We start from the raw sequence: 51,390 nt of genomic DNA on the forward strand, positions 1-51,390 counted from the left end.
TACGTCCACCTGACGTGGGGCATCCACGACCGGCCTCCGTCCGAGGAGTGGCACTTCGAGACCACCACCGTGCGTGCGGTCGGCAAGGAGATGCGAAAGCTGACCGCAGAGTTCCAGATTTTTCTCATGAGCACGGTCGGATAGCTGGGCCACCACGTGAGACAACCTCTTCGGCCGTTCACCAGAGGCATTCGTCATGTCGAGAGGAGAAGAACTCGAGGGGCCAGAAGGTTCTCTCGTGCTCCCAGGCCACTACTGTCGCGGCTGCCCAGTCGAGATTCCAACCGTAGCGCAGGCCGCGGGCTCCCCAACCATCCGAGCGCCGGCGGGGTATGGGATTTCCTGCGTTTTGTGCGGCGATCGCCGCGTTGCACGTCTCGCGTGCGATGCGGAGAGCGTCCAAGCAGGTGTCCGCCGGTCCGGTGAAAATGTGGACACCGCACTGCTCAGGTTGGGCGGAGTTCGCCATGGGGACTTTGACCTGAAAAAAGACCTGGATCATGAGGCCTTCTCCTTGGCTCTGGGATTTCCGCCCGGTTGATGCGGAACGCGACGGGTCTGGTTCGACCCCCGATCGGGCTACACCAGCTTATTGACTGAACCGATGCAGGAATATCCGGAATCAGATGATTACCTATACGCATTCTGAAGGCGTGCGTGCCGTCCTGGTGATGCGACGCCGTGCTGCTCGTGTTCGTCGAGGAAGCTGTCAGTGCGGGGAAGAGCCGTCTTCTCTGGGAACTGGCTGACCTGCCCGGGGCAGCGGGCACGGTGTCAATATGAAGCTGGCGGCAGGACGCCGGAGGAAGGCGGGCACCGGCGGGTCCCGGCGCTGTGGCTGGTGAATGATGCCCACCGGGAGGACGAGGGCGGGATGGGGCGGGTGTGTGGAAGGGGGCGGAGCCGGATGAGGCATCAGGGGTCGTGCGAGTCGGGGTGACGGACGCAGGGCGACACGCACTCCTGGGCGCCCGGTTTTGCGTATCTCCGTGGCATCGGCCTTTTTTTGGCGTATCCGTATAATCCGGGCTCCCTATAGGCGCCGAGCGTCTGCGGCACTACGTTCGAGGTCGTCGGCCAACCGGCATGGCCGCCCCACACGGGCATGCCGGTCGACCGGAGCAGTGCACGGGCACCAAGGGACTGTGTGCGGCTCGGACCGCTGCACCCATACGGTCCGAGCTCTTCATGATCCTTCCTCGGCCAGAGCACGGTGCGGGAAATCCTCGTCGCCGGGCGCTGGCTGTGCCCGTGTACGCGCGCTCGACTTCCGTTCGTTCCTCGCGTCCGGCTCGCAGGCTCCCTTCTGCACAGCGAATCGACAGAAATTCGACTGGTAGGAAGCGGAGATTCTCTGTGCGAGGGACTGGTTCGGTTCCTGGCTCAGAGGCGTCGCCGCATTTTTCTCACTCAGGGGGCTTTCCGTGGCCATCTCGGTCTTCGACCTGTTCTCGATCGGCATCGGCCCGTCGAGCTCCCACACGGTGGGCCCCATGCGCGCGGCCCGGATGTTCGCCCGCCGGCTGAAGAACGAGGGCCTGCTGGCCCACACGGCGAAGGTGCGGGCGGAGCTGTACGGCTCGCTGGGCGCCACCGGCCACGGCCACGGCACCCCCAAGGCCGTCCTGCTCGGCCTGGAGGGGAACTCGCCCCGCACGGTCGACGTCGAGCACGCGGACGAGGAGTTCGAGCGGATCAGGGCGAGCGGCCGGATCAGCCTGCTCGGCGCCCACGAGATCCCCTTCGACTTCGACGCCGACCTGGTCCTGCACCGGCGCAAGGCGCTCCCCTACCACGCCAACGGCATGACGGTCTTCGCGTACGACGCGGAGGGCGCACTCGTCCTGGAGAAGACGTACTACTCGGTGGGCGGCGGCTTCGTCGTCGACGAGGACGCGGTGGCCGGCGAGAACCCGATCGTGCCGGACGACACGGTCCTGAAGTACCCCTTCCGCACCGGCGACGAGCTGCTGCGCCTGGCGAAGGAGAGCGGTCTGTCGATCTCCGCGATGATGCTGGAGAACGAGAAGGCCTGGCGCACCGAGGAGGAGATCCGCGCGGGCCTGCTGGAGATCTGGCGGGTCATGCAGTCCTGCGTCTCGCGCGGCATGTCCCGCGAGGGCATCCTGCCCGGCGGCCTGAAGGTGCGCCGGCGCGCGGCGAACTCCGCCCGCAAGCTGCGTTCCGAGGGCGACCCGGCGGCGCACGCCATGGAGTGGATCACCCTGTACGCGATGGCGGTGAACGAGGAGAACGCGGCGGGCGGGCGGGTGGTCACCGCCCCGACGAACGGCGCGGCCGGCATCATCCCCGCCGTGCTGCACTACTACATGAACTTCGTCCCGGGCGCGGACGAGGACGGCGTGGTCCGTTTCCTCCTCGCGGCCGGCGCGGTGGGCATGCTGTTCAAGGAGAACGCCTCGATCTCCGGCGCCGAGGTCGGCTGCCAGGGCGAGGTCGGCTCAGCCTGCTCGATGGCGGCGGGCGCCCTGGCCGAGGTCCTGGGCGGCTCCCCGGAGCAGGTGGAGAACGCGGCCGAGATCGGCATGGAGCACAACCTGGGCCTGACCTGCGACCCGGTCGGCGGCCTGGTCCAGATCCCGTGCATCGAGCGCAACGGCATGGCGGCGGTCAAGGCCGTCACGGCGGCGAAGATGTCGATGCGCGGCGACGGCAGCCACCTGGTCTCCCTGGACAAGGTCATCAAGACCATGAAGGAGACGGGTGCCGACATGAGCGTGAAGTACAAGGAGACGGCCCGCGGCGGCCTCGCGGTGAACATCATCGAGTGCTGAGACCCTGCGGAACTGCGTACGGAGGCCGCTGCCGAGCACGGCGAGGACACCGAGGTGGCGACGGCGGGCCGGTGTGGGCGCCCTGTGTGCTTGTCGCATCCGACACGGATGGCCGGCTGACGCTCGCCGGGTCACGGGGCCCGGACCGGACCGTCGTCGGTTCTGGGTACAAGCCGGGCCAGCGGAGTAACGGTCTCGCGGCCGTCAGGGAGCCGACCGAAGCGATGTGCTTCGAGCTGTGGCAGCAACAGGCCACGGCTCGCACGTCCCGCCGCGGCGTCCGCTGTCTCGCTCCGGCCTGGCCGGCACCGCTGAATCGAGTGGGGCGCCCCGTGGTGACGCTATCCGCCGGCGCCACCGCTGCCGGCGGTCGTACCAATGCTCCCCTTCGGCAGCGGGCGGTCGAGTCTGTAGACGCTCCCGCATCCCCAAGGGGTCGCCGCGCGGGAGTACCTCTACATGTCGGTCTTGTCACCCGGGATCGCTGACGGAAAGGAGCCGCTGCGAGATGTGGGGGCAAGCCGTGCTGTCGGCCGCTTTCGACGATCCGCTCTTTGCGCTCCGCGCCGTCTCACCGCTCCCGGTACACCATTGGCTTCGTGGCCCGGGGCCGGCTTCGTTCACGAAGCATTCCCATGGACAGAGCCGCTGGGACCGAAGACCGGCCGTATGGGACGCGTGTGAGCCGTGGCGAGTGTTCTCGCCACGGCTCATGACCCGTTCAGCAGTGGTTGTCGCGGGGTGAAGCGATCAGAACTGGAGCGACCAGGCGTTGATGTAGCCGGTGTCGTTGGTCCAGTTGTCGGTGACGCGCAGCTTCCAGGTGCCGTTGGCCACCTCGCTGGAGGCGTTGACGGTGTAGGTGGTCTGGACGTTGTCGGCGCTGTCGTTGCCGTCGTAGTCCTTCAGCAGGTAGGCGGAGCCGTCGGGGGCGACCAGTTCGACCTTCAGGTCACCGCGGAAGGTGTGGCGGATGTCGACCGTGACGGACAGGCTGGAGGGGGCGTTGCCGCTGACGCCGGTCACCGCGATCGGGGAGGTGACGGTGGCGTTGTCCGAGACGGTGTAGTCGTTGGTGTTCTCGAAGCGCGAGCCCGCGGGCGGGGTGGTGGTGCCGCCGCCGACGTACAGGAGCTTGTTGGGTGAGCCCTTCGGGTCGCTGATGGCGTTGGAGGTGGCGTTGTTGAGGATGCCCGTCTGCACCTGGGCCGGGGTGGCGGTGGGGTTGGCGGACAGGTAGAGGGCGGCGGCGCCGGCGACGTGGGGGGCGGCCATGGAGGTGCCGCTCATGGTGGTGGTGGCGGTGTCGCTACCGGGGGCGGAGGAGAGGATGTCGGTGCCGGGGGCGAACAGGTCGGTGCAGGTTCCGTAGTTGGAGTCGGAACGCCGCTGGTCGCTCTTGGTGGCGTTGTTCACCACGATGGCTTCCTTGATGTTGCCCGGCGAGTTCTGACAGGCGTCGCTGTTGGCGTTGCCGGAGGAGACGACCCAGGTGACGCCCTTGGCGATGGAGTTCTTGATGGCCTGGTCCTCGGCGGGCACCGTGGTGCCGGCTCCGCTGTTGATGCTCATGTTGACCACGGCTCGCCGGCTGGGGTCCTTGGCGGCCTGCTCGGTGATCCAGTTGGCCGCCTTGACGATGTCGGAGTCGTAGGCCTGGTCGTTGCAGTTCAGGACGCGCACCGAGACGATCTTGGCCTTCTTGGCGATGCCGTAGTCCTTGCCCGCCACCGTGCCGGCCACGTGGGTGCCGTGGCTCATGCAGGTCTGGTTGTAGGAGTCGGTGGCGAAGTTGGCGCCGATCGAGGCGCGGCCTTCGAACTGCGTGTGCCCGGTGCGGATGCCGGTGTCCACGATGTACGCGGTGACGTCGGAGGCCGTGTTGGGGTAGGTGTAGCTCTGGTCGAGGGTGTTGGTGCGCTGGTCGACGCGGTCGAGGCCCCAGGGCGGGTTGGTCTGGGTGCCGGAGCTGTGGGAGATGCCGTCCTGCTGGACGTAGGCGACACTCGGATCGGCAGCCGTCTGCCGGGCGTCTTCGGCGCTCATCGCCGCCGCGTAGCCCTTCAGCACGGTTCCGTAGGTGAAGCGCACCTGACCGCCGTGCTTGCCGGTCAGCTCCTTGGAGCGCTCGGTGACGGCGGTCTTCGTCAGTCCGGTGTCCTTGAGGACCACGATGTAGCGGTCCGGCACGGGGTTGGCCGCGGCGATGACGCGGCCGACGGAGGGGGTGGGCTCGGGCGACGCGGTGGCGAGGGCGCTGGGGGCGGTCAGCATCGCGCTGACAGCAGTCACCGCGACACCGGCGGCTATGTGCAGCATCTTCTTGCGCACGGAGGCTCCATGTGAGGGGAGGTGGCCTTCTCCCGGACGGGGATGGCGGGCGCTTTACGCCAGGGCGTCTCACGCTTGGCCGGAACCTTAAGCACGCCGGAAAGCTCGTTCCATAAGGAGATCCGATTTACCTATACGCAGAACAACGGCACTGCCCGGTAAGGGGAATGGCGCTGGTTCTGTCGTGGCCAGCCACAGGCGGGCTGTACAGGAAGGACATGCCGCCTGCTGCGTGTCCTCGTCGAGAGTTACCGGCTCTTCCACGCGATGCCGAGGACGACGAGGGCGTGCGCCGTCCACCATTTCGAAGGCCCGGTCGTCGGCGCAGCCAAGCGTGCGGGCAGGTGTCATCCTTTGCAGCCGTTCATGCCGCTCGCTCGGGCAGGGAGTCATGATGCGAGTGCCGCGCCGACCCTTTCGCCGGCGCATACGAGCTGAGCACCAGCACCGTCGGCTGTAACCCCCGCACAGGTGGACTGCTGTCCACCATCGAGTTCGCGGTGCAGGCTCACCGTCGGCGGCGGACTGCAGCCAGGGCTGACGTACGGCGGACTGCGCGGCCCACGCCGAAGGCGGTGAGGACGGCCGCCGCCCGGCCGTCCCGGCCGACGAATTCGGTGCCGTGCGCGCGGCGTGCCCGGAGAACCGGCCCACCACCGCTATCACCCGTGACCACGGCGTCAGATGCGGCACCACCGGCACTGCCGTCGCCGACTCCCTCCCCGACCGTTGAGAAGGACTGCGGGTCTGGTCAGGGTCGAAGGCGCTGGAGGTCTTGCCTGGAGAGCGCGCCGGTTTTACGCATGGCGCGGGCGATGTGCTGCTCCACCGTCCGGGGTGAAATGTGGAGAGTGGCTGCGATCTCCCGGTTCGTCAGACCATTCGCTGCGAGTTGGCCCACTTCCGTCTCTCTGGAGGTGAGCCGGGCAGCCTGCGAAGCCCGGCCGGGAGGCCGTCCCTTCCTTGCCGGCTGCCACACGCGCAGCAGAGCCCGGGCACGAGCGGCGTCCCATGCCGCCCCCAGGTCGCTGAACTGATCGGTGCAGGCCTCCAGCTCATTGACCGCACGAGCCATCGCGGTGCGATCCACCCTGGTGTTCACGGTCTTTTCCCCGGGGGCAGGGGCCGCGTCGGCCGGCGTCCGGGCTGCTTCGAGCGCATGCGGTCCGTGCGCCTCCAGCAGGCAGCGCGCCGCGCCTTCGGCGAGGAGCGCCTGGGTGTAGGGCCGGGGAAGCGTGCCGTAGGCCGCTGAGGCTTCTCGGTACAGCCTTGCGGCGTGGAGCAGGTCGTCGCTTCGCTCTCCCTCACCCAGTGCCTCCGCTTCGGTCAGTGCGGCCCTGCTCCAGATGAGCGCGGCTTTTGCGGCAGGGGCGTCCTTTTCGGAGATGCCGCGGGCGAAGTCGTCGATCATGGCCTGAGCGGTGGCCGGATCGCCTGCGCGTGCGATCGCTTCCACTGCCCAGGGAGCAAGCTCGGCCACCCATGTCCATACGCCTTTGGCGGTCGCGTTCGTCCATGCCGTGCGGGCCTGTTCCGCGGCGGCAGGAAGATCCTGGCGTGCCAGGGCAAGACGAATCAGGGCGCCGGCGACTGTCGCGGACAAGGGGGTGGGCATGTCCTGCCAGGAGATTCGGCTGTTCTCCGACAGCCAGGACAGTGTGGCGCCCCAGTCGCCCTGGGCCAGGGCGAGCAGGCTTCGCACCACACGGGCGTCGAAGGCGATGACCGGCATGTCGGCGGTCGCGGCGATGAACCTTTCGCACCGCTCGGCCAGGTCGGTCCACTGCCCTGTCCACCACCTCAGCAGGAGCTGGGTTCCCAGCGCGGTGTGCTCGGTGTAGGGGGCGCCGCTCTGCGAGGACAGCTCGATGCCCCGGTCCAGAAAGCCTTCTGCCCGTTCGTAGGCGCCGAGCCAGACCGCGGCGTCCGCGGCGTTGCACAGGCCGCGTGCGGCGTGCTGGACACACGCGGGGTCTGTGCTGTCGGTGGGCAGCTCCTCTGCCAGCTCCCACGCTTCCGGGTCGCCGCAGCTTATGGCGAACCAGACATGGTTGGCCAAGACCGCGGCATGCAGGATCCCGCCCCCGTCGGCCTTTGCGGCCGCCACCGCTTTTTGCAGCCACTGCCGGTGGGCGCCGAGCGAAGGCCCCGGCCAGTACGGCATGGCCAGTGCCGACATCGCGCGTCCGGCGAGGTCGGGCCGGATCTCCTCGAGTTCGTCCACGGCGATTTCCAGCTCGCGCAATCCGGTGGCGAACCTGCCCAGCTGGTTGCACAGCATCAGCCCCAGGTCCAGACGCAGCTCACCGCGCACGTCCACGGGCAGGGTCGTGTCCTGCACGATCTGGGACAGGACCGCGACGGTCTGGTCCGAACGCAGTCCGGTCACCGCGCTGCGGGCCAGGAGGGGCGCCAACCGGGCCCGGGCCGGTGGCGGAACCAGTGGGGAGGCGAGAGTCCCCTCGAGGAGCGTGATGGCCTGCTGGTGCCGGCCGGACTCCACCGCCGCCCTCGCCGCCTTCTCCACGGACCTCAGCCAACCGCGACCTCCGCCGGCTGCCCTGCGGTGACCGGCCACAACGGCCCATGGAACAGGCTGCCTGCGAGCCAGCGCATCCGCCGCCCGCTCATGCAGCCGCCGGCGAACGGGTCCCGCAAGAGACTGACGCACAGCCAGCGCGGCGAGCGGGACGGCAAACCCGTACCGGTCCGAGCCCAGCTCCACCAGCACCCCGGACCCCAGCGCCGCCAGCAGGGCGTCACTGCCCCGGTCTGCTTCCACACCCGAGGTGGTGATCAGTTCGCTCTCACTGGCCGGCTCATCAAGGACTGCGGCCGCCCACGCGACCGGTCTGTGGGCAGGAGGCATGACAGACAACCTGTCCAGGATCAATTCAGTGAGCCTGACCGGTACTCCGGCCGCGTCCACGTCCTCAGCCGCATACGCGTGCTCGCCCTCCCGGCTCATCGACGACAGCACGTCGAGGACCACTTGAGGAACTCCGCCGGACCGCTCGTGGAGTCTGTCCGCCACCTCTGCCGTACAGCGGTCCTCCAGCGCCTCCGCCACCACCCGGCCAACGCGTTCCCTGTCCCAAACCGTCAGCCGATGCCTCAGCACTGTCAGGCGGGGCGGATACCTCACGGCCGGAGCGCCCAGAGGCAGGCCAGGAAGGCCCAGCTCCTCGGGCCGGTAGGTGATCACAACCGCCAGACCGGACCGCGCGGTCTCCAGCACACGACGCAGCTGTTGCCGTTCTTCCTCGGTAGCCCGGTGCACGTCGTCGACCAGCAGCAGCACAGGGCCTTCCCACCGCTCCTCTCGAGGCTGCGTTTCGGCCGCCCCGCACGGCCACAGCACACGCTTGGCATCCACTGCCTCACGCAGAGCACCAAGCTCTTCGAGAAGACGGCTCTTCCCCGTACCGGCGGCACCCTCCACCCAAACGGACACCGGTCTCGCGGCGTCGGAAACAAGCGCGCGCACCACGGAATGACCAATAGAACCGTGTGTCGTGATCACGCGGTCGCCCTTGCCTTCCACCTCTGTACCCCGGTCACAGCATGCCGGCCGGTTGAGTGAAGCCGATCCCCGGCGATACGTATCGTCCGAGTGTCTTGCGACGAAAGAATCGTCACCAGTCGCCCGTGTCAGCACAAACTAACCCATATCATGCAAGTTGATGTGAGCAGTCCCGTTACTGGGACAAGGTCGGCATGGCATGCGCGTTGCCGCCTGTCCGGCGACGCACAACCTTCGTCTGCCGACGGCTGATGCAAGGGACCCACACCGTGCGGTCGCATAACGGGGCACCGGCACCGGGCGGCCGGCACCGCTGGGCAGGCCTGCACCTGATACCGCATCGTGCGCGCCGACACCTCACGCCACCTTCTTCACCACCGCACCGACCGCCTTGCGGCACAACCAGCGGGTGTGGTGTGCACGAGCACGCGGAGGAGCTTCCGGTTAGCCACATATGCCGCGGAGCGTATGTGACCGGCTGCTGGGGCAAGCAGGGCGCGGTGCCAGTCGATCGGGACTCCGAAAGGCGGTGCGCACAGCTTCCATCCGCATGCTCGTGCACGATGTCAACGACCGAGGCGGACAGGAGCCCTGCCCCCTACAAGGCTTCTGTGGGTCCGGTCGAACTGACAACACGAAGCTATAGGCCTGAAATGTCCGCTGAATATCAGGGCACTGCGACCCCGGATACGTATTTACTCAAGCTCATCCCTCCTGACCGCCGAGCCGGCGAACCGACCCCCTGATGAACTCGCCACGATGCCCGTCCGTCATACACCGCAGTCCTGCCGCTCGATGGACGGGCATCACCCGAAGACAGAGGACTTTCCCTCAAAGGACACCCTGAGCTGCGGGAACGCCGTACGCGCGCTCGGCACGTTCGGCGCGCAGCAGAGAAACGGATCCGAGCGGGACCGGCTGCCTGCGCCAGGGTGCCGAAGCCCGCCCGACCGCCGTGAGTTCGGCGTCCAGCCCGAGCTCCTCGACGTAGCCGTCGACCGCCTGCCGTCTCGGAAGGCTCCCACCGGCCTCGGTCCGATGGACGGCGGAGGGCGAGACCTCCAGCAGGGCCGCGACCTCGACCTGAGCCGACCTGAGGCACGACGGGCATCCCCCGGCACTTGGGCGAGGGGCCCACCGCGCTCGCGGGAGCGGGTGTCTCGCGCAGGCGCCCGGCCTTTTCCTTCCTGGTCTCCGGGGCCTGCCCGGGCGGTCATGACGCTCAGGTTCCGGGAGCCGGACGGTGTCAGGCGGTGCTGATGCCGGCAAGGGCGTTCTGGAGGCGGCGGACCGCGTCTTCGGCTTCGGTGTACTGCGCGGGGGTGGGGGCGACGGCGCCGGAGGTGGGGCTGTTCTCGTCCGGCAGTGCGCGCCGGTGCAGGACGGGTGTGAGGGGGGTGGCGGCGGCGAGGAACCAGGCCAGGCGTCCATGGACGTGGGCGAGGGCGATGGCCACGGCCGCGATCGCCCGCAGGCGGCTGCATTCGGCAAGAAGGGGCCCGGACTCCTTCGGGTCGCTCTCCTTGGCGGCGCGGACCTGGAGGTCGGCGAGGTGTGATTCGAGTTCGGGGTCGCGGGTGATGGCGTAGGTGTCCTCGCCACGGGGCGAGGAGGCGAGCTTGCCCGGCACCACGGACGTGGACGAGCTGGTGGAGCGGGCTCGGGGCCTGGAGGAGGTGACCGCGTTCGCCACGTGCGCCTGCCTCGGACTGAAAACCTGGAGCGCGCGCACACCGCGGGCGAGCATGGCCGGAACGTCGGCGGCATCGTCGTCCATCGACCCGGACGCCCGCTCTTCGTCGGCCGCGTCGTCGGACAGCTCCAGCCAGGGGTCATCGAGCCGGAAACGGCGCTCGTCGCCTCGCCGGACCACAGGGTCGGAGTGGCCGAGGGCATGCTTGCGGGCACGGAGATCCTGTCGTACGTCAAGGGTTGAGCGATCGCCTCGGATCGGGCGAAGCGTCGGCGGGGATCGGTACCGGTGACCAGGACGGGAAAATCGGCGTGGCGATGGCGGCTCCAGTGCTGCACGGCCATCCGGCCCCTTCGGCCATCGGGTTCACAGCAGGCCACCGAGTCCCGGCGGATCGTTGATGATCCGCTGAGGCTCTTCCTCCCGGTCTGCGGTGTGGGACGAGGCGGGGAGCAGCGGATTGCGGGGAAGTGTGGTGAACGGGTGCCAGGGAGGCAGTGTGCTCAAGCCTCCCAGTGCAACCGCCAGGAGCGCTTGGGCCTCTTCGGAGGCGTTCGTCGCTGCGCGGGTGGCGTGTACTGCGGCCTTGCCTGCCTCGGTGACCGTCGCCGTCGGCATGTGGACGGCGGGGCTGGTGAACACGGGCAGGACAGCGAGGGCAGCGATGTAGAGCGCGAGCAGCAGCCAGAGCTCGGACAGCAGAGCCGTTACGGCTCCTATGAGCAGGGCCGCGGTCAGCAGACGGGCCCTCAAACGGTAGATCCTCGCACGTCTGCTCCTCCAAGCGGTCACCTGCGGTGAGTCGGCGATGATGCCCTCGGGCAGGCCCGGTTCACGCAGCAGGCCATCTGTGACCAGACGCTCATGCAGTGCCCGCCACGGCCGAACGGACAGGTCATAGGGACCGAAGGAGGCGGAAAGCCATCCGCGCCCCCTGGCCAGCAGGCCAAGCAGCACGGCTTCCACCTCGTCACGCGGATCGGGGTCCTCCACCCGGAAGTCGTACCCGCCATCCCCCCTGCCCAGCAGGATCAGCCGCTGCTCGGCATGCATCCGCACCAGAGCCACACCCAGAACGTTTCCGGGACCGAAACGATTCTCGACACAGGCGAGCTCGTATAGCGACAGCCGCTGTGCCGACGGCCGGCCCGGGCCCGCGCTCGTGGCCAGTGCACGCCAAGCGCTCTCCTGGGCCGACCAAGAACACACCATCACGACCGCTGAGAACACCGCCACATAGATCCCGGCCACCGTGCCGACCCACACATCGACGACAACCACCCAGCCCACCCCCGCCTAACTCCCCGGACGGAACCCTCGCCCGGGGACTACGGGTGAACTGCCCGTTTCAGACACCCCCTACGCACCATCTGTCCGGCCCATCGATCTCCACTGTGCCCACGGGGGTGATCCACCCGAGCCGCACACCTGGTCGAAGTCGGTGCGGCGCACGCCGAGGCAGCGGGCGGTCTGGTCAGGGCTGAGAGGGACATGCTGGTCCAGGAGCGCGGGCAGGTCCCGATGCCGGGCCGGACCTCCAACTCCTGCCCAGTCGAACACCCGCGGCCCATGGGCTCCGTTGCCGCAGGAGCGGCGTTTCCTCTTCTGCCTGGGCAGGCCGTGGGCGGGGTGGTCCAGGGCCCGGCGGGTGACGACGGTGTCGTGCCGCGCGGTGGACATGACATGGAAGGCATCGACCTGCTCCACCGGGCGACGGCGACCTTGGTCTCGAAGGCCGTCTCGTCGTCGCTGCCGGCCCGCCGGCAGCGTTCCCGGTCATCGGTCCAGGAGGCGGGCAGGCAGGGACGGCGGTCGATCAGGGTGCGACCGCGGCCGGTGGCGTAGGCGAGGAAGGCCCCGACTTCGATCACGTTTTCACTGGCCATCGGTGCGTCTTCGTTGATCAGGAGTTACACCGAACGATTTGCAGTCCTCTGCCGAGTGGGATCACTCGGCAGAGGCAGGGGGTCGGACGCTTACCGTCGCGAAGGTGGCTGCGGATCGTGCGGTGGTGTTCGGCTCAGTCGGCCCGGTGGACCGTGACTCGGTTGATGTGGCCCGCGAAGTACCACTGGGGGCCGCCGTCGTCGACGTTGCGGCCTGCCCACATGCCGTTGAGGCTCGAGGTTTGCCCGAAGAGCGACGGGGTCGTCGTCGAGGCGATCCGCACGCCGTCTGCGTACATTGCCGTGCCGGTGTCGGTCACCGCGATGGTGAGAGTGTGGTCGAGGCCGTCGGCGAGGGGCTCCACACCGTCAAGCCGGGCGCTGTAGGTGTTGTTGGTCCGGGCCTCGAAGTGCGGAACTCCGCTGTTCAGGGAGAGAGTGACGTTGGTGGAGGGCGCGGTGGTGTTGGAAGCGGACAGCAGCGCGGCAGCGACGGGCGTCTTCGTGGTGCGGAACCGCACGGTGAGTGCGCCGCGGGTAAGGGGCGCCACGTTCGGCAGGGATGCGGTCAGCTCGGCGTATGAGGCGGTGCCGTCGAAGTCCTTGGCAAGTGTCGTGTCGAGGGCCTTGCTTCCTCCGATGGCAAGCATCCGCGCAGTGGTCGAGGTCGTGGTCTCGCCGGTCCGGAGAAAGACCGTGAAGTCGTGTTCGCCGGTGGTTGCGTTCGTGGGGGGTGTCACCGGGAAGCGGACTGTCGCGGTGGCGCCCGGTGCGATCTCCGGAAGCCGGGTCGTGGTCGTCGCGGTCCAGCCGGCGGGCAGTGCGAGCGTTGCAGCGCCGGGAGGGCTTGCGAGGTGGCTGTGGTTGGTGACGCGTGTCTCCACTGCGGTCGGGGTGCCGGCGGTGAACGGCCCGTCGGGGACGGCGGTCCGCGCCGTGAGTTTCGGGTGCGTCTGGTCGGTGGGGCAGTCAGCTCCGAGCCAGGTCGCGTTGAAACGGGCGAAGGTGATCCGCTGGTACGGGCCGGACTCGTACAGGAGGCCGAAGCTGCCGTCCTTGAGCCGGGTCATCGTCGAGTAGGCCGTGCCGCCGGCCTCGATGACCTTGGAAATGGGCCAGGAGCGGCCGTCGTTGCAGGACATCCTGACCGTCAGGTTGTGACGGGTGGTGGTACTGGCGGTGTTACTGAACAGCAGCCAGTGGGATTCCGGCCGCGTAGAGACGGCTGACGCGTCGTAGCGCAGGATGGCGGCGTTGTTGGTCGGGTCGATGAGTTCGTCGTCCGGGGTGGGGGCGCCGTAGGTGATCCCGCCGTCGTTCGAGTAGGCGACGAGCCGGGTCTTGGCGCTGGAGGTGCGACTGTTGAGCATGATCCGGCCGTCCGCCAGCTCGACGGTCTTGTTCTCATCCATCAGTGGGCCGACGGGGCTGCCCGTCTTCCAAGTGGTGCCGTGGTCGTCGCTGTACGCGCTCACCGCCCAGGTGCTCCCGTCCGTCTTGCGGAAGGCGTACTGCTGGAGGAGGCGTCCGGTCGACAGCTGGATGCCGGTGCCGGAGGAGGCGAACATGCCTGCCCAGGAGGCGTTCTTGATGTCCTTGGTGATCCGGCGGGTTTTCCAGGTGACGCCGCTGTCGTCCGAGTAGGAGTAGTCGGCGTGCAGGGAGTCGACGGCGTCGTCGGTGTTGCCGGTGCCGGAGTTGAAGAATCCGATGCCTTTGGGCCCGTAGGCGTAGAAGACGAAGACCCGGCCGGTGACGCGGTCGACGATCATGCTGGGGTCGCCTGCGCCGACGCCGCCGTCGTAGTCGGCGATGGCCTGCGGGATGGTCCAGGTGCGGCCGTTGTCGGTGCTGCGGCGGACCATGATGTCCAGGTTGCCCGGCAGGTCGGCCGCGTTGTCGTTGCGCCGGTCGTATGCGGCGAGGAGGGTGCCGTCGGGCAGGGCGTCCAGAGCGGGGATGCGGTATGTGTGCGCGCCTTGGCCGGAGTTGGCAAGAACGGTGCTCTCGAACAGCGGTTCTTGGGCAGTGGCGGGGTTCCCGCGGATGGCGGTTCCTGTGGAGGACGAGGGTTCGGTCGCAGCGGGCGCCGCCGGAGCGGCAAGCAGGCCGGCTCCCAGTGCCAGGAGAAGAGCGAGTGGGATGGAACGGGCGGTTTTCAAGACACCTCCGTGACAGACAGGGGAAGGCATCAGACATCAGACGTCCCGAGTGAAACTAGATTCCCGTCGGAGGGACGTCAATCCCCCTACGGTCACGGCTTGTTCGTTGCGCGCGCGTATTGCCGGGCGGCTCGGCATCCCCTTACAGTCGTCGAGGCATCGGACATCAGACGTCACATGCCTTATGCGTCACCTGTTCTTCCGCTCCCCCAGGTGATCGACAGCCCCCGGCTCGTTCCACCTGTGCAGCCGTCGCGGCACGTCGAAACCCACCAGCACCACCACGGCCAGACTCAGTCCGAAGGTCAGCACGGCCAGCGCCGTCCCCAGCGTCATGCCCTGCGCCAGCCGTGCCCCGAGCACCGGTGCCACCGCGCCTCCCAACGCGCCCACGTTGTAGGTGAACCCCAGCCCCGCGGCCCGTCGAACCGTCGGGAAGTGCCCACCGATGTAGCGCGGCAACAGTCCCGAGACGCCGAAACCCAGCGCTTGGAGCACGAACAGCAGCACCCCGAGCAGCGGCAGGTCGTCCTGTACGGCGAACACCGGGAACACGAACGCGAGCGATGCCGACAACGTCCACGCATATGCCCGGGAGGGCCCGAACCGGTCCCCGGTGAAGCCGGACATCCAGCAACCCGCCATCGTGCCGAACCCCGCGTAGTACAGCACCTGCGCCACCTGCTCCGGTGTGTAGCCGAGTTCGGTCTTCAGATACGTGGGCAGCAGCGCCTGGATCGGCCAGCTGTACAGGAAGGCCGCGAAGACCGTCACGATCAGGCCCAGGTGGAGCGTCCAGCCGCTCCGGCCCCCGAGCTGGACCGCGAACACCACCATGATGGTGCCGGCCAGGACCGACAGCGCCACCGTCGCACCGCCCGAGCGGCCGGCGAAGACACCGAACAGCGACGCCAGGGCCAGTGCGGCCAACAGCATGTTCACCCCCGCACGGCGCCGACCGGTGAACAGCGGCCGGAAAGGACCGGGCCGTGTCGCCGTGTCGGCGACGGCCTCTTCCCAGTCCTCGGCTTCCGGCAGCGCGCGCCTCACCCACAACGCCACCACGACCGGCAGGACGCCGAGGTAGAACATCCAGCGCCAGCCGTGCTCCGGCACGATCACGCTGTACACCTCCGCGGCCAGCACCGTTCCCATGGAGTAGCCCGAGACGAGGAACCCGCTGGCCCGGCCTCGCAGCCGGGCCGGCCAGCTCTCCATGACGTAGGTCGCGCTCGCGCTGTACTCGCCGGCCATGCCCAGCCCGATCACCAGCCGCGCCGCGAACAGGCTCTCGTAGTTCCATGCGAAGCCGCACACCAGGGTTCCCAGGGAGAAGAGCCAGATGCTGACCACCATGGCCTTCCTACGACCGTATCGGTCGCCGATCGCCCCCAGCACCGCACCACCCAGCCACCGGGTGACGAAGGCAGCCGAGACAAGGCTGGCGGCCTCCACCGGATCCAGGCCGAACTCCTCGGCGACCTCGGTGAGCACCAGCGTGATCAGGACGAAGTCGAAGCCGTCGAGGAGGTAACCGATCCACGCGCCGCCGAACGCCTTCCAGCGGGCCTTGCCGATCTGCCGGTACCAGGGGCGCCTGTCTCGGTCGTCGTCCACCACGTCCCACAGCATGGAGGGCGTGGCCCCCTCCGCCCGGGAAGGCCACGCCCAGGACGTCGCCGGCGGCCTGGGACCAGGCCGCCGGCGACGGGTTCAGCCCCGGGTTTCGTCCATGGCTTCCCTGAACCAGCGGGTCAGAGTGCTGGGGTGGGTGATCGCCGTTCCGACGACCACCGCGTACGCCCCGTGCTCCAGGGCCAGGGCCGCCTGCGCAGGAGAATGGATGCGTCCTTCAGCGACCACCGGCACGTCCAGTGCCCGGGCAAGCCGCCCCACCAGTTCCAGGTCCGGCCCCGTCGCCTTGCGGTCGTAGGTGGCCGGGGTGTAGCCGGAGAGGGTGGTGCCCACCAGGTCGGCGCCGAGTTCCGCGGCGCGTACTCCTTCTTCGTACGTGGCCACATCAGCCATCACCAGGCCGCCTGCCGCCCGCACCGCATCGATCGAAGCGGCCAGGGACAGGCCGTCCGGTCGGGGCCGGTCGGTGGCATCCAGCGCAACGATGTCGGCTCCGGCCTCCAGCACGGCGAGAGCGTGGTGGGCCGTCGGGGTGATGTACACGCCCTCCGTTCCGTCCTTCCAAAGGCCGATCAGAGGAAGGTCGAGGGCATCGCGGATCGCCCGGACGTCATCCAGGCCCTGGGCGCGGATTCCGGCCGCACCGCCGTCGCGGGCGGCCAGGGCCACACGGCGCATGGTGTCGGGATCCCGCATCGACTCTCCCGGATACGCCTGGCAGGAGACGATCAGGGTGCTCCGCAGCCGGGAGAGCACCGCGTCCTTGCGCGTGCGCGCACTCACAGCAGTGCCTCCAGGGCGAGTCGGGCGGCGCCGAGCACCGCGGCATCGCCACCCAGCAGTCCCGGGCGCAGCTCCACGTCCTTCAGGGGCGTCAGGAGTTCGGCCTCGAAGGCCTCGCGCAGCGGCCCCCACCACTCCGGTCCACAGCCGCTGACGCCTCCGCCGATGAGGACCAGCTCGGGATCGGTCGTGTTGACGATCCCTCCCAGTGCCTCGCCGAGCGCACGTGCGCCCAGCGCGAGCACCGCACGCGCCTCGGCGTCACCCGCCGAGGCCAGGGCGGAGACCTCGGCCAGGGAGGCGGCCGAGCCGGTGCCGCGCCCGCGGTAGGCGGCGAGCAGCGCAGGACCGCTGCCGACAGCCTCCACGTGTCCGGTCCCACCGCAGGTGCAGGCTGCTCCGGCGGCCGAGGGCACGGGGACATGGCCGACGTGACCGGCCACCGCCCGGGCACCGTGGTGTACCTGCCCGTCGATCAGGAGAGAGCCGCCGATACCGGTGCCGATCGCGACGAGCAGGACGTGCCGATGGCCGGTGGCGGCCCCGAGCCACGCCTCGCCCAGGGCATGCGCGTGGACGTCGTTGTCGATCGCGACGGGGACGCCGAGCGCCTGTTCCAGTTCCCGGCGCAGTTCGGTTCCGGCCCAGCCGGGCAGTGCGTCGGTGGCGGCGACGATCCGGCCTGTTCCGGGGTCGACGACCCCGGCGCTGCCGACGCCGACCGCCGCCACCGGCGCGTCCAGTTCCCGTACCGCGCGAACCGCTGTCGCGATCACTGCGTCCGGGCCGTCTTGTGCCGGGGTCGGCAGCATACGGCGGGCCAGGAGCGTGCCGTCCGGGGCGACGAGACCGGCGGCGGTCTTCGTACCGCCGATGTCGACTCCCGCTACCGGGATCATCGCAGACCCGCCCGTTCCAGGATCTGCGCGATCCGTCCGGTCTCGGTCTCGTCGAGCGGGCGCATCGGAGGGCTGACGACGTTGGTGTCGATGACGCCGCGCACCTTCAGCGCCGTCTTGAAGGCGCCGAGGCCGCCGGCCGTCGCGGAGGCGGTGCCGGGCGCGGCGGCGGTGACGATCTCGAAGAGGCGGGCGATGCGGTCCTGCTCGGCCCTGGCCGCCGTCCAGTCGCCGGCGGCGGCGTGGCGGTCCAGGCGGACGTAGCCGTGCGGGTCGACGTTGCCGAGTCCGGGTACGGCACCGTCCGCGCCACCGAGCAGCATGGCGTCGACGACGACCTCGTGGCCGGTGAGGACCGAGAAGTCCGGCAGGTCCTGGGCACCGAGGCACAGGTAGCGCAGGCCCACGTCGTCGCCGCTGGAGTCCTTGACACCTGTGAGGACCCCGTCGCCGGCGAGCCGCAGTACCAGGTCGGCCGACAGCTTGCTGTGGACACAGACCGGCACGTCGTAGGCGAGGAGCGGGAGGTCTGTGGTGCCGGCGAGGAGACGGAAGTGGCGCTCGACCTCGGTCTCGTGGGTGCGGGTGTAGAAGGGGGCGGTGGCCACGACGGCGTCTGCCCCCCTCCTGCGGGCGGCCCCGATGCGTTCGGCTGCGCGGTTGGTGGTCTGTTCGATCGTGCCGACGATGACGGGCACCTGCCCGGCGGCGGCGCCGACGACGATGTCGACGACGAGGTCCTTCTGGGTGTCGGTCAGGTAGGCGGTCTCTCCGGAACTGCCGAGGGCGAAGAGGCCGGTCACGCCTCCCTCGAGGAGGAAGCCGACGAGCCGCTCCAGGGAGACGGTGTCGATCTCGCCGTCGGCGGTCAGCGGGGTGACCACCGGGGGGATGACTCCGGTGAAGCGGGGGGTGCGGGCGTTCACGACGTGCTCCTGGCGGTGTGTGCGGGAAATGCGGAAGGGACGGGGTGCGAAGGGAGGCCGTCCTGTGTCAGCGGGTGGACGCAGTGCCAGCGGTGTCCGTCCGGTGTGCTGTCCGGTGCGGGGAAGGCTGTCGCACAGGCGTCGTCCGCCTTCCAGCAGCGCGTGCGGAACGGGCAGCCGCTGGGCGGGTTGACGGCGGAGGGAACGGGACCGGTCAGGATGATCCGCTCCGTGTGCTCCAGAAGGCTCGGGGTGGCGGAGAACAGGGCCTCGGTGTAGGGGTGCACGGGGGCCGCCGACACCGCGCGGGCCGGGCCTTCCTCCACGATCCGGCCCAGGTACAGGACGGCGAGGCGGTCGGAGAGGTGGCGCACGGTCTGGATGTCGTGGGAGATGAAGACCATGCCGAGGCCGAGCCGGGCCCGCAGGTCCACGAGCAGGTTCAGGACCTGGGCGCGGACGGAGACGTCGAGGGCGGAGGTCGGCTCGTCGGCGACGATGACGTCCGGCTCGAGGGCGAGCGCCCGGGCGATGGCGACGCGCTGGCGCTGGCCGCCCGAGAGCTGTCCGGGCAGGGCGCGCAGGGTGTGGCCGGGGAGGCCGACGAGGTCGAGGAGTTCCCCCACGCGCTCTTCGCGTTCCCGTTCGGTGCCCCGGTCGTGGACGTCCAGGGGGTCGCGGAGGATGCGACCGACGGACATGCGCGGGTTGAGTGCGGTGGAGGGGTCCTGGAAGACCACGCCGACCGAGGCGCCGAACTCCTTGCGGCGGCGGGCAGGAGGCATCTTCCACAGGTCCTCGCCGCAGAAGCGGACCGTGCCCTCGGTGGGCTTTTGAAGGCCGGTGAGAACGCGGGCGAGTGTGGACTTGCCGCAGCCGGACTCTCCGACCAGGCCGACGATCTCGCCCTTGGCGACCTCCAGCGTGGCGTCGGTCAGCGCGTGGACCGAGTCGTGGCGGAAGAGTCCGCCTCCGCGGGCCTTGTGGCGGACGTGGATGTTCTCCAGGCGGATCATCGGAGCGCCTCCTTTTGAAGCTCGGCGGTGGCCGCCGGGTGGTGGCAGGCGAACTCGTGGGTCCGTCCTGCGGGCGCTGTCAGGCGCGGTGGTGTCGTCCGGCACGACGCGGTGGCCGCCTCGCAGCGCGAGGCGAAGCGGCAGCCGGCGCCGAACTGCTTCGGAGCGGGAACCACGCCATGGATCTGGTGGAGCCGTTCGGCACCTGCCTCCAGGGAGACGACCGAACCGAGCAGCCCCCGGCTGTAGTGGTGGGAGGGAGCGACCAGGACCGATCGGGTGTCACCGACCTCGGCGAGCTGGCCTGCGTACATGACGGCGACCCGGTGGGAGAGGTCGCCGACGAGTGCGAGGTCGTGGGAGACCAGGACCATGGCGAAGCCGAGTTCGTCGCGCAACCGAATGAGGAGTTCCACCACCTGGGCCTGGACGGTGACGTCCAGGGCCGTGGTCGGCTCGTCGGCTATGAGGAGCTTGGGGCTGCGCGAGAGGGCCATGGCGATCAGGACGCGCTGGCGCTGGCCGCCGGACAGTTCGTGCGGGTAGCTGCGCAGGGTGCGCCTGGGGTCGAGTCCGACCAGCTCCAGGAGTTCGGCCGGGGTGCTGGTGCCGCCGCGGGAGGTGAGCTGGCGCAGTTGCCGGCCCACCAGGACCGAGGGGTTGAGAGAGGACATGGCGTCCTGGTAGACCATGGCGATCTCGGGGCCGGCGAGCGCCTGGCGCTCCTTGCGGCCCATGGTGAGCAGGTCGCGGCCGCGGTAGGTGACGGTGCCGGAGACCTCGGCGTTGCGGGCGAGCAGGCCCATGATCGCGAGGCTGGTGATGGACTTGCCGCAGCCGGACTCTCCGACCAGGCCGAGGGTCTCGCCCTCGCGGACGGTGAAGGAGATGCCGTCGACGACGTTCACCGCCCCGTAGCGGTCGGGGAAGCGGATCGCGAGGTCCTTCACGACCAGCAGTTCGGCCGCGTCTGCCGCCACGGGCCGGACGGTCACGGGGGCGGAGCGCACCACTTCGGCGAGCCGGGCGAGGGCGGCGTCGGCCTCCTCCTTCCGCTGGGGCTCCCGAGCCTGGTGGGCGGATTCCCCGGAGGTTCCACCGCTCTCGGCGCGCCCCGCCCCCGGGGCGGCGGAGGCGTCGGTGAGCCCCTCGGAGAGGATGTTGAGTGCCAGGACGGTGATCAGCAGGACGAGGCCGGGGAAGAAGGTGGCCCACCAGCCGCCGGACAGCAGGATCTGCCGGCCGTACGACAGGACATTGCCCCAGCTGGGGTTCGGGTCCTGCACGCCGGCACCGATGAAGGACAGGCTTGCTTCGAAGATGATCGCTTCGGCCACGAGGACGGTCGCGAAGACCATCACGGGTGCCGCGCAGTTGACGGCGACGTGCTTGAGCACGATGTAGCCGCGCCGTGCACCGATGACCTTCTCGGCGGCCACGTAGTCCTCGCCGTACTGCGCGAGGACGTTGGCGCGCACGACCCGGGCCAGCGAGGGCACGTAGACGAAGGCGATGGTGCCGACGATCACCGGAACACTGGCGCCGAAGACGGCGACCAGGACCGCGGCCAGCGCGATCGGCGGGAAGGACATGACGACGTCGAGGGTGCGCATCACCGATTCGTCGCCGAGCTTGCGGGAAGTGGCGGCCAGCGCGCCGAGGAGCGCGCCGCCCACGACGGCGAGGGCGGTCGCGCCGAGTCCGATGAGCAGTGAGTAACGGGCCCCGTGGACGACCCGGGAGAAGACGTCGCGACCGACGCGGTCGGTGCCGAACCAGTGCTCGGCGCCGGGTGCCCGCATCGGGGACCCGGTGGTCAGCGGGTCGGCGGCGATCAGTGGCGCGAGGACGGCTGCGGCGGTGACGAGGAGCAGGATGCCGACGGCGACGCGGGAGGTGACCGGCAGGGAGCGGAAGCGGATGCCGGGACGGGAGAGCCTCTGGGCGAGGCGGCTTGTGAACATGCGTCACACCGTCCTGATACGGGGGTTGACCAGTAGGTACAGGAGGTCGACGACGACGTTGACGACCAGGAACGCGAGGGCGATGGTGAGTACGGTGCCTTGGACGAGGGCCGTGTCGCCTCCGGTGACGCCTTCGAGGATGAGCTTGCCCATGCCGGGCAGGTCGAAGATCGTCTCGATGACGACGGCGCCACTGAGCAGATAGCCGACCTTGATGCCGAGCACGGTCAGCGGGGTCACCAGGGCGTTGCGCAGGACGCCTCGGATGACCAGGGGCCGGGGCAGTCCGTTTCCGGTGGCGGTGCGGACGTAGTCGCGGTCGAGTTCGCCGACCATGGAGGTACGGACGAGCCGGGCGAGCGAGGCAGCGACGGGGACGGCGAGGGAGATCGCCGGCAGCGCCATGGCTCGCAGCCATCCGGAGAACGAGTCGGCCGGGTTGGTGTAGCCGCCCGTCGGAAAGAGGGGGCTGTTGAGGGCGAACTGCTGGATGAGGACGACGCCGAGCCAGAAGGAGGGGATCGCGATGCCTGCCATCGACAGGACCCGGGTGAGCTGGTCGGGCCAGCGGTCGCGCTTGACGGCGCCGGTCACGCCCATGACGAGGGCGAGAACGATCGCGAGGAGGAGTCCCAGGGCGGTCAGCTGCATGGTGACGGGGAGCGCGACCGCGATCCGGTCGGCGACGGGCTGGCCGGGGGGCATGGTGACGCCGAGGTCGCCGCGGAGCAGTTGGCCGAGGAAGTCCACGTACCGAACGGGCAGAGGGTCGTTGAGTCCGTGCTCCTCGGCGAAGGCGGCACGGGCCTCGGGACTGGCACCGTCGCCGAGGGCGTTGAAGGCCGGGTCGGCCGGGGAGAACTGCAGCACCACGAAGACCAGCAGGGTGATGCCGAGGATCATCACCGGCATGATCGCGATGCGGCGCAATGCGAGCCGGAGGAAGACAACCATCGTTTGGTTCCTAGCGGTTGGAGGAGCGTCCGGGCCGGCCCGGCGGCAGGGTGCGGACCGACCCGGAGCCGTTCAGGAACGGCCGACGTTCAGGAACGACATGCCGGTGGTGGGCAGCGGACCGAAGCCGGGCAGCGCCTTGTCGTTCCAGGCGGTGGGCAGCTTGCGGTGCAGGATCGGGTACAGCGGGGCCTCGTCGGCGATGACGTCGGCGGCCTCCCCCCACAGGCGCTTGCGCTCGGCCTCGTCGGAGCTGCGGGCGGCCTGGTCGAGCAGCCCGCGGACCTTCTTGTCCGCGGCGGTCCCGTCCCAACGGAACCGCTTGGTGGGCCAGGTGCCGTCGTAGAACCAGCGCATCAGCAGGTCGACGTCGTTGCCGAAGACGGAGGGGTCGCCGGGTGCGACGAGGACCTGGAACCGTCCCTGGTCGACCTTGGCGTACTGGGCGGCCGACTGGTTGATGTTCAGCGTGGTCTTCACGCCGACCGCGTCGAGGCTCTCCTTGATCAGCGGGGCGACGTCCTTGACCCAGCCGACGTCGGTGGTGAGCAGTTCGAGGGAGAGGTTATTGGCTCCTGCCTCGGCGAGCAGCTTCTTGGCCTTGGCCGGGTCGTAGGTGTAGACCGTGGAAGCCTTGTGGAAGTCAGGGTGGGTCGTCTGCAGGTAGCCCTGCGCGGCGCTGCCGTTGCCCATCATGGCGGTGTCGATGATCTTGGGGACGTTCAGTGCGTAGTGCAGGGCCTGGCGGACGCGCTTGTCGTCGAAGGGCTTCTGCTGGGTGTTGAACATCATGAAGAGCTGGCCGAAGGACTGCACCGAGTCGACGGCGGTCTTTTCGGACAGGCGCTCGGCGTCGATGTAGGGGACGTCCTCGATGGCCTGGACGCGACCGGACTCCAGGGCGCTGACGCGGGCGGCCGGGTCGGATATGAGGCGCCAGGTCATCTTTTTGACCTTGGCCTTGTTACGGCCGTTGTACTTGTCGTACGCCTCGAAGACGATCTTGTCTTCCTTGGTGGCGGAGACGAGGCGGTAAGGGCCCGAGCCCACGGGCTTGGCGTCGAAGCCCTTGGGGTCGGCCTCGACCAGCTTCCTGGGGACGATCTTGGCGACGGTGACCCGGGAGGGGAACAGGTCGAACGCGTACTTGAGCTTGAACTCCACCGTCGAGGCGTCCACGGCCTTCACCGTGTCGAGGAACGGCAGGAACTGGGCCATCAGCGAGGCGTTCTTCGGGTTCAGAATGCGCTCGAAGCTGAACACCACGTCCTCGGACGTCACCGGGGAGCCGTCGTGGAAGGTGGCGCCGGCACGGAGCGTCGCGCGGTAGGTGGTGTCGTCCACCCGGGTGGGCAGGGCGGTGGCGAGCGCGGGGCGGGCGACCAGGGTGGCCGGGTCGAGATCGGCCAAGCCCTCGAAGACGTGCGTGTTCGCGGCGACAGGAGTCGCGCCGGAGGCGGTCATCGGATCGAATCCGGTGGAGAGCGCGTAGGAGATCCCGGCCTCGATCGTGCTGCCGTCCGAGCCGTTCGCGGATCCGGTGGAGGCGGGACCGCCGCATGCGGCCAGGCCGCCGGTCAGGATGATCGCCGTACCCACGGCACCGGTGTAGCGCAGGAGACTGCGGCGGCGGAGTCCTGCGGGTGTCCGCTGCGACATGGGGGTCCTCCTAGGGGCGACGTTCACTCGGGAGAGCCAAAGTTCAGACGTCTGATGTCCGATGGCTGATAGCGTGTGAACCTAGCTGGACGAGGGAGAGGGGTCAATGGGTGGCCAGTCCTGAAATTTCCGAAGCGCGTCGAGGGCGTTCGTCACTTCGCAAAGAGGTGACGGAGGAGATCAAGCAGTACATAATCGACAACCGCATGCGCCCCGGAGACCTCCTGCCCACCGAGGCGGAGCTGTGCATCGCACTGAACGCCAGCCGCTCCAGCGTCCGCGAAGCCGTGAAGACGCTGGCGGCCCTGGACATAGTCGAGGTCCGGCACGGCAGGGGGACGTACGTAGGCCGCCTCGGGCTCTCCGCACTGGTCGAGTCCATGACCTTCCGGGGCATGCTCAGCCCGAACGACGACTTCCAGGTCTACGCCGACCTCGTCGACGTCAGGGAACTGTTCGAGCGGGGCAACGCCGAACGCATCATCGCCGCACTGGGTCCCCAGCACCTCGACACCCTCGACGAGCTGGTCACCGAGATGGAGCAGCAGGGCTCCGGGGGCGGCGACGGGTTCGTGGCCTCGGACCGGGCCTTCCACGCGCTGCTCGTGGAACCCCTCGGAAACGAACTCATGAGTCAGCTCACGCTCGCGTTCTGGGACGTCTACTCGATCGTCTCGCCCCACCTCAACCTGATGACCATCGAGGACGAGAAGATCACGGTGGACGTGCATCGCCGGATCGTCGACGCCGCGCGCAGCGGCGACCCCGTCGCCTTCGTCGCCGCGGTCGCCGATCACTACGCTCCGGTGCGCCGCCGGCTCGCGGACGCACGCGCCAGGTCCACCAACGGCGCCTGACCTGCCCCGACAAGGCGATGTCCGCCCCTTCGGAGGCGGGCATCGCCTTGGGGCCCTTGACCGGGCGGAGAAGGGATTCCTACAGTCAGCAGACATCAGACATCTTATGCTTCATGAGGAGGCGTCCGTGCCGCTCACCGACCTGCCCCTGGACGACTGCCTGAACTACCGTCCCGAGCTACGCCCTCCGGCCGACTTCGACGCCTTCTGGTCCCGCACGCTCGCCACGACCGCCGTCGCCGCCGTGGGAACCGCCGCAGAACTCCGCCCCATTCCCACCGGACTCGCTCTCATCGACACCTACGACGTGACGGTCGCCGGGTTCGACGGCCAGCCCGTGCGCGGCTGGCTGCGGATTCCCGCCGGAGCGAAGGGACCGCTGGGCTGCGTCGTCGAGTTCCTCGGATACGGACGCGGCCGCGGGCTCCCTCATGAGAACCTGCTGTACCCGGCGGCCGGGTACGCCCACTTCCTCATGGACACCCGCGGCCAGGGCTGGTCCGCAGCACCCGGGGCCACCGATGATCCCGCACCCGGGCACAGCGGCGCCGTCCCCGGCTTCCTCACACGGGGCATCCACTCCCCCGAGGCCCATTACTACCGGCGGGTGTTCACCGACGCGGTGCGCTGGACCGAGGCAGCGCGCCGACTGCCGATGGTCGACCCGGACCGCATCGTCGTCACCGGCTTCAGCCAGGGCGGCGGCATCGCGCTCGCCGTCGCCGGACTGGTCCCCGGGCTGGCCGCGGTGATGCCGGACGTGCCCTTCCTGTGCCACATCCGCCGGGGCGCAGAGATCGCACAGCAACCCCCCTACACCGAGATAGCCGAACATCTCGCCCTTCACCGCGACCAGACCGACCAGGTCTTCGCCACCCTCGCCTACTTCGATGCCGTCCACTTCGCCGCCAGGACGGACGCTCCCGCGCTCTTCTCGATCGCGTTGATGGACCCGATCTGCCCGCCCTCCACCTGTTTCGCCGCCTATCACCAGTACGCCGCAAGCAAGACGGTGGAGGTGTACCCCTTCAACGGCCACGAGGGCGGAGGGCACATGCACGAGAAAGTCCAGCTCGCCTTCGTCCACGAACACATCGGCTGACGAGCCGACCCTCCGGGAAACCTGAACGACCACTCCCCCACCATGCCAGTACCCGGCTCCCCGCAACGGCACAGGCCGAGGGGCGGTGAAGTCCCCATGCCCTGGGAAACGTGACGTCCCATCGCCTGGTGTCCGTCGCTTTCAGCGATTGGCCGTGAAGAGGGCCTGGGCGTGTCGGACGAGCTTCTGGCGTACCTCGTCGGGGGACAGCACCGTGAGGGGTGTGGCCAGGCTGAGGAGGTAGGTGGCGAGGCAGTCGGTGCTGTTGCCGCCGATCCGGACCACGGTGGCTTCGGGGCCGTCGGGGCTGTGAGCGCCGATGGTGGGAGGGACTTTTCGCAGGGCGTGGTCCAGGGGCAGCGGAAGACGGATCGTCGTGTACACCGGGTAGACGATGTTCGCGATTCCGTAGGAGACCAGTGCCGCGGCGTCGGGCGGATCGGTGAGGTCGGCCGGTTCGGTAGTGGAGCGCACGCTCACCACCCGGTCGGCGCGGAAGGTGCGCCATTGCCGTTTGGCGACGTCCCGGGCGACCAGGTACCAGCGCATGCCGGTGTGCACCAGACGGTACGGGTCGACGGCCCGTACAGAGGCCCGGCCCGCGTGATCCCGGTAGGAGAGAGTGGCGCGCACCGAGTTGCGGCAGGCTCGCGCGAGTTCCAGCAGCACGAGCGCGTCGACCTGTGGTTCGCCGGAGCGGGGAGTGTGTTCGAGGGCGCCGTCCAGTGAGTTCAGCTGGTCCGACAGGCGCGCGGGCAGGCTCTGGCGGAGCTTGAGCAGAGCGGCGAGGGCCGCCTGCCCGGTGCCGAGGACTCCGCTGAGCGCGGCTTCGCGCAGGGCGACAGCGACGGCCAGGGCCTCCTCGTCGTCCAGGACCAGCGGCGGCATCCGACTGCCAGGACTGAGCCGGTAGCCGCCCCAGGGGCCGGGCGCGGACTCGACTCCGTAGCCGAGGTCCCTCAGCCGGGCGATGTCCCGGCGGACCGTGCGGTCGGTGACCGCCATGCGCTCGGCCAGTTCACGACAGGTCCACTCGGGACGCGCGGACAGCAGCGACACCAAGCGCAGCAGACGGGAGGAAGTCCTGATCACAAACATCCAGTCTTCCCCACGACCAGGACATGTCCTGTCCGGATCATGGCCTACGGTCCCGTCCCATGAACACACCGGAGATCCGTCTGCTTTCTGTTGACTTCGACTGCCTCGACCCGGCCGAGCCGGCCCGCTTCTACGGCGAAGCCCTGGGTCTGCCCGTGCTGTACCGAAGCGACGACTACGTCCTGCTGGGACGGGCCGGTGCCCCCGGACTCGGCTTCATCCGACAGGAGGGCTTCCAGCCCCCGGCCTGGCCCGACCCCACCCACAGCAAGCAGGCCCACCTCGAACTGGGCGTCGAAGACCTGGAAGCCGCGCAGGAGAGGATGCTCGCCCTGGGCGCCGTCCTGCCCTCGTTCCAACCGCAGCCCGATGCGTGGCGAGTACTCCTTGACCCGGCAGGCCACCCCTTCTGCCTAGCGACGCACGGAATCTGAATCCGCCCCGCACGGCCCGCCGTACCGCGCCTCTTCCATCCTGTGCTGAAGGGTGAAAGAGGCTGGTCAGTGGGTGTGGTGGCGAGGCGGGGCCCTCGGTCGTCGGCGTGGCGATCCCACTCATCACACCGGCGACCGAGGGCCCCGAGGGTTTCCGTATCCTGCCGTGCTCGACGTTCCGCACGAGCTGGTCGAGCATGTCGCCCGGCTGCCGCACGAGCATCGCCAGGCCCGTGACACCCGCTGGCGCAGGCTCGGCTGCTTCGAGCAGGCACTTCTCACGCTGGTGCGCTCACGGAAGAACCAGCCGTTCTCACAGCTCGGGGCAGGTTTCGTGATGTCACAGGCTACCGCCTGGCGCTGCGTCGACGAGACGCTGGACGTGCTGGCCGGCTGGGCGCCCGGTCTCCATGAAGCGCTCACCGGCCTCGGTGAAGGCGACCACGTCATCGTCGACGGCACCCTGGTCCCCACCGACCGGATCGCGGCCGACGAACCGTACTGCTCCATGAAGCACCGTCGGCACCGACGCTTTTCGCCCTGCCCCATGCGGGCGGCATCGCCAGACGGAGGCTCGCCCCAGCCGGCAAGAGCCGCGGCCTCGCCGCCGGCCGAGGTCCGCGATGCGGGATGCGAGGGGGCGGGGCGCGGGTCAAGCGGGCTGGGTCGGGTCGTGGTTGTCGGAGGAGCTTGTGCGGGAGAGCTCTTCGAGCTTTTCGATTCCCTGGTTGAGCTCGATGAGCAGGGTGAGGAACTGCTGTGTGGTCGCAGGTTGCCAGCCCGTGGTCTCGATGAGGCGGGCAGTGCCGTGCAGGCTGATGGCGCGGTCGGCGTGGAGTTGTTCGATGCCCTGGGGCGTGGGGCGGAATTTGCGGGCGATGCCGCCGTCGGGGTCCGGGATCCGTTCGACCAGGCCGAGTTTGAGCATGGCGTTGACCTGGCGGCTGATGGTGGAGAAGTCGACCTGGAAGGTGTGCGCGAGTTCTTTCAGCGTGAGGGGGGCGGTGGTCTCCATGCGGGTGAGCAGGATGTAGGCCGAGCGCTCCAGGGTCTGTCCGATGCGGGGGCCGCGGGAGCTGAGGAAGTGCCGTGACAGCAGGGTCAGCTCTCGCTCGAGGCCGTTCAACCGGCTTTCCTGTTCGTCCATGCCTGCGCCCTTTCACTCGCGGGGCCGTCCTTCTTCGCGCCCTCGCACGGTCCAGTCGTCTCCTGGCCAGCATCCCCTCGGGTTGTGCATTATGCAAGTCACATGTATCATGCAATGCATATGCATAATGCAATTCCTTTGGGCGGATGCTTCACCTGCTCACTCGGGACCTGCCCGGCGAGCTGAATCAGCGGCCTTTGCCCCGGCGGCATCGTGCGGGCCGCCCGCCCGACGGCGCTGCCGTTCCCCACCGCCCCGCCGGCTGAAAGGGGCCGTCCTCCGCGTTCGGGATCGCCCGCACGGGGATGGACCGCCGCTTCGAAGGAACTTTCCATGGCCACTCCTCCTCCCCGCACCCGAGACCCGGGCACGATCACCGCCGTGGTCGCGCTGAGCGGCATCGTCGTGTCGCTCACGCAGACCCTCGTCGTGCCGATCATCCCGAAGCTGCCGCAGATGCCGGGCACCTCGGCGTCCAACGCGTCATGGGCGATCACCGCCCCCCTCCTCGCGGCCGCCGTCGTCACCCCCATCGCCGGCCGTCCCGGCGACATGTTCGGCAAGCGGTGCGTCCTCATCACCAGCCTCGCCGTCCTCGTCGCGGGATCCCTCGTCTGCGCGGTCTCGGACAGCCTCGCTCCCATGGTCGTCGGCCGCGCCGTGCAGGGCCTGGCCACCGGCGTCATCCCCGTCGGCATCAGCGTGCTGCGCGACGAGCTGTCCGCAGACCGCGTCGGCGGCGCGGTCTCCCCGGTCAGCGCCACCCTCGGTGTCGGCGGCGCGATCGGCCCGCCCTCCTCGGCGGCCATCGTGCAGCGTGCCGACTGGCACGTGCTGTTCTGGATCGCCGCCGGTCCCGGCGCTCTGTGCCTGCTGCTCGTGACCCTGCTGCTGTCCGAGTGCCCCAACCCGTCACCCGGCCGGTTCGACGCCCTGGGTGCGGCCGGACCGGCCGCCGGGCTCGTCCTGCTGCCACCGGTCGCCAAGGGCGGCGACTGGGGACGGACCAGCCCTGCCACACTGGGCCTGTTCACCGTCGGCCTGAGCCTCACGGCCCTGTGGTGCCGGCACGAGACCCGCGCCCCAGCCTTTGGTCGACCTCAAGGTCACCGTGCTCCGCCCGGCGCTCCTCACCAACCTGGCCTCCGTCATGGTCGGCTTCGCGATGTACGCCATGTCACTGACGCTGCCGCAGCCGTTGCAGTCACCCGGGGAGACCGGCTACGGCCCGGTCCAGTCGGACCCGCCCGGACCCCCACCGAGAGCGGGTTCCGCACGACCTACCTGGTCGCCATCGGCGCCACCGTCATCGGCCTGCTCCCGACCCTCGCCGTCCCCCGCGCGCGCCGCGCTCCCCACATCACCAGCAGCGACACATCCCTGCCCACGAACCTCCCGGTCACCACCGGGAAACACTGATCACCCCCACGGGCCCCGCCCACCAGCAAGGAGCACCACCATGCACCGACTCCAGGACAAAGTAGCCGTCATCACCGGCGCCGGAAGCGGCATCGGGCGCGCCGCGGCCCAGCTCATGAGCGCCCAGGGAGCCAGCGTCGTCGTCGCCGACTACGACACCCAGGCCGCCCAGGAAACCGCACGCCTCATCACCACAGCCGGCGGTAACGCCCTGCCCCTGACGGTCAACGTCCTTGAAGAGGACTCCGTCACCGCCATGATCGACGCCACCGTCGAGGAGTACGGTGCCCTGCACGTCCTGTGCAACCACGTGGGCGGCACCAATCCCCGCACCGACCTCGACCTGCTCCGCATGGACATGGACGAGTTCGACCGCGCCGTCACCCTCAACATGCGCAGCACCCTCCTCGGCTCCCGGCACGCCATCCCCCACATGATCCGCGCCGGCGGCGGCTCCATCATCAACACCGCCTCCGTCGCCGCCCTCGTCGGCGACGTCCTCCAGACCGCCTACGGCGCCGTGAAGGCCGCCGTCGTCAGCATCACCAAATCCACCGCCACCCAGTACGGACCGAAGAACATCCGCTGCAACGCCATCGCCCCCGGCGCCGTCATGACCCCCGCCCTGGAGAACAACCTCCCTCAGGAAGTGATCGAAAGCCTCAGGGCCGGCAACGCCCTGCCCTACCTCGGCTCCCCCGAGGACATCGCTCACACCATGGTCTTTCTCGCCTCCGACGAGTCCCGCTACCTCACCGGACAGCTCCTCGTCGTCGACGGCGGCATGACCATGCAGTCCTCCGCCGCCCCCGGCCGCCGCGCCATGCTCCCCGCATAACGGCGCCCGTACGCCTCGGAGGCATCCCGCCCCACCGCCTCCGAGGCCGTACGAAGCAGGCCCCGCGCGGCCTCCGTCCTCGGTGCGCGAGGCCCGGCGCACATGCTGCGTGCCGTCACGGCCCGTTCCGATCTCCCTGGCGCCTGCTGGACAGGACCGGTCCGTGCCCGGCAGTGACACATGGTCGGGGGCGAAGCCGTACAGCGCGTGGACCGGACCGGGGTCGAACCAGTCTTGTCTGACGTCCCGTGCCAGGCGAGAGCTCAGCAGGTCGCTGCAGCACGCTGAACCTCAGTCGAAGGTCCGCCCCATGGCCAACGGTCTGCTGGAAGCCGGCTCGATCAAGGGCGCTACCGCACCGCTCTGGGTCGGTGTGCCGGGGGCGACGAGCGCACCTACGCGTCAGGCGTCCTTCGTGCCGGGACCGCTCAAGCCGCCAAGGACCTGAACCTCAACCACGACGCACCTGTCACCTGGGCCGCTGCTCTACGCGCCGTCTCCCGGATCGGTCTCCGCTTGAACGCGCGCGGATTTCTCTGCGCTTCATTCTCGTGGGTGAACGGTGCTACAGAATTCGAATGAGTGATGTCGGGGAACAGGGAGCGTGGTGGTGCCTTGAGCTGGTGCGCCAGGACGTGCGCATGACCGAGAGCGAAGCGGGGCACCGACACGCGCCTCGACGAACAGGGGCGCATCGTGAAGAAGCCGGTCACGGCAACGAAGGACCTCCGGTTCTTCGAGCACCCCGATGCGCCCTTCCTGCCCGACGCGCACCCTCGTCGGGGCATGTCCGCCGTCGCCGCACTCGGCACGTGGCTCGTGGCTCGTCCACGTCGACCGCCGCCACAACGGGTCTTGGACCCGGCGGTACGAACACGGCACGCCCATCACGGAGTTGCGGCCGATCACCGACGACCGTACGACCGGAACCACCGTCCACTTCATGCCCGTCAGGTCATTGATGGCGAGCAGCGCCACGGCCAGGGGCAGCGGTCTCCGGTTCGCCCGGAATCGGAGACGCAGACGCGTTCGGTGAGCCGGCCGAGCAGGCGGGTGGTTGGGCTGGCACCCAGGGTCTCGTACTGCCGGCGCAGGAGGTAGCCGTGCAGGAACAGGGCGACCTGGACGGCGCGGAGCCGTACGAGGGCGTGGGCCTGGTCGGGGCGGCGCCGATGCGGTGGTCGCGCAGCTAGAAGGTGGGGGGCCCACGCCCCCACCGGTGGTGTGTGCTGCCCCCTCGACACCGAGACCGGCATCTTCGACGTCTGCCGGCTCAACGGCGAGACGTTCAGTGGTGAGACTGCTCCTGGCACCCGTTGGGGCGAAGGCGCGTTGGCCGATGGCTCCGAGCCGGGTGTGACCGGGCCGCCCACCGGGGCCGGGCCGGGGCCCATGGAGGCGGCGGGGCCGCGGGGACTACCGCGATCCCCCGCAGGTCGGCTCATAGGCGAGGCCGGGCGCGTAGGTGTCCCACTCCTGCTTCGTCAGCCCGCCGCCGGCCACGGCGCAGGCACGGCCGACGGTATCGGCGCTCAGCCGGGGGTAGTCGTCGAGGTCCCAGACGTAGAGGCTGCTGCGGTCCGAGGTCAGGAGGTAGCGGCCGTCCGGCGTGAACTTCGCCGACTCCGCTGTTCCGTCGTGCTCGTCGAGCACGGCGACCTGGTGCGGCAGGCTGCGTTCGCCGACCGCCCAGAGGGTGAAGTCCCCTTCCTGATCGGCTCCGACGAGGAGGTTTCCCTGAGGATGGAACGCCAGGTCGACGAACTGGTTCTGGCCTTTCACCTCGCCCACCCTGCGCGGGCGGCGGAGGTCCTCGACGTTCCAGAGCGCGAGCGCGCCGCCGTCCCGGTCGCCCTGCGTCGCGAGCCAGTGGCCGTCCCACGAGTAGGCGGGGTGGGAGGCGCCCGTGGGCAGTTCGACGGGCTTCGAGTCGGGTTCGAGGTCCCACAGGTAGGTGGTGACCCCGCCGGCGAAGGCCAGCGCCCTCCCGTCGCCGCGGAAGCGTGGCGGTGCCAGCGGGCTCGCGCCGGGTGAGCGGCCGGCCTCCCGGGGCTTCGCCAGGTCGCCGACGTCCCAGAAATGAGCCGTGTCGGTGCCGAAGAGCGGGCCTTCGACCGATACCAGCGTCGCGCCCCGCGGCGCGAAGACCAGGTGCCTGACCGCCTCCGGACGGTGGAGGATCGCCGCGCGCCGGGGCCGTTTCCGGTCGGCGAGGTCCCAGAAGATCACGTCGCCCTGGTCGTCACCGCTGACCAGGGCCCGGCCGTCACCGCTGAAGGACAGTGCCGAGATGCCCGCCGTGTGTCCGGGCAGGGAGGCGATCCGGCGGGGCCGCCGCGGGTCGCCGAGGTCCCACAGGGTGACCCGTTCGTCGAAGCCGCCGGACGCCACCAGACGTCCGTCGGGACTGAGGTCGAAGGCCGTGACCGAGGAGGCGCCCTGGAACACCCCCGTGACCCTGGGGCCCGACCGGTCGACCGCCTTCCACCGGATCACCTCGCCCGGGGCGTAGCTGGCCAGTTCCCGTCCGCCGGAGCCGAACGCCAGGGCCTCGACGAAGCTCTGGTGGCCGTCCAAGGTGAGCGCGCGGGCGGGCCGGGCCGGGTCCTCGACGTTCCACAACACCACGGTCTCGTCACCGCCCCCGGTGGCCAGCACCTTTCCGTCCTGCCGGAACGCCATGGTGTGGAGGGAGTTCTTGGCGGCCGGCCAGCTCCGTACGGCGCGGGGGCGGACCGGGGCGGAGACGTCCCACAGGGTCACTTCGGTCGAGTTCGCCAGCGCGAGGTAGCGCCCGTCGGGCCGGTAGGCCGTCTTGCTCAGGCTTTCGAACCGTTTGACCGCCTTCGGGCGGGCCGGATCCGCGAGGTCCCACAGGGTCGAACCCGAATGGTGGGCGACCGTGTCCGCCTGTGCCACGTCCGTGGCCCACTGCACCAGGCCGTTGGAGGTGACCAGGGTCCGCCCGTCCGGGCCGAACTCCAGCCCGGCGCTGTCGTAGAGACCCCCGCGCACGGCCCGCAGCCGCGGCTGTGCGCGGATCCGCACGTCCCACAGGGCGAGTGCGCCGACGGAATCCTGCTCGCGCCACCAGCCGACGGCGCCGAGGGTCCGTCCGTCGGCGCTGAAGGCGACCGCCTCCGCGTGGGCCGGCTGTCCGGAGAGCCGGAAGGTGGTGATCGGATCCGGCGCGTTCGCGGGGCCGCCCGCCAGGCTCCACAGCCCGATCGCGCCGTCCTCGCAACTGACCGCCAGGACGCGGCCGTCGGGACTGAAGGCCGCGGAGGCCACCTCGGCCGGAGCTCCCTTGCCGGCGCACGGGACGAACTCCGCCGGCGGAGGCGGGTCACCCGCCTCCGCGACGTTCCACAGCCGCAGGCGCGTCCCGTCCCTGGGGTGGTCCGTCGCCAGTACTCCCCCTCCTGGAGCGAGGACATTGACGGACATGAAAGACGAAGCACCCTCATTCAGGGGCACCCGCCCCGCGAAGTTCGTCCGTGTGAGCGTCTCCAGGAGCGCCTGCCTGGCCTCCGCCGTGGGCTGGAGCCGATACGCGGCGACGCCGAGCCGCAAGGCCGTTCTCGGGTCCGTCGCGCCGAGGCTGACGGCCTCCGCGCGTATGGCCCGGTAGGTCGCGAGGCGCCGCTGCTCCTCCGCCGTGGCTCGCTGCTGGACGGCGAGGTACCCGGTCGCCATGGCCACGCACAGGGCCAGGACGGCGGCGACGAGAGCCCGTTGGAGGCGTCTGGTGCGGCGCGATTCGCGGGCGCGCCCGACGTCGGCCGCCTTCCGGCCGGCGTCCAGGAAGGCGGTGTCGACCTGCCGGCGGAGCCGGCCGCCGAGGAGCTGTTCGACGCTGTCGAGCTGGGAGCCCTGGTAGAGGTACGAAGGGTCGCGGCCGGCCGCGGTCCAGCGGTCGGCGGCTTCCTCGACCTGGCGGCGCAGCACCAGCTCGACCCGGTCGGCGTCGATCCACTCGGCCAGCTGGGGCCAGGCGCGCAGCAGGGCCTCGTGGGCGATCTGGGCGGTGTCCTGGTCGAGGGTGACGAGGCGGGCGGCGGCCAGCCGGTCGAGGAGCGCCGTGGGGGTGCCGGGGTCGGTCGTCGGGACGCGGCGGCGCACGGGGTCGGCGGAGCCGTCGGCGGCGGTGACGTGAACCATGGCGAGGAGCAGGTCGCGCAGGGCGTCGCGGCCGGGCTCGTCGAGCGAGGCGTAGAGCTCGTCCATGGTCGTCGTGACGGATCTCCAGATGCCGCCCGTCGCCTCGTACCCGGCGAGGGTCAGGACGGCGCCGCTGCGGCGCAGCCAGGTCTCGCGGAGCGCGTGGGCGAGGAACGGCAGGGCGTCCCGGGTGCCGCCGCCCTGCCGCAGGTCGTGCAGCAGGCGGTCGACGAGACCGTTCTGGAGGGTGAGGCCGGCGGCCGCGGCGGGGCGCTCGACGGCGGAGCGGAGGTCGTCGTCGGACATGGACGGGACGTTCAACTGGCCGGAGGCCAGGGCCGTGACGAGGTCGGGGTGGTCGAGGCAGCTGCCGTAGTGGTCGGCGCGCAGGCCGAGGACGACGCGGGGCCGGCCGGCTCCCCGCGTGAGCGCGGCGATGAACCGGGTCCGTTCCTCGGGGTCCTCGCAGCGGGTGAACACCTCCTCGAACTGGTCCACCGCGAGGACCGCGCAGGCCGGCCGCCCGGGGAGCGGCGCCGGGAAGCGGCCCTCCTCCAGCTCCCCCGCCACGTCCTCCTCCTCGCGTCCGGTCGCCCGGGCCCAGAGGGCGGCGAGGGCCCGGAGCGGGTGCGGGCCGGGGGCGGGGAGCAGGAGGGCGGGGCGGTCGTCGCCGAGCCGGGCGAGGAGGCCGGCGCGCAGGAGCGAGGACTTGCCGACCCCGGAGTCGCCGACCAGCACCAACGGGAGCCCGGGGGCGGTGGCCTGGCCCCCGCCACCGCTGTCGCCCCCGTCACCACCGACGTCGACGGCCGCGAGGAGACGAGCGGTCAGGGCGTCGCGGCCGTGGAAGTAGCCGCTGTCCTCGGCGCGGAAGGACTCCATTCCCGGATACGGACACGGCACGTCGGCCGGCGGCTCGGCGGCGGGTGCGGGAGCGGACCGGTAGGCGCGGTTGGGGGCGACGACGAGCCGTCCCATCGTCCCGTCGCTCTGCTGGTGCGGCTGGGCCGCCTCTCCTTCGAGGCTCCGGCGCAGCGCGGCGGCCACGTGCTCCAGGGTCAGCAGGCGCGGGCCGGTGGGGTCGCCGTGCTCCAGGAGGCCGAGGAGCCGGCCGCCGAAGAGGGTGTGGCGCTCGCCCTCGGGGGCGTACGAGAGCGCGAAGTAGGAGGCGGAGCTGAGCAGGAAGCTGCCGTGCGGGCGGCCGTCGCGGAAGGGGTCGAGTGCGGCCCGCCCGGCGGCGGGGGCCGCGGCGAGACCGGAGAAGCAGCAGTCGAGGACGACGGCACTGCCGGCGGCGGCACCACCCAGCAGTCCCTTGAGCGTGCGGTACGGCACGGCGGCGGCGACGCTGCCCGGGCCGGGGCTCCCACGGGTGGCGAGGTACAGCTCGTCGGCGGGGCCGAGCAGTCCGTGGCCCGTGTAGACGAGCAGCACCGGCCCGGTGGCCGCGGCGACGGCGCGCTCGAGGGCGGCGACGACCTCCTCCGGGCGGGCGTCGGCGCCGACGCGGTGCACCTGCTCGGGCGCCATGCCGCAGGTCGCGTGCAGGGCGTGCTGGAGGTCGTCGAGAGTGGTGTCGACGGACGGCAGCGCGGGCAGCGTGGAGCCGTCCGCGTGCTGACCGGTGCCGATGAGGACGGCCCGGGCGCCGTCGGCGGCGAGACCGCCGGTCACCGACGGGCGGTCGTGCCGTCGCCGGTTCCGGTGGGGCGGGCCGCTTCGCGGGCGCGGCTTTCGGCGTCGGGGGCGCGGTCCCGGGCGGCCGGAGCTTCGGGGGCGTCGACGCTCGTGGTGGCGTCGAGGCGTGAGGTGCCGTCGAGGCCGGCGGAGTCGTCGATGCCTGTGGGCCCCGGCGCCACGGCGGGCGGCGCTTCCGGAGTGGTGCGGGAGAGCTCGGTGGCGAGGGTGCGCGCCAGTTCTGCGGACTGCCGGGCGTCGAGGCCGCGTACCTGCTCGCTGGCGATGGTGATCTCGGTGCCGTCGGGGCGGGTGATGGTGATGGTCTGGCTGCCCCGCCGGGTCTGCGCCCAGGCGACGACGGCCCCGGCGAAGACGGCGGCGACCCCGCCCGGCGCGAGGAGGGCGAGCAGGGCGTCGGCTCCGATCCCCATCGCGCCGGGCTCGGTCACGCCCTCCTCGGCGCCGGCGCGGATCCGGCCGCGCAGCGCGGGCTCGGCGCTCAGCCACCGCCGTAAGTCGTGGGCGGCGTCCGCCCCTTCTCCCTCTGCGTGAACCGTGATGACAGTGCGCATGCCAGCAGGGTAGATCGGGGGCCCGGGCGCGACAGGGGCCTGGCCGGTCACCAGTGGATAACTGTTGGTACCTCCGTGCGTCTTCGTGATCTACGCGGTGGTGGGGCGGAGAGCCGGCGCCGGTAGTGGCTGCGGCGGGCTGTGGCCCGGTGCTGCCGACGCCAGGCTGACCGGGTCGGCAACATGCTCGCGGTTCTTCCGGGCGGTTTGGGCAGTGCCCCGGGCAGGTGGCGGATCTCGGGTACGGTCGGGTCGACGGGGTCGCCGCTGCGTGCGGGACGGTTCGGCTGGGCGGGCCTTGACGGTGCCGCGCCGGCGGCCAGGACGGTGAGGAAGGCCGGCGCGGGCATGGCCAGGGCGATGTGCCGGTGCCGGACGGCCCAGTGGCGGACTTGGTAGTGGTCCGGGCCGGCCTGGCTCTTCGCCGCCTGGAAGCACTCTTCGACGCACCACCTCGTGCCTGCGACCCGAACCAGCTCCGGCAGCGGCACCCGTCGCGGAGACCAGCACAGGTGGAAGGCGAGTTCGCCGCTGGCGGGGTTCCGGCGGATCAGCAGGTGCCGGTAGCCGTGCGTGTCGGTCCCGATCCAGACCCAGCCGTAGGAGCGGGGCCCCTTCGCCCCGGCTCCGGCGCTTTGCCGGTGCCAGGCGGCATCGGGCAGATGGTCAGCAACGGTGTCCGCTCGGACAGGAGTGCGCCCGTGGTCGATCCGCACCCGGGTGCTGCAGGCGACGGCCGGAACACAGCCGATCCCGCAGGACTCCAACAGGGTTCCTGGAAAAGGATCCTGGCCGTAGGCCTCGTCGCAGGTCGCAGATCGCAGGTCGCAGGTCGCCGGTCGCCGGTCGCCGGTCGCCGGTCGCCCACTAGGCGGTGCCCCCGCATCCAGTGCTGCCACGATCATCTGCCCGGCCGGAGTGGGCTTGGTCGCGAACTCCGGCTGCTCGAGGACGCCCGCGCGGGTGCGGCGCTCGGCATCCTCGCACCAGGTCCGCTCGGGAAGGCAGAGCTGGCGATCGGTCAGGGACCGCCGGTGGTGGGAGGCGTAGACGAGGAATCCGCCGATCCGACTGTTCTCGATCCGTCCGGCCGTGCCGGTGTACCGCCGCCGGACGCCCGCCGGACCGCGGCCCTTCTTCAAGAACCCGATCTCATCGACGATCAGCACGCCGTCGTCGGCGCCCAGGTGCTCGACGACGTGGGCACGGGCCGTCGCCCGGGGCTCGACCCGGCGGAACCTGCCGGCGGTTCTCGACACCGCTTGGTCGAACGTCACCCGCCATCGGGTGGCGTCCATGCTGTCGCGCGCGCGGCCACCACGTGATCATCGAGAGTCCACACAACCCTTGACGATCACGCAGTGGCCGTTCCGTTCCCGCCATCAGACCGCATCTCGACCCCGCCACCTGTCACGGAGCAGCCAGAGCGATCGCCGGCTGGCGCGATGGCGCCAAAGCCACCACGGCAGCATCCGATGGTCCACGAAAGACCACAGGTCATCGTCGGCTTCGTTGCCGCGAGGGAAGCCGCGCAGCAAATTCAGGCATCGCCGATCCACGCGACGGTGCAGCCGGGCCCGCGGCGTCCGGCACCGCTCCCTGATCCGGCCCGACAGGAAAGACCCCCGGTCCGGCGGCCGCCGCTCCCCGACGCGGCAGCCGCTGTGTCCGTGCACGCGGACCGGAGCCGGGCACCTTCCGGCAGCGTGGCATCGAGGCCGTCTCGCTCTTCCGGCTCGTCCAGGGCCTCGGCGTGCCCGGGCGCCTCCGGCGGGTCATAACGCGGGACTTATGCCCGCAGGGATGACTCCTGTTCGCCATGTCCACGCCCATACTCGGCGGCGATACACCCGAACCCCCACGATCGGAGTGCACGTTGCAACCCACCAGATGGACGGCGGCCGTGACAGCGATGGCGCTGTCCGCAAGCCTCGTCGGCACCCTCGCGGGAACGGCGTCGGCAGCGCGGCCGGCGCCGGCACCGAAGGACAGCCCCGTGACCCGCGCGGTCGCGGCCGCGGACCTGGCAGTCGACAGCGGTCTCGACGCGCTGGTCAACTCGGCCCAGGAACAGTACGAGCGACGTCTCGTCACCCCTTGGGTGAAGGACCTCTACTCGGTGTCGTACGAGCGCAGCTACCGCGGCCTGCCGGTCGTCGGCGGTGACGCCGTGGTCCTCGCCGACGGTTCCGGCAGGATCCGCTCCCTCCAGTCCGCCTCCTCCACGCGCATCGACGTGGCGACCCGGCCGTCGGTCACCGCGAAGAAGGCCGAGACCGTCTCGCGGAAGAGACTGGCCTCGGTCGACGCGGTCGAGAGCAGCCGGCTGGTCGTCCGCCTCAAGAACGACAAGCCGGTGCTGGCCTGGGAGACCGTGCTGCGCGGCCGCACCAAGAGCGCGCCCAGCAAGCTGCACGTCTTCGTCGACGCCCGTAGCGGTTCCGTCGTCGACAGCTACGACGACGTGGTGGCGGGCACCGGCAACAGCAAGTGGAACGGGCCCGGTCCGGTCACCATCGACACCACCGCCTCGGGCTCCACCTACTCCCTCCGCGATCCGAGCCGGACCGGCCTGAGCTGCGCCGACTACAGCACCAACGCGGTCTTCTCGAAGTCCTCCGACTCCTGGGGCACCGGCAACCCCACGAGCAAGGAGACCGGCTGCGTCGACCTGATGTTCGCCGCGCAGAAGCAGTGGGACATGCTCAGCCAGTGGCTGGGCCGCAACGGCGTCAACGGCAACGGCCGCAGCTTCCCCGGCAAGGTCGGGCTCAGCGAGCTCAACGCCTACTGGGACGGCAGCTCGGTGACCATCGGGCGCAACAGCGCCAACGAGTGGATCGCCGGCGTAGACGTGGTGGCCCACGAGTACGGGCACGCCATCGACTCCAACACCCCCGGCGGCACGAGCGGTCAGGAGGCCGGGCTCGGCGAGGGCACCGGTGACATCTTCGGTGCGCTGACCGAGGCGTACATCAACCAGCCCGCCCCCTACGACGTCCCCGACTACCTGGTCGGCGAGGTCATCAACCTCCAGGGGCGGGGCCCGATCCGCAACATGTACAACCCGCCCGCCGTCAACAACGACCCGGCCTGCTACAGCTCGGCGATCCCCGGCACCGAGGTGCACGCCGCCGCAGGCCCGCTGAACCACTGGTTCTACCTGCTGGCCGAGGGCACCAGCCCCGGCGGCGGCAAGCCCAGCAGCAGCACCTGCAACCAGAGCACCCTGACGGGCGTGGGGATACAGACCGCCGGCAAGATCTTCTACGGTGGCATGCTGCTCAAGACCAGCAGCATGAGCTACAAGAAGTACCGGACGGCGACCCTCAGTTCCGCGAAGGCGCTCGACGCGACCTGCGGCCTCTTCGACAAGACGAAGGCGGCGTGGGACGCGATCACCGTGCCTGCCCAGTCGGCGGACCCGACGTGCACCCCGAGCGGTCAGAACAACGACTTCTCGATGTCGCTCAACCCCTCCTCCGGCACGGTCCAGCAGGGCGGCTCGGTGACCACCACCGTCGGCACCGCCACCACGACCGGCACGGCGCAGTCGGTGACGCTGACCGCCACCGGCCTGCCCGCCGGAGTGACCGCCTCCTTCAACCCCGCGACGGTGCAGTCGGGCCAGTCCTCGGTGCTGACCCTGAGCGCCACCTCCAACGCGGCACCCGGCACGTCCACGGTCGTCGTCAAGGGCCAGGGCTCCACGCTGTCGCACACCACCGACTACACGCTCAACGTCGGCGGAACCCAGCCCGGCAACGACCCGCCGGACATCGACGTCGCCAAAGTGCAGGCGCACCTGGGCCAGTTCAACACCATCGCAAGCCAGAACGGCGGCAACCGCCGTGCGGGCAGCGCCGGCTACACCCAGTCGCTGGCCTACGTGAAGGGCAAGCTGCAGGCCGCCGGATACACGGTGACCGAGCAGAACTGCACCTCCTGCACCTACCCGTCGAACAACCTGATCGCCGACTGGCCGGGCGGCCCCGCCGACCAGGTCGTCATGTTCGGTGCGCACCTGGACGGCGTCTCGGCGGGCCCCGGCATCAACGACAACGGATCGGGCTCCGCGACCCTGCTGGAGAACGCCCTCGCCCTCGCCCAGAAGAACCCGACGATGACCAAGCACGTGCGCTTCGCCTGGTGGACCGACGAGGAACAGGGCCTCAACGGCTCCGCGTTCTACGTCAACCGGCTCACCGCCGCGCAGCGAGCGGCCATCAAGGCCTACTACAACTTCGACATGGTCGGCTCCACCAACGGCGGCTACTTCATCAACAACCTCAACTCCACCGCCGCCGCTCCCCTCAAGGCGTACTGGACCTCCCTGAACCTGGCGCCCGAGGAGAACACCGAAGGCCAGGGCCGCAGCGACGACTACTCCTTCCAGCAGGTCGGCATCCCGACCTCCGGATACGCGGCCGGCGCGAGCGCCCGCAAGACCTCGGCGCAGGCGCAGAAGTGGGGCGGCTCCGCCAACAGCGCCTACGACTCCTGCTACCACAGCGCCTGTGACACCACGAGCAACATCAACGCGACGGTCCTGAACCGCAGCGCCGACGGGGTCGCCTACGCCCTCTGGAAGCAGGCCGTCGGCGGCACCGCACCGGCGCAGGACTTCTCCGTCGGCGTGAGCCCGTCCGCAGGCAGCGCGGCCCCCGGCGGGTCCGTCTCGGCGACGGTGAACACCGCCACCGTGAGCGGCGCCGCCCAGACCGTGGGGCTCTCCGTCTCCGGCGCACCGGCCGGCGTGACCGCCACGCTCAGCCCGACGTCCGTCCAGTCCGGCAGCTCCTCCGCCCTGTCCGTCCAGGTCGGCGCGAGCACCACGCCCGGCACCTACACCCTGACGGTCACCGGCTCGGGCACCGTCAGCCACACCACCACCTACACGCTGACCGTCACGGGCGGCGGCGGCTCCTGCACGCCGCGCCAGCTCGTGGTCAACGGCGGCTTCGAGAACGGCAGCAGCCCGTGGAACGCGAGCACGGGCGTGATCACCAACGACGCGCGGCAGGCCGCGCACGGAGGCAGCTACAAGGCGTGGCTGGGCGGCAGGGGCACCAGCTACACCGAGCGCGCCGCGCAGTCCGTGTCCATCCCCTCGGGCTGCTCCTCGTACCGGCTCTCGTTCTTCGTCCACATCGACACGGACGAGACCGAGAACGTCGCCTACGACGTGGCCGCGGTCAAGGTGGGCGGCACGCAGCTGGCGTCCTACTCCAACCTGGACGCGACCGCGGGTTACGTCGAGAAGTCGTACGACCTCTCGTCCTTCGCGGGCCAGACCGTCACCCTCGATTTCACGTCGGTGGAGGACCAGTCCCTGCAGACCTCGTTCGTCCTGGACGACGTCTCGATCCAGGTGAGCTGAAGCCCGGCGCCCGTCCGCACCGGTGAACCAGGCCCGGCATCCGGGGGCCGGGCGGCTTCGCCCGGCCCCTCCCGCACGACAGGGCCGGCCCCGATCCCTCGATCGGGGCCGGCCGCGGTGCATGAACCGGCGGCGACGCCCCGCGCGCCCCGGGCGGCGTCGGGGGTGGCGGCGGTCGCGGGGCTTGCCGTCAGGGTCCGCGGTACGAGGAGGGCCGCCGTGGACGCGGCGAGAGCGCATGCTCGTATCGGGCGGCGGCGGGCGGCCGTCGTGGTGTCGACGTGGTTCAAGATTCGGTCTCCATGAGCCGTGGGCGAGACGGTTCGCCGTGCGCGTGGGGCGCCGGGAGCGGCTCCCGGCGCCCCACACCACGGCTTCATCTCGATAGACGTCTGGCGGGGCCCGGGGTTGCGTCGTGTTCCCGGGAAGCCGTGACCGGGGTCAGGAAGCATGCCCAAGGGTCGCGCGGATCCAGTCCGTGTACGCGGGCACGTTGACGTAGAGACCCGGTCCGGCCGAGCAGGCGACCCCCGGGGCGCCAGGACCCGACGTGGCCCCGACGAGTTCCCACCGCCCGCCCCTGCCCTTCTGGAGCTGCGGCCCGCCGGAGTCCCCGAAGCACGCCATGGCGTCGGGCACCCGGCTGATCGTGCACAGCCGGGCCCGGGCCGCGTAGCCGGGCGCGCACTCGCCGACGGCACCCGTACGCGTCTCGAGTTCCTGCAGGCGCTCCGCGAACGCGAACTCGGTGTCGGCGGTGGTGCCGAACCCCAGGATGCGCGTCGGGGTCCCGGGCCGTCCGGCCCGCTCCGCGATCCTGATGGGCTTCTCAGAGACCGGGCGGTCGAGACGGACCAGCGCGATGTCGTGCTGGTTGGCCGCCTTCCCGTCACCGCTCACGAAGCCGGGGTGGACCACCGTCCGCTCGACGGCCCGGACGGTCCCCCCCGACTTCCGCGCCGCGCTGCCGATCCGGACGATGCCCTCCAGGACCAGGCCGTCGCCCGTCACGCAGTGAGCCGCCGTCAGCACCCACCGGGGATCGATCAGTGACGCCCCGCAGTTGCCGTCGTTCATCCCCTGCGTCGGGGCCGATTCGGGGATCGACGCCATGAACGGATAACGCTCCGTGGAATCGGTCCCGTTGACGATCGCTCCGGCGCTGCCGGCCATCAGAGTGGCGCAGGTCGCGACGGCGAGCGCGCCGACGGCAGTGGTGCGCGCCGCGCGGCGGCCGGCCGACTTCAAGCTGAACACAGGGGAGGTTCCTTTTCTCATGAAATCCTGGTGTGTCCGATCAACCTTGCTGGTCAGAGGTCCGCCGAACCATCCCGCCAGCGGGTGCGAACGCGGTGGGGCTGTCCCCCGGAGAAACCGGTGGGACACCCCAGCGCGGTGCGCGCCCCGGCACACGAAGATCACTCCATCAGCTCGGGAAGCCGTCGTGCAGAAGGAGTGATCACCATGCGGAAGCACACGAGGACGACCGATCGGCGAGGGTTCCTCGCGCTCGCGGGAGCGTTGGCCGCCACGGCGGTCACCACTCCCGCGTCCGGCGCACCACCGGCCGTACGGGCGTCCTCGACCCCATCCGCCGGGTCCGCCGCCCCGGCTGTGCCCGCCGGCTCCGGCTCTGAGCACCGCGAGACCGGCATCGTACGGTCCCTGGAACGGGCCGCCCACCCGCTGCGTTCCACGGAGCCCGGCGGCCGGACCGGGGACCTGAGGGCGCTGAGCGCCATGGTCGGCAGCGCGAAGGTGGTGGGTCTCGGCGAGGCCACGCACGGTTCGCACGAGTTCTTCGCCATGAAGGAACGCGTCTTCCGGCACCTCGTCGAGGAGCGCGGCTTCACCACCTTCGCCCTGGAGATGAGCTGGTCGGCAGGGCTCAGGATCGACGAGTACCTCCAGGGTGGCCCCGGCGATCCGAGGCGGATCGCGACGGAGACGCTGGCCGGATCCCCCTGGGAGCGCGAGGAGTTCGTCAGTCTGATCGTCTGGATGCGCGAGCACAACCGCCGCCGCCCCGGCCACCGGGTCCACTTCATGGGGGACGACCTCGGGGCTCCGAAGCTCGGCGACCACATCTTCGAGCGCGTGCTGTCGTCCGTCGGCAGGACTCGGCCGGAGGTCCTGTCCCGGCTGACCGAGTTGTACGCCGGGCTGCGCCCCCTCGACGACATCTTCAACTACCTGCGCACACCGATCGCGGAACGCCGGACGAACGCCGTACGCGCCCAGGAGGCACTCGACCTGGTCGCCGGGCACCGGGTGGCCGACGAAGACCAGGCATGGACGGTGCGGCACGCCCGGAACATCGCGGAGACCTTCGCCTTCGCCACCGTCGACCTCGCCGACCCGGCCTCGGTCACCGCCGCCGAGCGGCTGCGCGACCGGGCCATGGCGGACAACGTGCTGTGGTGGCAGCGCCACACCGGCCACAGGGTGCTGCTGTCGGCCCACAACGGCCACGTCGGATACCTCTCGACCCACCCGGACATGTACCCGCGGACCCAGGGCGCCGTGCTGCGCGACAGCCTGGGCAGCGGCTACGCCGCGATCGGCTTTTCCTTCGCCGGCGGCTCCTTCTTGACCAAGGACGCCGCCCTGGACGGGGAGTGGAAGCCGGTCACCGTCCCGGCGGCGCGCCCCGGGATGAACGAGCACCTCCTGGACCGGGTCGGGTACCGGGACTTCTGTCTGGACCTGCGGACCGTGCCCGCCGCGGCACGCGCCTGGTTCGACCGTGCCCGGCCCGTCTACGACGCCGGCTCGACCTTCGTCGCCGATCCCCTGCCCAGCCTCGCCCTCGGCCGGGCCTACGACGCGCTCATCCACCTCCATCGGGTTCGCGCGGCCGACAAGCTCCGGCATGGGGCGTCCGCCCCGTAGCGCGGCCACTGCGGCCACAGCCTCGTAGAGGACCGCCGGGAAGATCAGCAGGGGCGGCCGCGTGTTCCCGATCGAGTGGCGCTCGACGGCGTCATGTACGTACTGCGGACCGGTGGCGCGCGACGTGACGTCCCCGCGGAGGCAGTGGGCTGTTCCGGTGTGACGGCCTGGCGCCGACTGCGGGACTGGGCCGAGGCCGGCGTCCGGCCGCGCCCGCACGCCGGCCTGTCGACCGAGCTTCGTCGCGCCAGCCTGCTGGATCTGGACGGCTGCTCCGTGGACGGTTCACACGTCCGGGCGCCGAAAGGGGGGACCACGTCGGACTCTCGCCCGTCGGTCGGGCCCGCTCCGGCTCGAAGCACCCCCTGATCGTCGACCGTCACGGAACCCCGCTCGCCGTCACGCTCGCCGGTGGCGACCGGCACGACGCCACCCGGCTCCTGCCCCTGCTCGACGCCCTTCCGTCGATCCCGATCCGGGGTCTGCGGGGGCGTCCCCGCCGCAAGCCCCGGCGTCTGCATGCCGGCCGAGGCTATGACTTCGACAAGTACCGTCGCCTGCTGGGGAAACGCGGCATCAAGCCGATGATCGCCCGATGCGGCGTCGCTCACGGCTCAGGACCGGGCAAGGTGTGCCGGGCCGTCGAGCGCGCCTTCGCCTGGCCGCACCAGTTCAAACGCCTCCGTACCCGCTACGAGCAACGCGCCGATCTCCACCAGGGCCTGCTCGAACCGGCGTGCAGCCTCATACGCCTGCGCCGCCTGCGCACCTCGTCCCGAAGCGATCAGCCGGCGACACTGAACCACCCGGGCCGCACCTCGGTCAGAAGCGGTCGAAGGGACCGCACGGCGGTCCGCAGGTCCTGATCCGTGACGTCAAGAGGCTCAGGCAGGCTCAGCCCGTACCAGCGCAGCCGCCAGAGGTCGAAGATCTCGCTCCCGTCGGGTGCGAAGTCGACATCGACCTCGATGCCGTTGTCGCTCACGAAGCGGCACCCGGCCCCATGAACCGAGTAGGAGTAGGTGCCGACCCGCCCACTCCGGTTGATGATCCGGTGCGAACGAACCAGGCCGAGGACATCTGCGAGTCGCTCAAGCGATGGGATCGCCGCCCTCACGGCCGCGTCGACCGCGTTCAGAGCGTCGACGTAACCAAGCACGAGCCCCCGTGCGTCCCCAACCCGTTCCATACGTCGCCATTCCCCCCTGAGCCCGTGGTTGAGGGGGATTGTTCCATGGGCCTCAAGCGTCTCCACCGGGGGCATTCTGAAACGATCAGTTGGTCACCGCACCGAGGGCGGCTCACCGCCTCCTTCGGCCTGATCCAGGCCGAAGGAACTTCCGGTGCCACACCGGTCGGGTCGCCCAGGGCCGCTTAAGGCCTGCCCAGGCCAGCGGTGGAAGGCTTGTGCGGGACCTCAGGGGGCTTGCCCGGCTCCGCGGCGCAGGCTCGAAAGCCAACCGGTGGCCGTCCTTCATGTGACGGTCCGGCCCCAGCCCGGCCCGGCCCCGTCGCTCGGCAGATCGCGCAGCGGTCCGGTCAATACTTCTATGCCTACCTCCCCGGCACACCACCGTGAGCCAGACCGGACGGCCCACCGACACCTCGTCGGCCAAGGCGCGGAGTTGGACGGCCGTGCGGCTGATCAGGGTCAGAGCGCCGGGCGTCTCGAAGCCGTCGGCGAGCAGGGGGCGGCTGCCTTCTCCGTCGATGTGCACGCAGACGTCGAGGAACGGCAGGTTTGAAGGCCCTCCGATCGCGCATACGCCGTATTGACGCAGACTTTATACGAGCAGGTTGGAGACGCATCATGGGCATCATCGCGTGGATTCTCATCGGCCTCATCGCCGGTTTCATCGCCAAGGCGATCATGCCGGGCAAGGACCCGGGCGGCGTCATCATCACCATCCTGATCGGCATCGCCGGCGGCCTGCTGGGCGGCTTCCTCGGCAAGGTCATATTCGGCGTCGACTCCATCGACGGCTTCTTCGACCTCTCCACCTGGATCGCCGCCATCATCGGCTCCGTCATCCTCCTGGCCCTCTACCGCCTCATCACCGGAAACCGACGACACGCCTGAGCGCGTCTCCCCGGCCATGACGAACGGCTCCCCCTCTTCTCAGGGGGAGCCGTTCGTCATGGCCGGGCACTTCCACCCCCGTGCGGTACCCGCAGGACCGGGTGCCCTCCGGGACAAGGAGGTCATGGCGGCCGAAGCGGGCAAGCCCGTTTCACGGACATGGAGAATCCGGCCGGAGGGGTTCAGTCGTCGCCGGATTCCGCGATGCCGGAGGCGGCGCGGGGTGGTCGCGGCCCAGCACTTGAACCCGTCGGGGCCGTGGAGAAGCCTGGCGTCGCGCTTTCCGGCCGGAGCGGGAAATCCCGGGTCCTTCGCGCAGGCTCGCCGCAGTGCCTCTAGGGCGTGTGTCGAAAGTCCCGCCTGCCCGGCGGCGCCCGGCACGCACTCCCCCGTAGCCCTGCGGGCACGGGGGTACCCCCGGCCGCGTTGTCGGGGTCGCCCCGATACAACCGGTATCGGGGCGACCCTCCGCCTTGCGATCGCACGCACCGGACACCGCCGGGCCTGCCCTCCGGGCAGACGGCGCTACTTTCGACACACGCCCTAGACCGGAGACCACTTCCGACAGGTGTTGTTCGTACGCCGCACAGCCCGAGCGCCTGGTCGTCGCTGACCGGAGGCGTCGGTGGGGCCGCCCCGGCGGAACCGAGGCCGGCCACCGTGCTCCGGCACGGTTGTCGTCCTTGCCGAGGCCGGCGGATGTTCTGATGGGCGTCAGGCGTCAGAGCCACTGAGTCGGCTTTCGCTGCGGGCAAGAGGCCGTTCGTCTCGCTGTCGTCGGCTCACGCCCAGCCGGGGTTGATGGTCCGGGGAGCATTCTCCTGCGGGTGCGGGTTGCAAGGTCCTGATAGACGATGCTCGCGGGTGGACGGCCTGCCTCTTCCTTCTTCGACGTCCCCTGGAGGGGCAGCGCCGTCATGGGCTGCTCACGGCGGGGCGGCTGTACGAGACTTTCCAGAGCCACTCGTGTCGTGCAGGAGAGACAGGAGCTATCGGTGACTCAGAGTGTGGGCCTTGCTGAGATGGACGTATCGTCGGCGCATCCAATGCCGCCTGACGGCCAGCACGCGTCAGCGGCTGTGGAAGACGTGATCACTTCGGTGTCCTACATCGAAGCGGAGAGCAACAGCGGCAGCGGATCCGCCTTCAGCACCATGTTCAACCACCCCGAGGGGGTGGTGGTGGCCGGTGACGGCACCCTGTTCGTCTCCGAATACAACGGTCATCGGGTGCGGAAGGTGACCCCGGACGGCCAGAGGTTCACGGTGGCCGGAGACGGCACGGAGGGCGACGGAGGAGACGGCGGGCCCGCGACGGCCGCGCAGCTCCGCTGGCCTGGGGGGCTCGCGCTTGACGCCGGGGGGAACTTGTTCATCGCCGATCTCTACCGGGTGCGCAAGGTGACCCCGGACGGCGTGATCACCACAGCGGTCGACAGTCTGAACTGTCCGGTGGGCCTGGCGTTCGACAGCGCGGGAAACCTGTACATCGCCGAACGCGACAGGCACCGGGTGCAGAAGATGGCGCCGGACGGCACGATCACCACGGTGGTCGGCAGTGGGGGGAGTCTTGGCCGCTACGAGTACGGCTTCAGCGGGGACAACGGGCATGCGGCCGACGCCCTGCTCTCTTCGCCCCGCGGGCTGTGCGTGGACGGGGATGACAATCTCTACATCGCCGATTCGGGCAACAACCGGGTGCGCAAGGTGGACCGGGACGGCATCATCACAACGGTCGCGGGCACCGGGCAGGCCAGGTTCGGCGGGGACGGCGGGCAGGCCACCGAGGCCCTGCTCGACTGTCCCCATGGGCTCGCGCGGGACATCTACGGGAATCTGTACATCGCCGACAGGGGCAATCACCGCGTGCGCAAGGTGGACCGGGACGGCGTCGTCACGACGGTCGCGGGCACCGGACAGGACGTGTCCGGCGGGGACGGCGGGCAGGCTGAGCAGGCCGGGCTGCAGTCCCCCTACGGGCTGGCGATGGACCCGTGCGGCAACCTGTGCATCGCCGACGGCTACGGCTACCGGGTACGCAAGATCTCAGGCCCCCAGGAGCGGAGTATGGTGATCCGCCAGGTCAAGGTTCCGCAGGCCGGCCTCGGCGAGATTGCCGAGCTCACCGTGGAGATCACCGCCCGTCGTCCCGGGCAGGCCGTCGACGCCAAGACCGTCGTTCAGACGTTCACCGCGCCCACCGGCTTCGCCTTCGCCCAGTGGCCCACCTACTCCTACAACGGCGACGATGCGTGGAAGGGGAGCCTGAGCAGCCGGTTCGAGCGCGGCCGCAGGGTCATGGTCGTCACCAGCGGCCTGCACCTCAACACCCGCGCCGGGGACAAGGGCCCGCTCGTCTACACCATCCCGGTCGAAGCGGTGGACGCGGTGGATCCCGGCACATACCACGACGGGCAGCTGCTCGTGGGCCGCCACCCGGGCATCCGTCTGAGCGCCACCGTCACCACAGGCCCCCGGTTCGCCGTGACCCCGTCCTGGCCGCCGCAGAAGCTGGCGCGGGACGGCAGCGACTCCCGGTATCCGGGGGTGGAAGTCCGCCGGGAGGGAGAGGCTCCTGCGCAGATCATCACCGTGACCCTCCCCCCGGGAGCCGGCCTGGCCTTCAAGCCCGAGGGAGGAGAAAGACACCTGATGACCGTGCTCTCGCACAGCACGGTCGAGAAAAGGTACGAAGCAGAATTGTCCGACGACGGACAGACCCTGACCTGCCGGAACGTGGATCTCGGTCTCTCACAGCAGCATCCGCTGTCCGCCGTATGGGTCGCCGTGACCGCGACCACCACCGCGACGGTCGGATCCACCCACCTGACCTTCCGGGTGGGCGGTATCGAATCGGCCTCCACCACCGTCGAAGTCACAGAGGGATGAGGGCCCCGGCCTCCCGCCGGCCCTGAATGCGCCTCGGCCGGCTGCCTCCGTGCCGGGTCCGGTCGGCAGGAAGCAGCAGCGTGGGACGCAGGTGTCCGGGGGCGGGTGGTCGGGACCCGGCGCACGGTGTGATGCCACACCGGTAGGCACACCTTCCAGAGCGCTGGCCGGTGATGAGGAAAGTTCCCGCCCGATAGGGGCAGGCCTCCGTCCGCCTCGCCGTGCTCGGGTGCGGGACTCACCGAGCTGTCTCTGGTACTCCCCGCTGCGCCCCGAGGTCCTCCACTCCTACGGGGAGCGCGGCGACCGCGGCACCGATCGGCAGACCCTGCGGCACAGCCACAGCCCCTACCAGGACCGGGGCGGCGGGTCCGGTGGCCTGTGCTGCGGCGGGCAAGGAAAAGGCCAGGGCCGGGCCCGGCGACCGCGACGGCTGTGGCGGCGAACCGCGTCATGATCATCACGGACCGGTTCTAGGGCGTGTGTCGAAAGTCCCGCCTGCCCTCCGGGCAGACGGCGCTACTTTCGACACACGCCCTAAAGGGTGTTGCAGAAGGTCGGGTTCGGACAGGCCTGAATGGCGTTTGACCTGCCATTTCACCGGGTCATGGCGAGG

Annotated in this window: 33 protein-coding genes and 3 pseudogenes (1 of these 36 cut by a window edge); 14 read left to right on the forward strand and 22 right to left on the reverse strand. The window is 70.2% G+C overall.

All coding sequences use genetic code 11. From position 1 onward, the window contains the following. Positions 1-144: the 3' portion of a DUF6228 family protein gene (locus ACIQKA_RS30420; RefSeq protein WP_402543007.1), read on the forward strand. It extends 27 nt beyond the left edge of the window; 144 of the gene's 171 nt are visible here — the last part of the coding sequence; its start codon lies off the left edge, out of view; its stop codon occupies positions 142-144. Between the two features lie 34 nt (positions 145-178). Here ACIQKA_RS30420 and ACIQKA_RS30425 read toward each other — a convergent pair whose 3' ends face one another. Continuing rightward, positions 179-502, reverse strand: a complete 324-nt coding sequence (locus ACIQKA_RS30425) for a hypothetical protein (protein WP_390111260.1) — start codon at positions 500-502, stop codon at positions 179-181. 922 nt (positions 503-1,424) lie between these two features. On the opposite strand from ACIQKA_RS30425, the gene ACIQKA_RS30430 reads away from it, so the two are divergent. Beyond that, positions 1,425-2,795: an L-serine ammonia-lyase gene (locus ACIQKA_RS30430; protein ID WP_383449089.1), complete on the forward strand. Its 1,371-nt coding sequence runs from the start codon at positions 1,425-1,427 to the stop codon at positions 2,793-2,795. A gap of 750 nt (positions 2,796-3,545) precedes the next feature. Here the strand turns inward: ACIQKA_RS30430 and ACIQKA_RS30435 are convergent. The 3 genes from ACIQKA_RS30435 to ACIQKA_RS30445 form a co-directional block, all read right to left on the reverse strand. Further along, entirely contained in the window at positions 3,546-5,114 is a 1,569-nt protein-coding gene (locus ACIQKA_RS30435) for a S8 family serine peptidase (protein WP_391097006.1), read from the reverse strand. A 763-nt stretch (positions 5,115-5,877) separates the two neighbouring features. Next, positions 5,878-8,670, reverse strand: a complete 2,793-nt coding sequence (locus ACIQKA_RS30440) for a LuxR C-terminal-related transcriptional regulator (protein WP_391097005.1) — start codon at positions 8,668-8,670, stop codon at positions 5,878-5,880. A gap of 1,225 nt (positions 8,671-9,895) precedes the next feature. Further along, the gene (locus ACIQKA_RS30445) at positions 9,896-10,342 is read right to left on the reverse strand and encodes a hypothetical protein (RefSeq protein ID WP_391097004.1); all 447 of its coding nucleotides are present in this window, start codon (positions 10,340-10,342) and stop codon (positions 9,896-9,898) included. On the opposite strand from ACIQKA_RS30445, the gene ACIQKA_RS30450 reads away from it, so the two are divergent. Continuing rightward, a complete protein-coding gene (locus tag ACIQKA_RS30450) occupies positions 10,343-10,585 on the forward strand; it encodes a hypothetical protein (protein ID WP_391097003.1) in 243 nt (80 codons plus the stop codon). It begins immediately after the preceding gene. Between the two features lie 123 nt (positions 10,586-10,708). On the opposite strand, the gene ACIQKA_RS30455 is transcribed toward ACIQKA_RS30450, so the two are convergent. From ACIQKA_RS30455 to ACIQKA_RS30505, 11 genes and pseudogenes are all read right to left on the reverse strand, one after another. Further along, positions 10,709-11,623, reverse strand: a complete 915-nt coding sequence (locus ACIQKA_RS30455; protein WP_402542990.1) for a TIGR04222 domain-containing membrane protein — start codon at positions 11,621-11,623, stop codon at positions 10,709-10,711. Positions 11,624-11,718: 95 nt separating this feature from the next. Then, a pseudogene (locus ACIQKA_RS30460) lies at positions 11,719-12,207 on the reverse strand (IS701 family transposase); the annotation flags it as partial. A 155-nt stretch (positions 12,208-12,362) separates the two neighbouring features. Then, positions 12,363-14,390, reverse strand: a complete 2,028-nt coding sequence (locus ACIQKA_RS30465) for an exo-alpha-sialidase (protein ID WP_391097001.1) — start codon at positions 14,388-14,390, stop codon at positions 12,363-12,365. A 189-nt stretch (positions 14,391-14,579) separates the two neighbouring features. Further along, the gene (locus ACIQKA_RS30470) at positions 14,580-16,010 is read right to left on the reverse strand and encodes a sialate:H+ symport family MFS transporter (protein WP_402542991.1); all 1,431 of its coding nucleotides are present in this window, start codon (positions 16,008-16,010) and stop codon (positions 14,580-14,582) included. Positions 16,011-16,103: 93 nt separating this feature from the next. Then, positions 16,104-16,808, reverse strand: a complete 705-nt coding sequence (locus ACIQKA_RS30475; RefSeq protein WP_402542992.1) for an N-acetylmannosamine-6-phosphate 2-epimerase — start codon at positions 16,806-16,808, stop codon at positions 16,104-16,106. Then, positions 16,805-17,707 carry an ROK family protein gene (locus ACIQKA_RS30480; RefSeq protein WP_391097000.1) on the reverse strand — a complete coding sequence of 301 codons (903 nt, stop codon included), beginning with the start codon at positions 17,705-17,707 and terminating at the stop codon, positions 16,805-16,807. Before ACIQKA_RS30480 ends, ACIQKA_RS30475 begins: the two co-directional genes overlap by 4 nt. Next, positions 17,704-18,633, reverse strand: coding sequence for a dihydrodipicolinate synthase family protein (locus ACIQKA_RS30485; RefSeq protein ID WP_402542993.1), 930 nt, complete (start codon positions 18,631-18,633; stop codon positions 17,704-17,706). Before ACIQKA_RS30485 ends, ACIQKA_RS30480 begins: the two co-directional genes overlap by 4 nt. After that, positions 18,630-19,649: an oligopeptide/dipeptide ABC transporter ATP-binding protein gene (locus ACIQKA_RS30490; RefSeq protein ID WP_383157152.1), complete on the reverse strand. Its 1,020-nt coding sequence runs from the start codon at positions 19,647-19,649 to the stop codon at positions 18,630-18,632. Before ACIQKA_RS30490 ends, ACIQKA_RS30485 begins: the two co-directional genes overlap by 4 nt. Then, the gene (locus ACIQKA_RS30495; RefSeq protein ID WP_402542994.1) at positions 19,646-21,613 is read right to left on the reverse strand and encodes a dipeptide/oligopeptide/nickel ABC transporter permease/ATP-binding protein; all 1,968 of its coding nucleotides are present in this window, start codon (positions 21,611-21,613) and stop codon (positions 19,646-19,648) included. Before ACIQKA_RS30495 ends, ACIQKA_RS30490 begins: the two co-directional genes overlap by 4 nt. A 3-nt stretch (positions 21,614-21,616) precedes the next feature. Next, positions 21,617-22,567, reverse strand: a complete 951-nt coding sequence (locus ACIQKA_RS30500; protein ID WP_383157147.1) for an ABC transporter permease — start codon at positions 22,565-22,567, stop codon at positions 21,617-21,619. Positions 22,568-22,639: 72 nt separating this feature from the next. After that, entirely contained in the window at positions 22,640-24,226 is a 1,587-nt protein-coding gene (locus ACIQKA_RS30505; RefSeq protein ID WP_402542995.1) for an ABC transporter substrate-binding protein, read from the reverse strand. Positions 24,227-24,351: 125 nt separating this feature from the next. Between ACIQKA_RS30505 and ACIQKA_RS30510 the strand changes: the two genes are divergently transcribed. Together ACIQKA_RS30510 and ACIQKA_RS30515 are read left to right on the forward strand one after the other, a co-directional pair. Next, positions 24,352-25,083, forward strand: a complete 732-nt coding sequence (locus ACIQKA_RS30510) for a FadR/GntR family transcriptional regulator (RefSeq protein ID WP_383431624.1) — start codon at positions 24,352-24,354, stop codon at positions 25,081-25,083. Positions 25,084-25,210: 127 nt separating this feature from the next. Beyond that, positions 25,211-26,185 carry an acetylxylan esterase gene (locus ACIQKA_RS30515; protein ID WP_390111284.1) on the forward strand — a complete coding sequence of 325 codons (975 nt, stop codon included), beginning with the start codon at positions 25,211-25,213 and terminating at the stop codon, positions 26,183-26,185. A 141-nt stretch (positions 26,186-26,326) separates the two neighbouring features. Here ACIQKA_RS30515 and ACIQKA_RS30520 read toward each other — a convergent pair whose 3' ends face one another. Beyond that, complete coding sequence (locus ACIQKA_RS30520; protein ID WP_402542996.1) at positions 26,327-27,277, reverse strand: helix-turn-helix transcriptional regulator; 951 nt, start codon at positions 27,275-27,277, stop codon at positions 26,327-26,329. 65 nt (positions 27,278-27,342) lie between these two features. On the opposite strand from ACIQKA_RS30520, the gene ACIQKA_RS30525 reads away from it, so the two are divergent. Together ACIQKA_RS30525 and ACIQKA_RS30530 are read left to right on the forward strand one after the other, a co-directional pair. Next, the gene (locus ACIQKA_RS30525; protein WP_383157136.1) at positions 27,343-27,717 is read left to right on the forward strand and encodes a VOC family protein; all 375 of its coding nucleotides are present in this window, start codon (positions 27,343-27,345) and stop codon (positions 27,715-27,717) included. A gap of 107 nt (positions 27,718-27,824) precedes the next feature. Further along, positions 27,825-28,243, forward strand: a pseudogene (locus ACIQKA_RS30530) (transposase family protein); the annotation flags it as partial. Positions 28,244-28,369: 126 nt separating this feature from the next. Here ACIQKA_RS30530 and ACIQKA_RS30535 read toward each other — a convergent pair. Continuing rightward, positions 28,370-28,864 carry a MarR family winged helix-turn-helix transcriptional regulator gene (locus ACIQKA_RS30535; RefSeq protein ID WP_402542997.1) on the reverse strand — a complete coding sequence of 165 codons (495 nt, stop codon included), beginning with the start codon at positions 28,862-28,864 and terminating at the stop codon, positions 28,370-28,372. 333 nt (positions 28,865-29,197) lie between these two features. Between ACIQKA_RS30535 and ACIQKA_RS30540 the strand changes: the two genes are divergently transcribed. Together ACIQKA_RS30540 and ACIQKA_RS30545 are read left to right on the forward strand one after the other, a co-directional pair. Next, positions 29,198-30,283 (forward strand): MFS transporter, encoded by a 1,086-nt coding sequence (locus ACIQKA_RS30540; RefSeq protein ID WP_402542998.1) that lies wholly within the window; start codon positions 29,198-29,200, stop codon positions 30,281-30,283. Positions 30,284-30,323: 40 nt separating this feature from the next. Next, positions 30,324-31,121, forward strand: coding sequence for an SDR family NAD(P)-dependent oxidoreductase (locus ACIQKA_RS30545; protein ID WP_402542999.1), 798 nt, complete (start codon positions 30,324-30,326; stop codon positions 31,119-31,121). A gap of 1,416 nt (positions 31,122-32,537) precedes the next feature. On the opposite strand, the gene ACIQKA_RS30550 is transcribed toward ACIQKA_RS30545, so the two are convergent. The 3 genes from ACIQKA_RS30550 to ACIQKA_RS30560 are packed head-to-tail and all read right to left on the reverse strand — an operon-like array spanning position 32,538 to position 38,811. Next, on the reverse strand, positions 32,538-36,956 hold the full coding sequence (locus ACIQKA_RS30550; protein ID WP_402543000.1) for a hypothetical protein: 4,419 nt from the start codon (positions 36,954-36,956) through the stop codon (positions 32,538-32,540). Further along, entirely contained in the window at positions 36,953-37,534 is a 582-nt protein-coding gene (locus ACIQKA_RS30555) for a hypothetical protein (protein WP_402543001.1), read from the reverse strand. The genes ACIQKA_RS30550 and ACIQKA_RS30555 overlap by 4 nt, the downstream gene beginning before the upstream one ends. Positions 37,535-37,581: 47 nt before the next feature. Next, positions 37,582-38,811 carry an IS701 family transposase gene (locus tag ACIQKA_RS30560; RefSeq protein WP_402543002.1) on the reverse strand — a complete coding sequence of 410 codons (1,230 nt, stop codon included), beginning with the start codon at positions 38,809-38,811 and terminating at the stop codon, positions 37,582-37,584. 635 nt (positions 38,812-39,446) lie between these two features. Here ACIQKA_RS30560 and ACIQKA_RS30565 point away from each other — a divergent pair. Beyond that, positions 39,447-42,914 carry a M28 family peptidase gene (locus ACIQKA_RS30565; protein ID WP_402543008.1) on the forward strand — a complete coding sequence of 1,156 codons (3,468 nt, stop codon included), beginning with the start codon at positions 39,447-39,449 and terminating at the stop codon, positions 42,912-42,914. Positions 42,915-43,355: 441 nt separating this feature from the next. On the opposite strand, the gene ACIQKA_RS30570 is transcribed toward ACIQKA_RS30565, so the two are convergent. After that, positions 43,356-44,171: a S1 family peptidase gene (locus ACIQKA_RS30570; protein WP_402543003.1), complete on the reverse strand. Its 816-nt coding sequence runs from the start codon at positions 44,169-44,171 to the stop codon at positions 43,356-43,358. A 207-nt stretch (positions 44,172-44,378) separates the two neighbouring features. Here ACIQKA_RS30570 and ACIQKA_RS30575 point away from each other — a divergent pair, with 207 nt between their 5' ends. Together ACIQKA_RS30575 and ACIQKA_RS30580 are read left to right on the forward strand one after the other, a co-directional pair. Further along, complete coding sequence (locus tag ACIQKA_RS30575; protein WP_402543004.1) at positions 44,379-45,806, forward strand: erythromycin esterase family protein; 1,428 nt, start codon at positions 44,379-44,381, stop codon at positions 45,804-45,806. A 33-nt stretch (positions 45,807-45,839) separates the two neighbouring features. Continuing rightward, positions 45,840-46,576, forward strand: a pseudogene (locus tag ACIQKA_RS30580) (IS5 family transposase); the annotation flags it as partial. A gap of 14 nt (positions 46,577-46,590) precedes the next feature. Here ACIQKA_RS30580 and ACIQKA_RS30585 read toward each other — a convergent pair. Further along, positions 46,591-47,061 (reverse strand): DUF6896 domain-containing protein, encoded by a 471-nt coding sequence (locus ACIQKA_RS30585; protein WP_390111308.1) that lies wholly within the window; start codon positions 47,059-47,061, stop codon positions 46,591-46,593. A 555-nt stretch (positions 47,062-47,616) separates the two neighbouring features. On the opposite strand from ACIQKA_RS30585, the gene ACIQKA_RS30590 reads away from it, so the two are divergent. Next, entirely contained in the window at positions 47,617-47,886 is a 270-nt protein-coding gene (locus ACIQKA_RS30590) for a GlsB/YeaQ/YmgE family stress response membrane protein (protein WP_366378294.1), read from the forward strand. A 995-nt stretch (positions 47,887-48,881) separates the two neighbouring features. After that, complete coding sequence (locus ACIQKA_RS30595) at positions 48,882-50,774, forward strand: NHL repeat-containing protein (protein ID WP_402543005.1); 1,893 nt, start codon at positions 48,882-48,884, stop codon at positions 50,772-50,774. The last annotated feature ends 616 nt before the right edge of the window (positions 50,775-51,390 follow it).

Source organism: Streptomyces sp. NPDC092045, from assembly GCF_044756005.1.
Lineage (GTDB): Bacteria > Actinomycetota > Actinomycetes > Streptomycetales > Streptomycetaceae > Streptomyces.

Excerpts from the sequence above, each read along its gene's own strand:
- ACIQKA_RS30425 (WP_390111260.1), bottom strand. The coding sequence starts at position 502 with ATGATCCAGGTCTTTTTTCAGGTCAAAGTCCCCATGGCGAACTCCGCC.
- ACIQKA_RS30435 (WP_391097006.1), bottom strand. The coding sequence starts at position 5,114 with ATGCTGCACATAGCCGCCGGTGTCGCGGTGACTGCTGTCAGCGCGATG.
- ACIQKA_RS30480 (WP_391097000.1), bottom strand. The coding sequence starts at position 17,707 with ATGATCCCGGTAGCGGGAGTCGACATCGGCGGTACGAAGACCGCCGCC.
- ACIQKA_RS30490 (WP_383157152.1), bottom strand. The coding sequence starts at position 19,649 with ATGATCCGCCTGGAGAACATCCACGTCCGCCACAAGGCCCGCGGAGGC.
- ACIQKA_RS30495 (WP_402542994.1), bottom strand. The coding sequence starts at position 21,613 with ATGTTCACAAGCCGCCTCGCCCAGAGGCTCTCCCGTCCCGGCATCCGC.
- ACIQKA_RS30500 (WP_383157147.1), bottom strand. The coding sequence starts at position 22,567 with ATGGTTGTCTTCCTCCGGCTCGCATTGCGCCGCATCGCGATCATGCCG.
- ACIQKA_RS30505 (WP_402542995.1), bottom strand. The coding sequence starts at position 24,226 with ATGTCGCAGCGGACACCCGCAGGACTCCGCCGCCGCAGTCTCCTGCGC.
- ACIQKA_RS30525 (WP_383157136.1), top strand. The coding sequence starts at position 27,343 with ATGAACACACCGGAGATCCGTCTGCTTTCTGTTGACTTCGACTGCCTC.
- ACIQKA_RS30535 (WP_402542997.1), bottom strand. The coding sequence starts at position 28,864 with ATGGACGAACAGGAAAGCCGGTTGAACGGCCTCGAGCGAGAGCTGACC.
- ACIQKA_RS30540 (WP_402542998.1), top strand. The coding sequence starts at position 29,198 with ATGGCCACTCCTCCTCCCCGCACCCGAGACCCGGGCACGATCACCGCC.
- ACIQKA_RS30545 (WP_402542999.1), top strand. The coding sequence starts at position 30,324 with ATGCACCGACTCCAGGACAAAGTAGCCGTCATCACCGGCGCCGGAAGC.
- ACIQKA_RS30555 (WP_402543001.1), bottom strand. The coding sequence starts at position 37,534 with ATGCGCACTGTCATCACGGTTCACGCAGAGGGAGAAGGGGCGGACGCC.
- ACIQKA_RS30565 (WP_402543008.1), top strand. The coding sequence starts at position 39,447 with ATGGCGCTGTCCGCAAGCCTCGTCGGCACCCTCGCGGGAACGGCGTCG.
- ACIQKA_RS30575 (WP_402543004.1), top strand. The coding sequence starts at position 44,379 with ATGCGGAAGCACACGAGGACGACCGATCGGCGAGGGTTCCTCGCGCTC.
- ACIQKA_RS30590 (WP_366378294.1), top strand. The coding sequence starts at position 47,617 with ATGGGCATCATCGCGTGGATTCTCATCGGCCTCATCGCCGGTTTCATC.